Below are 57,671 nucleotides of genomic sequence, written 5' to 3'. Positions count from 1 at the left end.
GCGTGGCGTCTTACGGCGACATCGCGGCGCTCTGCCGGGCGAATGTCTCGGCGCGCGTGGTCGGATGGGCGCTCGCGGTTTGCCCTCCCGATGTTCCTTGGCATCGGGTGGTCAATCGCGATGGACGTTTGACTATTGGTCGGCGCGCGCTCTGGCTGCAGCAGCTTCAGCGCGATCTCCTGCGAGCTGAAGGTGTCGCGTTTCTCGCCGAGGATCAAGTGGCGATTGAGGCGTATCGGTGGCGACCGCGTCGTACGGTGCCCTCTCGTCGAAGCCGGGACAGAAAAATTTTCGCTTCCGGAGATTTCCGTTGAAAAGTGGCGCGAAATTTGTCATTCTTAGGTGTTTGGCGAAGATGACGGGACGAGGACGAAAAACTGAGGATGGCGTACCAGCGGAAACTCGACCTGGCCATCGAGTCGGCGCGCAAATTGGCGCGCATTGGGGCGAGTACTAACCTCGTGAATTTGCTCCGCAAGATGCGTCCAGCCGACGTCGCCGTCATCTTCGGGAACCTCACCGATGGGGAGCGACTCTTCGCCTTCCGCTCTCTGCTAAAGCAAGACGGGAATTTTGTAGCTTCGACCTTGAGCGAGATGCCGCCGGAGGAAGCGGCTTCGCTCCTCGCCCACTTGGAACCGGAGACGATCGCCGACCTCCTGCAGAAGATCCCCGTAGACGATGCGACGCAGATCACCTCCAAATTACCTCCGGGATTGGTCGAGCGCGTGCTCGAGCTGATGCATGTCGCCCGGTCGGTGGATGTCGTGGATCAGCTGCAGTTCGAGGAAAACACGGCCGGGCGCATCATGAATCCTCATGTCTTCGCGTTGCATGAGGACATGACCGTCGGCGAGGCCATCTCCACCTTGCAGCGCAAGAGCGACGAGCTGGAGATGGTCTTCTACCTCTACGTCGTGGACGATCGGCATCATCTCGTCGGAGTCGTGAGCCTGCGCCAACTGTTGCTCAATCCTCCGAGCACGCCTCTGCGCAAGATCATGTCCACGGACGTCATCAGTGTGCACACGAGCACGGATCAGGAGGAAGTCGCGCGCGTTGTCTCGAAGTACGATCTCATGGCTGTTCCCGTCGTGGATGACGAGAACCGGCTCGTGGGGATCGTAACTGTGGATGATGTGATTGATGTCCTTCAGGAGGAGCTGACCGAAGATTACTTCCGCATGGTCGGATCGGATGCCGCGGAGTTGGAGCGGCGGACGCCTGGGGAGATCGCCCGATTGCGCTTGCCATGGCTCCTCATGACGGTCCTCATTGAACTGATCGCTGGTGTCGTCATCCATCGGTTCGATGATACGCTGGGGACGGTCATTCTTCTGGCGTCGTTCATGCCGGTCATTCAAGCGATCTCGGGGAATACGGGACTGCAATCGGCGACGATCGTCGTGCGGGGATTGGCGACGGGACACATCAGCTTGAAAGATTGGTGGCGTCCGGTTTGGCGGCAGCTTCGGACGACGCTCATTTTAGGAGCGATCCTGGGTCCGCTCATCTTCCTCGTCGGTGGCTTCTGGCATGGGTGGCAACGCATGGCGGAGCGCGGCACATGGTTCGATCCCGTCTTTGGATTCGTCGTCGGCTTCTCGATGTTCGTCGCCATCAATCTCTCGGGAGTCGTGGGGACAGTGATCCCGATGCTCTCGAAACGTCTGGGCTTTGACCCCGCGTTGACGGCCGGTCCCTTCGAGACGGCGTTTCAGGACGTCGCGAGCGTGACCATCATGCTCGGGCTCGCGACGCTGCTCCTGCAGTGGATGGCATGACGGCCCGCATGGGGGCGACGCGGGCACGTCATTTCCCCACGAGGTCAGCGCAGATCTCGACGTCCGCTCCGGTGATTACCAACTCATCGAATCCTTCATGGAAGGTGGGAGGAGATCGACGCAATTCCTCCAGCATGCGGCGCAGGACGGCTTCGGGAACCACGCGATCGCGCTCGCGATTCCGCTCTTGACAGAGGGGAAGCGGCACATCGAGCCAGTAGCCGATGATCCATCGAACGCCGCTTTCGCGCAGCTCGCGGATCGTCAGGCGGCGGAATTTCGGGTTGACGTTCGTAGCGTCATAGATGACATTGCGTCCCGCGCGCACGGCGGCCAGCAAATTCGAGCGCGCGAGACGAAACACTCGCGCGGCTTCCCCCTGGATAGCTTCATCACCGTAAAGGTGCTTGCGGATCTCATCGGAACTGATGATCGAAGCTGGCGCATGCTGCTCGGCCAGGCGCCGCGCGAGCGTGCTCTTGCCAGAGCCGGGAAGCCCGATTAAAATGTGCGCGCTCGGTCGCATCCTCCCTCCCAACCATTGAGGCCGAGCCGACGAGATGGGCATTATATGCGGGCTTCGCGAGACCTTGCCAGTATGAGCACGGCATCGCCAGCAGAGATCGAATTGATCGTGCGGGCCGAACACGCCGATCCGTTTCACATCTTAGGCAGGCATCCAGTCGCGCGCGAAGGAGAATCAGGCTTCGCCATTCGCGCCTTCTTGCCAGAGGCCGACACAGCCTTCGTCATAGATGCTCGTTCGGGACAAGTGCATCCGATGGAACGTGTGCATCCGGATGGATTTTACGAAGCTGTCCTCTGGGGAGAGACGGAGCCTCTCCCGTATCGGCTTCGCACGGTGAGCGGAGGAGAAATCCGGGAATTCCTCGATCCATATAGCTTTCCTCCTGTGCTCACCGATTTCGATCTCTATCTCATCGGCGAGGGCACGCATCAACGCATTTATGAGAAACTCGGTGCGCACGTGCGCGAAATTGAGGGCGTGCGCGGCGTCCATTTCGCCGTTTGGGCACCGAACGCGCGACGTGTCAGTGTCGTCGGCGACTTCAATGCTTGGGATGGACGCCGGCATCCCATGCGGGTGCGAGGGACCAGTGGCGTGTGGGAACTCTTCATTCCCGACCTTCCGGAAGGCACGCTCTACAAGTTTGAGATCAAGTCGCAATATGGGGACGTGCTGCTTCTGAAAAGCGATCCCTACGGTTTCTTCTTCGAGCCTCCGCCCAAGACGGCGACGATCGTCTTCGATCTCTCGCGCTGTCGCTTCGCCGATGAAGCGTGGATGCAAGAGCGCGCGCGTCGGAATGCCCTGGATGCGCCGATGAACATCTATGAGGTGCATCTCGGTTCCTGGCGGCGTGTGCCCGAAGAGGGACATCGGCCGCTCACGTATCGAGAGGCCGCACATCAGTTGGCCGCGTATGTGAAGGAGATGGGGTACACGCACGTCGAGCTTTTGCCCATTTTGGAGCATCCGTTCGACGGATCATGGGGGTATCAGGCCGTCGGTTATTATGCGCCGACGAGTCGGTACGGGACGCCCGATGATTTCGCATATTTCGTGAACACGCTGCACGAGTGGGGAATCGGCGTGATCCTCGATTGGGTGCCCGCGCACTTTCCCAGGGATGCGCACGGGTTGGCTTTCTTCGATGGCACGCATTTGTACGAGCATGCCGATCCGCGTCGCGGGGAGCATCCGGATTGGGGGACGCTGATTTTCAACTATGGCCGGAACGAAGTGCGAAATTTCCTGCTCGGGAGCGCGCTCTTTTGGCTGGATCGCTATCATGCCGACGGGCTGCGCGTGGATGCCGTCGCTTCGATGCTGTATCTGGATTACTCGCGAAGACCGGGCGAATGGGTGCCCAATATCTATGGCGGGAACGAGGACCTGGAGGCAATCGCTTTTCTTCGACGATTCAACGAATGGGTGCACGCGCTGTATCCTGGCGCGGTGACGATCGCCGAAGAATCTACGGCCTGGCCCATGGTCTCGCGTCCGACGTATCTCGGCGGATTGGGCTTCACGTTCAAATGGAATATGGGGTGGATGAACGACACGCTGCGGTATATGGCCAAGGATCCGATCTATCGCAAGTATCACCACAACGATCTGACGTTCTCGCTCATGTATGCGTTCTCGGAGAACTATATCCTGCCGCTCTCGCACGATGAAGTGGTGCATGGGAAGCGCTCGCTCATAGAGAAGATGCCTGGCGATCGCTGGCAGAAGTTCGCGAATCTGCGGCTCCTCTACGGATACATGTTCGGTCATCCGGGCAAGAAGCTCCTCTTCATGGGGAGCGAGTTCGGACAGTGGCGCGAATGGGACGTCTCTTCGAGCCTCGATTGGCATTTGCTCGAAGAGGAGCCGCATCGCCAACTGCACCGGTACGTCCGCGACCTGAACCATTTTTATCTGGCCGAGCCAGCGCTCTACGAGCGCGATTTCGAGCCAGAGGGATTCGAGTGGATTGATTTTCGCGATTGGGAGTGTAGCATCATCGCCTTTTTGCGGCGCGCGCGTCGTGAGGCTCCGTTCCTCATCTTCATCTGCAATTTCACGCCGGTGCCGCGCCTGGGCTATCGCGTTGGCGTCCCGGAACCGGGCGAGTATCGGGAGGTCTTCAACAGCGATCGGCCAGAATATGGAGGGAGCGGCCATGGCAATCCCGAGCCGATTCGGGCCGAACCCATCGCCTGGTCCGATCGCCCGTACTCGGTTCGCGTAACGCTGCCTCCACTGGCGGTCATCGTCTTGAAGCGCGATTGATCGCGGACTCATCCACGAGGGAGGGGGAGATGAAGTCGCATACGGAGTATCTGGAGTTTCACACGAAGAAGCGGCGCGAGTACATCAACATCACGCGCGAGGTGGAGCGCGCGGTGCAAAAGAGTGGGATTCGAGAAGGCCTGGTCTTGGTCTCTGCCCTCCATACGACGGCGGGCGTTTATATCAACGACGACGAGGAGGGATTACTTCAGGACCTCGATGAGATGTTGGAGAAACTCGCTCCCTACGGTGCCCCGTATCGCCATCATGCCACGGGCGAAGACAACGGAGACGCGCACCTGAAGTGCTTGCTCCTCCATCATCAAGTCATCATACCGGTGACCAATGGGAAGCTGGATCTAGGGACATGGCAGCGGGTCTTCTATGCGGAGTTCGATGGACGTCGGCGCAAGCGCGTAGTGATCAAGGTCGTTGGGGAATGAGCGGCCTCCCTCGCGCTACCGCGTGGCTCACATCCCCCCTCGGTCCATCTCGCGTTGCCGCTGGGTCGGGCGAAGATTACAATTACACCGTCGGATATGCGAGCTCGGCTTTCGGGAACAATGGGGCGAGAGGCCATCACGCGGGCGATGGTGTGAAGGGATGTCGCTCGGCCGGAGTGGGTGAAGTGCAGTTCCCCTCGAAAGGGACTGAAGCGGATGGGCAAGGGCGGTTTGCCGAGCCACGCAGCGGGAGAGTTGTCATGAGCACGATGGCCAAACCGTTCAAGAGGGGGAGTTATGGTCTCGTCTCCGATCGCGGGTTGAATCCTCGCCGTCCGGTGAATGAGGATAGCTACGTGGTATTGGACGATGTGGGCTTGTTCGCCGTGGCCGATGGCGTGGGAGGACAGAATGCGGGGGAGATTGCCAGCCGGACGGCGATGGAGATCCTCCGTCATCATTTCTCCAGAAAAACGCGCGGCGACCGCATGCGATATTTGGAGCAAGTGATCGCATATCTGAACGGAGCGCTTCGCGAGATGGCGATGAGCGAGGAATCATTGAGCGGCATGGCCACGACGCTCGCCGTATTGCTTCTGGAGCCACGACACGCGGTGATCTGTCACATTGGCGATAGCCGCGTCTATCGCTTCGCCGCAGGGAAGCTCTATCGCGAAACGATTGACCATACGCTCGTCGAAGCCGAGCATTTGGGCGGATTCTCCATCTTGGAGTACACGAAGAAGTATGTCCTCACACGGGCCCTGGGCATTGGCGAAGAGGTCATCCCGGACATGAAGAAGATTGGGCTGGAGCCGAATACGGTCTTCTTGCTGTGCACCGATGGGATCACGCGCCACGTGACCGATGAGGAACTGCAGGACCTTTTGGCGCGGGAATCGGATCCACAGCGGGTATGCGATCGGCTCAAGGAACTGTGCTACGAGCGAGGCGCGCGCGATAATTTCACCGCTCTCGTCGTGCGCGTGGATTCGGTGTCCCCGCGTCCCAGTCGATCCGAGCGCGGAGTCGAATGGGAAGGCCGAGGGCTCCTCGAATCGACGGCGGAGGGACACCCATCGCTCTCGACCGCGTCGGATGCTTCCGAGGCATCAGCGGGGCGTCGTGTTCTTCCTTCGGAATCGGAGCGCTCGTTGACGATGGATCTGCGCCGTTTGGGTCGCGCGTATGGCGTGGTGTTGCTCGTAGCGCTGCTCAGCGCCATCGTGCTCTTCATCGCGGGAATGAATGTCGAACGATGGCGGGCTGAGAGAGGGGGTGTTTCGCTCTCGACGACCGAGCGCGCGCATGCGCATTTGGATCGCGCGATCGAGAGATTTCGCGCTGGTCAATATGCGGAAGCGGAACGCATCTTGGAAGAAGGGATACGGTGGGATTCCTCCAATGGCCTATACCATCACTGGTTGGGACAGACGCGTTTCGCCCTCGGCGAGTATCGCACCGCGGCCGAGAGTTTCGTGCGCGCGATGGAGCTGGGAGGATCGGAGGAGAACCTGCTCTTTGCCGCAGCCGCGTGGCAGGCAGCCGGCGAATCGGAGCGCGCTCGCGACTTCTTGCAGCGGTATGTCCAAACTGTGGTCGTCCGCCGGACATCGGAGGGAAAACCATGATGCGCCGTGAGCGCGCGCGGACCTGGAGGCTATCCGATGGATGGGGTCGCTGTCTGAGAAGGAGGGGGCGATGAAGCTCCAGAGCGGATGGATCTTCGACGTGCGGCGGTGCATGGACGCCGAGGGGAATCTCTTGCCTCCAGAGCGCGTCCCCTTGGAGGCATTGCTCGATCCGCAGAAACTCCTTCAAGCGCAAGTGCACTTGAGCGAGATCACGCGGATGGAGGCGTCCATCTATCTATACGATGAAGCGTCCCCGCGGCCGATTCATCCCGATGTCGCGCCGATGCGAGTGAGGTCGCCACTTTGTCATGAGCTGAATAGGCTGGAGATGGCGGGTTCCTCCCGATGCGTGCACGACACGTGGCGAGCATCGCTTCTGGCGATGCAGCGACGGGAGCCCGTCATCGCTGATTGCGTCGGCGGACGCTCCACCTTGTGGAGCTGCCCCATCCTCTTGACGTACCATGAGCAGACGTATCCGAAAGCGGCCATCACCGTGGCGGCTTTTCCCCTCGAGCATTTCTTCACGAACGAAGTCCTGGAGGCGCTCTTTCCGACGGGGAATCCCGCTCTCGGAGCAAGCCGTGAACAAGCGCGACGATGGGCCATTTCGGATGAACAGTTAAGCCACGTGCGCGAGTTGGTTCGCTTGATGGCCGAAGCCTTCTCAGCGGAGATCTCAGCGCGATATGAGTGGGCGCATTATTGCTCGATAGTCTCGCCTTCTTCGGCAGAACCTCTCTCGGCTTTGGTGGAGAGGCTCTCGCAGATGGCGCACGAGGTTAACAATCGGCTGACGAGCATTCATCTTCATGCCCATCTGGCGCGCCAAGTGGTCGAAGCGCCCGATGTCCAGGAGTCTCTCGAATTTGTCAAACGAGAGGCGCGCTCGGCCATTGAAGCCGTACGATCACTGACGCAGTACGTTCGTCAGGGATTCTCTTCTGCGAAGATGACCATGGGAAGTCGCGATCCCTCTGTCGAGAAGGCCGCCGAATCACCTATCGGATCGAGAAGCATCCTCGTCGTGGAAGACGAGAGGCCGATCGCTGAATTGATCGCGCGCGCGTTGCGAGCGGCTCATTACGATGTCGACATCTCGCTCGACGGAGAGACAGCGCTTTCCATGATCGAGCGGAAACAGTACGATCTGATCATCGCCGATCTGCGTATGCCGGGGATAGGAGGGAGGGAACTGTACGAGCGTGTCCGACAAGTGGCTCCTTCCCTGGTGCGTCGCATGGTCTTCCTGACGGGGGACATCTTAAGCGAAGAAGCGCTTGTCTTCCTCCGTGAGACGGGGAGCTTGCGCTTGTCAAAACCTTGTTCGTTGGAGGAACTGTTGGCGTTGGTGAAAGCCGGGTTGGAGCGAAGTGAGTCGCCAGCCTCCTAGGCGAGAAGGAGGCGCCCGTGCTGAGGACGTCGTGGGGGGAAGGAATGCGGCGAGGACGTCAGCTATTCGCCCTGGCGGAACGGCAACGGCAGCGGGGGGCGTTCGCCGAAGCGCTCGAGCACTATCGCGAAGCGCAGCGAGTTTTCGCGCGCGAGCGAGATGAGCGAGGGCTTATGGAGTGCGCGTTGGCCCAGGGCCATTGTCTGCGGCTGCTTGGGAGGTTTCGACAAGCGCGACGCGCTTATCAACGCGCGGCGCGCCTGGCGCAGGCATTGGGCGAAGACGTGAGCGCGGCCGATGCCCTTATGGGAGAGGGGATGGCCGTGCGAGCGGTGGGAGAGTTGACCGAAGCCTTGCGTCTCTTCCGCGAGGCCGAACGCGTGTATCGGATGATAGGGGATGATTTCGGGCGCGCCTATTTGCTCTGGGCGCGAGGTGGGACGTTTCGCCTGAGCGGTGACCTGCGCGCCGCCTATCAGAGCTTCCGCGACGCCTGGCGATGGTATGAGCGCGCCGGTGATCGGGTGGGGGCTGCTTACGCTCTCTGCGGCCTCGGTGGCGTCTCGCGCGTGATGGGGCGGTACGCCGCTTCGTTCGAATTCTATACGGAGGCGAACGATCGGTTCCGCCGTCTGCGCGACACGTTCGGTCGCGCGTATTCCTTCTGCGGCATCGCCAACGCGCATCGGATGCGAGGCGAATACGAACGCGCTTTGGAGTTCTTCGAGCGCGCTACGGCGCTTTATCGCACGATCGGCGATGAGGTGAGCTACGCCTACACGCTCTGGGGCGAAGCGACGGCCTACAAGATGCTCGGCCATTATGAGCGCGCGCGCGTGGATTTCCGCGAAGCGGATCGGCTCTTCCGAAAGACGCGCGATATGCGTGGAAGAATTTACGTATGGCTCGGAGAGGGCGAGCTTCATCTGCTTCATGGCGCGCCGGGGCGGGCAGAGCGCTATTTTCGAATGGCGCTGAAGACGGCGCGCCAATTCGGATTCCGCTTGGAAGAGCTTCACGCGCATCTCCTCCTTCGATTGCTCCGACGGGAGAACGGACAACGGGTTTCCTTCGATCCCCTCATCCGACGGTATCGCGCCTTGGGAACGACGTTTTTACGCGCTCCCTCGCTCCCCCTCAATCTGCCTTAGTGAAATCGCTTGCCCCATTCAACGAAGGTGAGGAGAGTGATTCGTGGGGATTGACTCTCTCGCTCTTCCGGCAGGGGAGACAGGGAGTTCGATGACGAACGTGGCCCCATGACCTTCTTCGCTGAGGGCATAGATCTCGCCTCCATGCTCCTTGATGATCCCATGGCAGATGGAGAGTCCCAGACCGGTCCCTACGCCCGGAGGTTTCGTCGTGAAGAACGGGTCGAAGATGCGGGAAAGATGAGAAGCCGGGATGCCGGGGCCGTCATCAGTGAAGCGAATTTCGAGCACTTCGTGAGGGGAACCTTCACCACCCGATCGCTTCATCCGCGTCTCGACCAGGAGCGTCCCGTGCCCGCGCGCTTGCTGAACGGCATGTTCGGCGTTGAGGATGATGTTGAAGAAAACCTGTTCGAGGAGGTTGCGGTCCGCCCAGATGCGAGGCAGATCCGGCGCAAGATTCAAGATCACGCGAAGTGGGCTCGATGGCGTGCGCGCGCGATAGGCGTCGAGCGCTGCGCGAAGAACGTCGTTGACATCTATGGTGATTTTCTCCGGGCGATAGAAACGAGCGAAAGCGAGCAAGTTTTGGATGACTTTCTTCGCACGCTGTGCTTGCTCGATGATCGTCTGTAGGTCGTGTCGCGCGCTCTCGCTCAAAGGCTCGTGGGCGAGCAGCAGCTCCGCATATCCGAGCACACTAGTGAGCGGATTGTTCAGCTCGTGGGCGATGCCCGAGACGAGCTGTTCGAGGGCCGCGAGCTTCTCAGCTTGAAGACGCCGTTCGAGGGACGATCGTTCGCGTCCTCTCTCGCTCAGGATCACACCTACGGCGGGCTTCCCCTCATATTCGACCGGTACGCTCTGGACCTGAAGGGCGATTTCGCCGCCATCCTTTCGTGTGAATCGAAGCTCAATTGGAGAAGCCATCTCCAATCGTGACTCCGTGTCCAGGAGCGCACGCAAGCGATCGCGATCCTCTTCCCGAACGAGAGCCAGAAAGTCTGAGAGGACAGACGATTCTCCAGCCGGAAGTCCCACGAGTTCCGTCCAGCGACGATTCGCATATCGAATGCGTCGGTCCTGGATGATCGCGATCCCATCGCCAAGGGCTTCGATCACCATTCGATGCAGACGCTCCGATTCGGTCGCGTGTTCGAGCTGTCGCCGGAGCATCTCCGCGAATCTCGTGTTCTCCACGTGCCAGGAGAGGTGGTCGGTGATCCACCGAAGGGCGATCACATCGTCTTCGGTGAACGCATGGGGGCGATCGCTCTCGATGCTCACGATCCCAATCAGACGACCATGGACTTTGATCGGGAGATCAAATTCCGCCCGCGTCTCCGCGTGGTAACGGACGAAGCGGGGCTCGATGGAAACATCGTTCGCCAAAAGGGCTTCCCCATGCCGCGCGACCCAGCCGAGCGTGCCCACATAGATACTCTGCCGATAGCCCAAGGGGGCGGGTCGGGCATATCGGCTCTGCGTCGCCACGAGGACGATCTCTTCGGCCGACTCGTCAAGCTTGAAGATCGAGACATTCGGCAAGCCGAACGCCTCTTGAATCAGGCGACAAGCTTCTGCCAGCAGTTCGTCTTCGCTCACCGGCGCGATCATTCCTCCCTCGCGCGGGATTCTCTGCAAAGAACGAGCTAGGAGCGTCGTCGCAAGGCGACCGACGCGCTGCCATAACTCAACCCGATGGCGCTCTCGCTGAACGTGCTTCACCATCTCCCGGTATCGGCGCGCGTTCTCGATCGCCGTCCCCAAAAGATTTCCGAGCGCCAGGGAGAATGCCGAGCGATACTCCGCTGGGAGATCACGGAGGATGTTCGCGCGAATACCGCTCGCGAGGGCATCTGTCGAGGAGAGCGCTCTCTCGCCAACACCAGGCATTGAAGAGGTTCGACTCGCGAGCAAGAGAACCCCGATCGTCTCATCCCCAGCGCGGAGGGGGATGAGCGCGAAGATATGAAAACCTGCGCGTCGGATCAGGTGCCGATAGGGCAGCGGTTCCACGGTTGAGACTTCGAGAAAAAGGGGCTCTCCTGCAGCGGCGACATCGGCGATGGGTCCCTCACCAACGGAAGCGCGCTCCAGCAGCTCGGCGAAGCTCGGAGGGATACCCCGTGAAAGCCGAAGGCGAAGAGCTCGGGAGGACTCCGCGCGATCCGCATCGCGCGAGGGCGCGCTCTCCCGCAGATAGATCGCTCCCGCCTCGAACGAGAGGAGTTCGAGAAGACGCTCGAGCGCGTTCTGGAGCAGAGCGTCGAGATCACAAATGTCGGAGGTGGCTGCGGCGGCGACGTTCAGGATCGCGAGCTGCCGGGTGCATTCCAGGACCTCGGTCATCCGTTGGAGGATCCGTTCGTGCGTCGCCAGGTGCATGAGCCGATCGCCGTGTGCCAATGAGCTCGTCATATCCCCTCCTCGCTACCACTCGAAGAGAAATCCCACGCGAAGCTCCATCCGCATGAAAGGGCCATCCGATCCGCATTCCCGCATTTCGCCACATCGCGAGCGTAGTATGATGGGAATTGGCCTCATTCGTCAAGAAGATTTTCGTGCGAGAGAGCGCCCACCTGCTTTCGCGGATCAACGTCGAAGGAGATCGGGAGGTGGATGAGGTTGACAATCTCCGAGCCATGTGATACATGTGATCCTCATTCGGGTTCAGGCGAGCGGGGTGAGGTTGGGTGAAAGCCGATTCCGCACGAACGACGGATCGAACGCGCACGGAAATTTGGTTACGGCACGCATCATTATTCATCGGCTCGAAACGGCATTTTGTGAACGTGGGATCTCGTGGGCATCTTCGCCTGGGAGCTCCCCACAGCTTTCATCTCTGGAGGTCACTGTATGAGTGAACCGATGATCGCGTTCAAGAAGCCCGCGGTTTTGATCCTGGAACCAGGGACCTACTATTGGTGTCGGTGTGGACGATCGCAAAATCAGCCGTTTTGCGATGGGTCCCATAAAGGGACGGAGTTCACCCCCCTTCGATTCGAGGTCACGGAATCGAGGAAGGTCTCCTTGTGTCAATGCAAGCACACGAAAAATGCTCCCTATTGCGATGGGACGCATAAGACCTTGTGAGAGGAGGGGAACATGAGAGGTTCTCGCGTCTTGTTGGTCATCGCGATCTTGGTGGGGGCGCTCGTCCCCGCTTGGGGCGCGGACGAGTTCGTCATTGATCCCGTGCACAGTTCGATCGAATTCTCCGTCCGTCACATGATGGTGACGAACGTGCGCGGACGATTTCGCGAGTTCTCCGGGACGATCGTCTACGATGAGAAGGACATCACGAAGTCCTCGGTGCGCGTCACGATCAAGACGGCGAGCATTGATACGGGAAACGCCGATCGCGATAACCATCTCCGGAGCCCCGATTTCTTCGACGCGGCGAAATACCCGGAGATCACCTTCGTGAGCACGCGGATCGAGAAGCGTGGGGACGACTACGTTTGCATCGGGACGCTGACGATGCGCGGCGTCTCTCGGGAAGTGGCGATCCCCTTCCGAATCCTCGGCGTCGTGAGGGATCCGCGGGGGAACACGCGGCTTGGGGTCGAAGCTGGCCTCACAATCAATCGGCTCGATTATGGCGTCTCCTGGAGCCGTGCGCTTGAAGGCGGGGGATTGGTCGTCGGGAACGATGTCAAGATCGAGTTGAATGTTCAAGCGATCAAGCGAGCTGCTCCTGCAGCCTCTCGTTGACCTTCGCGCGGCCCAAGCGATGGAGACTCGTTCCCTTTCGCACCCAATGTGTCCATTGGGACGGAGGGCGCGGCCGATCATCAGGTCCCACATTGAGGGCTGACGTCCTGCTGGGAGATTGGCGAGCGAGGCCTTGTTGGTTTCTCACGGCCCTCGCTCATTTATCTCCCCTTCAGGCGTTCTCGCAACCATTCGGTGAGGACAGTGAGGAATTCGGCATCGAGCTGCTTGGTGAGCTTCCCGTACTCTGAGATGTCTCCGGTTTCGGCCTTGTGAAAGAGGTGATTGAGCGTGGGGAAGACCTTCACCTCGTAGGGGACTCTACCAATCGCCTGAAGAGCACGGGAGAAGGCCTCGGCATGGTGAGGGAAGACTTGTGTATCCTTCCCTCCTTGGAGAATGAGGATCGGACACGCGAGGTGCTCCAGAAGGGCGAGCGGTCGAAGCCGCACGAATTCTCGAAACCACGGCGAACGTGCTGCCGCCAATTGCGCGCGCGCTTCGGGAGGAAGAGCGCGTTCGATCTCTTCCCATCCCCGATCGGTCTTAACCGCTTCGAGGATCTTCCTCTGCCAGGCGATGCGCTCCTGCCGATCCTTCTCCGGAAGGTTCCGGAGTAAATAAGCTTGCTGTTCCAGAATGACCTCTTCCCCGCTTGTGGCGGGACCAGCCATGAGGACGATGGCCGCGAGTTTTGGGTCTCGGGCAGCCACGAGCAAGGCGACGATGGCGCCTTCGCTGTGGCCAATAAGAGCGATCCGATCCGGCGCGATCTCCGGTCGCGTGCGGAGGAATCGCACAGCGGCGTGCGCGTCATCGGCGAAATCGTAGGTTGTCGCCGTAGGATAATCTCCCTGGGACTTCCCCACTCCACGCTTGTCGTACCGCAGGACGGCGAATCCGTGTCTCGTCAAATGATCGGCGATTTGTTCGAAGACCTTCACGCCCGCGACATTCTCGTCGCGTTCGTGGGGACCAGAGCCAGCAATCAGGACAAGAGCCGGTAATGGGTGAGAGCGCTGTTTCGGAAGCGTAAGCGTCCCAGCCAGCATGATCGCCTCGGAGGGGAAGGTCACCTCCAGGGCCTCGTAATCCTTCGGCGCGATGCTCGCGATCGCTTTCTCATATCCCTCGCGGTAGGCCTCGATGAAAAGTAAGCCGGGAAGGATGAGCTTGATCAAGCGGCGCGCATCGTCTACCCACATCTCCATCGAGACCATCTGGCCCGTCGGCTGGGTGAGCGCGAGTTCCAGATGGATCAGATCTTCCGCTCGGTTGGCGAACGGGACACGTTCGCGCCCTTTGACGCGCACCGTGAGCGGCAGCTCAATTTGGGGAAGGACGTAAGCGCGAAAATTCTGAGGCTCCGTTCGAGAGAGGTCCACGCGCTGTGCCAAGACTTCGTAGATGAAGAAGGGAACGTTCGAGAGCACGACGAGCGCATCCGGCGAGACGCTGTCTTCTTTTGTCGTCCTCATCCCCCCCACGGTGATCTCGCTCCGCGCCTTGCCGTCGGCGAACGTCGTGCGCACTTCCTGTTCCGAAGGGCCGATGGTCGCCCTCACGTGGGCTTCACGAGGACGATATTGAGCATCAGTGACGAGCGTGAAAGAGCCGATGGCGATCGAGAACGAACGGAGCTCGAGCGAAGCGCGACCCGTCCACGTGATGTGCGTCTCGGTCTTCGTGACAGAGAACGTCTCGTGCCCGGCCGGTTGCTCGTTCACGTAGATGCGGAGGGCATTGGCGGCTTGAGCCACCGAACCATCCTCTCCGTTCACCCCTACAGCAAGCAGCAGGAACAGTTCGAGGATGACCATCTCCCTTTCAAGCAGGAAAGGGAACCGCTCACGATCGCCGATCGAGAACCGGCGACTCCTCGTGCTCGATTCCACCCTCTGTTTCCGACACGGTCACTTGTGGCTCGACCATTGAAACAAGGCCACGCCGTCGCTGGACATGCTCGACCAATCGGCAATATGCGCAGACGTCGGCCGTCGTCGGCTGACCGCAGCGCGAGCAGGGGATGAGCGCCGTGGTCTCGGCTCCCGCGAAGAGCGCGCGAATTTGATAGAAGCCGTCGAGAAAACGCCGTTTCGTGCCCGGCGCTTGATGCTCCAGTTGCGCGAGGATGGCCTTGTACGACAGCGTCGTCGCGCCGAGCGCATACGGACATTCGTCGCGGATGTACGCGATCCGGTTCACCAACGCATAAACCGTCGTTTGCTTCTCGGTGAAATAGACGAAAGGCTTGACCTTCTTCTTCAACCCCTCCCGCTCATCCAAGACCGGATATTGGCGAGCGAGATACCCGCGATTCCAATTGAGGACGTTCGAGAAGAGGACGGCGACTTCGTCATCGAGATTATGTCCGGTGGCGATCACATCGTATTCGGCTTCCAAGGCGTAGCGATTCATGAAGTACCGTTTGATCAATCCGCAGGCGGAGCAGGCTTCGCGAGCCGTGAGGTCTTTGATCTCTGGGATTGGCGCGCCGACCTCTTCGGCGACGCTGATGATGTGCAGGCGCCGATCGAGCTTCTCAGCGAGTTCCATACAACGTTGCTTCGATTGCTCTGAATAGCGATCGTTGCCGGTGATTCCCAGATCGATGTAAAAGCCATCGGCCTCATATCCGAGCGCGCACAAGGCGTGCCAGAGCGAGAGGCTATCTTTTCCGCCAGAGACAGCGACCAGAACGCGGTCTCGGCGGGAGAACATCTTGAACTTGCGGATCGTTCGCTCCGTGTAATCGAGGAACCACGGCGAGTAGCACGCCGAGCAGAGCGCCAGTCGGTGCTCCGGCATGTAGATGATGGCTTTCTTCAAGCACTTCCGGCATTTCATGTCCCGACGCCTCCGGAGACGACGCGAATCAATTCGACGTCATCCTCCACATCGAGCCACTCATCTTCGGTCACGATCTCGTCGTTTCTCACGACGACGACTGTCTCGGGCAGAACCCCGAGCTTCTCGAGCAACACACGCACACTCATGCGCTCGGTGAATTCGTATTCCTGCTGGCCGTATCGGACCTTCATAGGGGCGAATCACGAATGCGCTCATCGGCGACTCGCGCCGTGGAGCTCGACGTTATTGGCGACGAGACGGAATTGGCAGCCGAGGAATTCGACGGCCTTTCGCGTCAGGATCATGCGCTCGGTGAAGATCTCGAAGAACTCCATGACGCTCCCAATAGACGTGTCCACCTCGAGCTCCAGCGTGATGACGCGCTGCTCGGGATCCACAGCGAGCGTGCTGCGGGTGACCGAGTAGTTGATGCGATCGTGGATGTCGAATTGTTTGGGATCGGTCAAGCGAACGCGGGAACGATGCACATCGGCCTTGTCGGCGATAATGACCGCAGCACTCACCGGGCTCACGGGCATGCCATCGGATTCGTCATGATGGCCGATGGCCGCCATCACGATGCCGATGTAGCGCGGTGGCATCTTCATCGCTGTGAGAATTTGCATGGCCATGAGCGCGCCCGATTGAGCGTGCACATTTCGATTGATGACGTTGCCCGCGTCGTGGAAGAAGCCGGCGATGGCCGCCAGCTCCGGCAGCGGTGGCTCATAGCCGAGTTTTTGCAGGATCTCGCGTGCCCATTTCCCCGTCTTCTTCGCATGTCGGATACCGTGCTCCGTATAGCCGATCGCTTCGAGCACGGCATCAGCCGCCTCGACATAGGCCAGGGCCGTCTCATCTTGCAGTAGGTCCTCCAACGTCACGATTCGCGCGATTGGCTCGATCACTTTCGTTGACATGATCACCCCTCGCTCTCTCGAATTCGACACGATGTAAATATACGCCGCTCGGCCAGGGAGGCGCAAATCGCGACTCACTTCGCGGCCTTTTCCTCCTTTGTGCACAGCACGTCTTCGAAGGCGTTCAAGAGGACGCGTCGGGGAGGGGTTGCCAGCGTCACTTCGGTCTCGACCGAACCATTCCCCTGTAAGGTCGCCGTACCCAGGCGCACGAGCTTCCCCTCGCCGTAATCGAGATAGACGGGGACGAGCATGCGGAAATCATCGGGCACGCGGCTTTGAGAGACTTTGAGCCAAAGCCGATGCTTGCCATCCGGGGTTGGGTGGATCCGATAGTGAAGCACGTAATGCGGGATGGCCGTCCCGTAGACCCATTGTCGGAAGAACCATTCCATGCGCCCGTTCCCCTCCAGGTCCATTTCCGGCGTCATATGTTTCTCGACGATCCGTTGAAAGTCCTGGGTCGAGGCCGCGCGATGCGCGTAGGTGCGGACGAACTCGCGCATCAGAGCGATGAATCGGTCATCGCCCTGTCCCAGGGGAGCGCGCGGATCGCGCAGCATCATGCGTAGCATATGTAGGACGAAGGCCCCCTTCGCATATGCGAGTCGCTCATAAGCCCCGCTTGTTCGTCCCGTGTTCAAGCGCACGCCCAGGATGAGCGGACCAACCCGATAAGGCTCCAGACTCGTGCGAGTGAGGCCGAGTAAAGCCTTTTGCGTGATCACCTCGCGTTGGCTTTTCCAGAAATCGAGGAATCGCTTCAAGCGTCGCTCCGGGTCCTGGTGAAAGGCGAACTGCAGATAAAGCGCGGCCGAGAAATCCGAGAAGCCTTCGGACATCCATTGATCGCGGTACGTCTTCCAGCTCACGATATGCCCCCACCATTGGTGGGCGACCTCGTGTGCGCCGACGACATCCGTGAATTCGGAGAAACGCACGGGCAAGCCGAGTGCGCGTCGCTGCGTGCCGTCCAGGAACGCCGTGTACGGCAGATAAATGAGCATCGGCCAGCTTTGTCCGAAGAACGCGGCCGGTTGCTGCGAGAGCGCGATGCGCCCGTAGGGATTCGGTCCGAAGTAGCGGGTGAAGATACGCATCGCGTTGAGCGCCTCGATGAGCATATTCTCCGCAAGGCCGCTTGTGGTCAGACTCCCCATCGGCAGATCCAGGCGAATGCCTCGTCGTTCCAACTGCTCCGCCAGCAATTGCACGCGGCGGATTTCATCCGGTTCAGTCGGATTCGTGTAGACTTCGAGAGCGATCCCCTCCTCGATCCGCTGTCGCGTCTGGAAGAGGCCGAAATTGAACCCCGCGACCGTGGTGGGCCACTCGCTCGTCCAGCGCGACCTCTCCGAATCCCGATCGCGAGGATGCCCCGTGGCGACGATCGTATGGTCGCGTGGAATCGTGAACGTGAGCTCGAACGTCGCGCGATCGCCGAAGGGCATTTGCCAGTTGTTCGGATACCAGGTGGACCGCGCTTCGGGGATGAGGATATAGTTGCCGGGACCGCTCGGACGCACGGCTCCGCTGCCGCCATAGCGAAGGGACACGGTGCGCGGCACGCCTACCGGAAGCGGTTCCGGAAAGATTATGGCCAGCGCCTCCCCCTCTTCTTCGTCCGCTTGAAGGAATGGGAGGGGATTTCCCGCCGCATCCCACGCGCGTTCGACGCGCAGTTTCGGGAAAAGGGAGAAGCGAATGACGCGCAGATGCGGTTGGAGAGGGACGAAGGTGACTTCCGCCGTGACGTCTAACCGTCCGCCGCGATCCAAGCTGACCTGGAGGCGATACTGCGTCAGATCGTACTCGCGATGATCTTTCTCTTCAACGTTGGCCGAGGCTCGCTCCGCGTTGCGGTGAAAGAGCGCCCAGATGCCCTGAGTCGTCTCCTCATAGCTCGCCAGACCTACTTCTTCAGGGCTTGGCAGCGAAGGGGCGAATCCAAGGGGATCTACGCCAAACACGAGCTTCGGGTGCTTCTTCCCCTTCAGGAAGCAGAGGAAGAAACCCTCACGCTGTGGCGCATAGAGATCGGCCAGCAGGCGCAATTCGAGCGCGGGCTTGAGCTGACGCCGCACCACCCGTTGATGCTCGCGGATTCGATCTGCGATCGGTTTCGACGGTGGGGCGCGAGTGATTGTGAGATGCCGGCGCAGCTCTTCTCCCGTCCTGTCGGTGAAGTAGAGGATCGCCTCCTCGAAGGGCTCGCGCAACTCGCTAGTGCCTGTCAGATGGGCGAGGAATTGTCGCTCGACCTCAAGTGAAGGGGAGAGCGTGAATGTCCCTTCGCCCACGAAGATAGCTCCGAGCGTGCGCCCCATCACTGGCGCGAAGAAATAGAACGTCCCGCGATGGAAGAAGAAGTGACCAGCATCGCGCCGCAGCTCCATTTCCTCGACGCTCGCACGCTCCTCGCCCGGTTGCATCTGGCGCAAGGCGAGATAGACGGGATCAGCGGCCGAAGTCTCCGCTTGCCGCTCATTTGTCGAGAAGGGAAGCGAGGGCATTGCGAGGAGGAGGAGCGTGAGAACGGACCCCACGGATCGAGGCATATGGCCCTCTCATCGAGTCTCGCGCTGCTCTGAGATGGGGATCACACGAGGCGGCATTGCCAGGGCGCGCTCGCGGATCCCTTCTTCTCGTGGAGCGAGCTTGCGGCTCGTCCACAAGATGCGTCGCAATCGAGGCCAGCGATCCGCTAATTGGTTCGGCAAGCCCTCCACGACGAGCACGTCTGCTCCACGACGCTCGATGTAGACGCGCCCCTGATCCGTCTCCCATGCTCGCCCCGACGCCTCCAGCCCGTAAGGGATCTCGCGCGCCATCTTATAGCGGCGCATCGTGCGACGTCCGTATGCATCAGCGAACTCGCGAGCCTCGGCCTCGCTCTCCCACGTGGAGAGGTGAACGAGGATGAGGTGTCCTGTGCGCGCGTCCTCGTAGAGCGCGAATTGGTCTCCCTCCCATCCTTCCGCCGCTCGTTCGGCCGTTCGTTTGTCCACGTACTCCTGAAGGATGAGGCGGTATCCGAATTCGCCGTTACGATCAGCCATCCGCTTCCGCACGGACCGACCAAGAAGAGAACGAATCTCGTTCAAGCGGATGCGAATGGGGCGATCGCGGGAGAAGAATTTCTCCGGATGAAGGATTTGCTCAGTCGAATCCGGCGGATCGGCATATGCGCGGGAGACGCGCGTCCATGACTCCCGCCGCACGAGATATTGGACGAAGGCCGTCCCATAGGTGTAGGGGAACAGCAAACTCTCACGCACGGCCGCAGGAGCGCTTTGCAGGACTCGACTGCGATCGTCGTCCATCGCCTGAAGCTGCTCGAAAATGGCTGTGAGAGGGACGGGGATCGAAGTCAAATCTAGGCCCTGGGGCTTCAGTATATAGGTGAGCATCACCCCCATGGCCTCGCCCTCGATCAATGCATGCACGGCGAGATCACGATCGCTCTCGCCTTTCGGGCCGTCTTCGAAGCGCGCGAGGTTGAAATGCTGATCTTGAAGGGCGTGGACCAACTCGTGCACCATGACCAGACGTTGTTCCTCGAACGTCAGCCAATCGGCCAGATAGAGCGTCTTCGTCTTCGGGCGATAGTATCCGGCGACCTGCTCGGTCAAAATCCGCAGCAGGAGATCGCGATAGTCGAACCCACGCGGTGCCAGGCCGAAGGCGATGAGGACCTTCGCCGCCGCATCGAATTCTTCAGGAGAGATCCGCTCGTTCAAATCTTCCACCAGATGGCGTTCGATCTCCGCGCGGGATTGGATGCCGGCCTTGACTGGATGTCGCACCGAGAGCCCGCGAAGACGGCTGACTTCGGCCAGAACCTCCTCGACCACATTCAAAGCGCTCGGGCGAGTCGTCTGCCTCAAGGCCGAGAGCCGATCTGGAGAAGAGGCGGCTGACAGCAAAAGGAGCGCGAAGCACCCAGTCACCCATGCGATTCGGCGTCGTGAGAGAGGCGAGATGGAGCTTCGTTTTGACATCTTCGTGCCTTTCGCTCTACATTTCACTTCGTTTGTAACCGAAGTCGGAGGGTTTGTCAAACGTCGGCTTTCGCGAGGAGAAATGGGCATGGATGAGGGGCGTCGAGATCCGGTCGAAGTGGCGACGCGGGTGCGCTATGCGGAGACCGATCAAATGGGCGTGGCCTATTACGCGAATCATTTCGTTTGGTTCGAGGTTGGACGTAGCGAGTTTTGTCGACAGCGCGGGTTCGCCTATCGGCAGCTTGAGGAGGAATGGGGACTCTACCTGGTCGTGGTCGAGGCGCGGTGTCGGTATTTAGCGCCAGCCCGCTACGACGATGAGATCATCATCCGCACCTGGCTCGGGGAAACGCGCAAGCGTTCGTTGAGCTTTCGCTACGAGATCCTCGGAGAGGATGGGCGGAAGCTTGCCGAAGGAGAGACGGTCCACGTTGTCGTGGATCGGGAGGGACGAGCGCGAACGCTCCCGCCAATTTTCATCGAGCGCTTGCGTCGCGGAGCGGGTGCTTGACAGCTCAAGGGGGGCACGGCATATTTTAACAGCGTTGGAGAGGGGAAATGCAAACGGAACGGCTGACGCTCGGCCAAGAATTGAAGCGCCGTCGCGAGGCCCGAGGGATCGAATTAGAGGATATTTCGAATGCCACGCGGGTGGCCGTGCGTTTCCTCCGTGCCATCGAGGAAGATGACTTTCAGTCCCTGCCGGGAGGACTCTTCACTCGTTCCTTCATTCGCACCTATGCCCGTCATGTGGGGATGGATGAGGAGGAAGCGATCGCCCGATATTACGAACAAACGGGACAGGTACGAGAGGACGTCCCACGATACCCCTTCACGACCGTAGCGGCCGAACGCGCGCGCTCCATCTTTTGGACTCGGGTCGTCGTCGTCCTCTTCGTTGTGGGGGTCTTGGCGCTAGGCGGATATGGGGGGTGGCATTACTGGCAGCGAGAGGGAAAGCAGTTGTGGGAGAGCTGGAGAGCGAGTCGCGCACCCGTTGTTTCTCCCGAGGAGCAGGAACCAACTCGCCTCCCAGAGTCGGTTCCCACGCCGGCAACCCCATCGGTGTCTTCTTCTGACGTCGCTCCAGTAGCTCCATCGGATTCTGTGAGCTTGGAGGGGGCTGCGGCTGCCGCTTCTCGCGAGCAAGTCCCGAGCGTACCTGCCACTCCATTGGAGGTCCGGCTGGAGGCGACGGGGAATTGTTGGATCTCGGTTCAAGTGGACGATGAGCCCAAGCCTCGACAGGAGATGCTGCGCGCTGGCGATGTCCGCACGTTCACACCGAGGAAACAGGTACGCTTGTCAGTGGGGAGCGTTCCTGCTCTGAAAGTGACGATCAATGGGCAACCGGCGCGATTGCCCTCGGTGGGCCATGTCGCCCGCGGAGTGATCATCACGCCGGAGAATGCGCGACAATTCATCACGCCGTGAGCCGCGAGGGGAATTCTCCCTCGGTGGGACGTCGCAGAAGGCTCAGGACGCATCTAAAGATAGTGGCGTTTCACTTCACCATGAGGAGGAAACGATGATGAAGCGCTTTATGGCACTTGGTTTGATACCCACATTCGCGCTTTTGGCTGGGCCGCTCACCGTGAGCAAATGGGAAGCCGCTCGCCCGCTGGGCATCGCGGCTGCGCAGGGAAGCGTTCGAGTTCCCGTGGATACGCTCTTTCGGCTGCGACTGCGACAGGGGCTCAGCTCTCGGACGGCCCAGAAGGGAGACACCTTCATGGCGGAAGTCATCGCTCCTGTTGTCGTCGGTGATGTAGTAGCTGTGCCCGTCGGAAGCATCGTGACCGGGCGCGTGACTTCTGTCACGCGAGCGGCGCGGCGGCGAAGCGGTACGATCGCCGTCACGTTCGAGGAGCTTCAGCTCCCATCGGGGCAGAAGTATAAGATCTACGGTTCGCTCGCGAGCTTGGAGACCCCTGAGGGAGAGAAGCGCCAGGTTGGGGAGGAAGGAGAAGTCAAGGGCGGCTCATCCATCAAGCGCGACGTCGTCTTCATCGGTGGCGGCGCCGGTGTAGGAGCTGTCATCGGCGCTGCTGCGGGTGGAGGGAAAGGGGCAGGCATCGGCGCAGCCGTCGGTGCGGGCTTGGGCACAGCCGCTGCGCTCCTGCGCAAAGGGGCTGAAGTCGAAGTCCCGTCGGGGACGGAGATCGGCATGGTGCTGGACCGCGAGCTGATCCTGCCGAGATCACGGTGAATCTCTCGCTCGGGGAGGGGGGAAGTCCCTCCTCCTTCGCTGGGCGGTCGTCGGATGAGCATCTACGAGCAACGTCCGATTGATCTCACACCGCTTCGCACCTATCGCCTCGCCGATCGCCCGAGTAAGGTCACGATTCGCGAGTTCGCGCGGCCCTATAAACCAGGGACATCGCTGAAGACCTTTCTCGATAGCCTTCCACGCATACTCGCTGGGGAGGATTTTCGAGCGATCGTCGCGAGCATTCAGCGGGCGCGGCGGCGAGGGAAGCCAGTCCTTATGGGCCTAGGGGGACACGTCATCAAATGCGGTCTGGCGCCGATCCTGATTGATCTTGTGCAGCGGCGGATGATCACCGGTGTGGCCATGACGGGGGCCGGGGTGATTCATGATTTCGAGATCGCGCTTTGCGGAGCGACTTCCGAGGATGTGGAAGCATCGCTCGGAGAGGGGCGATTTGGCATGGCTGAGGAGACGGGCCGCTTGATCAATGAAGCCATTGGCGAGGGGTTTCGGGATGGCCTGGGGATGGGCGAGGCCATCGGGCGTGCTTTGTACCGGCTCGATCCTCCCTACAAGACCTTCTCGCTCCTTTATGCCGCGTATGCCGAGCGCGTGCCGATGACCGTACATATTAGCCTCGGCGCGGACATCACGCACATTCATCCTTCGGCAAGCGGCGAGGCCATTGGCGCCACCAGCCATCGCGATTTCCGCCTCTTCTGCTCCCTTGTGCGAGAGATGGAGGGCGGCGGCGTCTATCTCAACGTGGGCTCCGCTGTGATGTTGCCCGAAGTCTTTTTAAAAGCCGTCACCGTCGTGCGCAATCTCGGCGTGAAACTCCACGACATCACGACGGCGAACTTCGATTTCATCCAACACTACCGCCCGATGACGAACGTCGTGCGACGTCCGGTCGCCGGCGTAGGCCGCGGCTTTGCCTTGACGGGGCATCATGAGATTTTGATCCCGCTTCTGGCTGCCGCCCTCATTGAGGGAGGCGAATAAGGAACATTGTCTTCAAACCTTCGGCGGAACCAATCCGGTTTGATCCTGGTATTTCCCCTGTCGGTCTTCGTACGAGACCTCGCACTCCTCATCGCTCTCGATGAAGATGATCTGTCCGATGCCCTCTTCGGCGTAGATACGGACGGGGAGATCGGCGGAGTTCGAAATCTCCAGCACTAAGCGGCCTCGCCAACAGGGTTCGAGCGGCGTCGCATTAATGATGACTCCCGAGCGCGCATAGGTGCTCTTGCCGAAGGCCAGGCCGATCACCCGCCGCGGAATATTGAACGTCTCGACTGTGACGCCGAGAGCGTAGGAGAGCGGAGGCAAGAGCCAATACTGCGATCCGTCCTCGGCCGTGCGCAACGGGGCTTCGATCAGGCTGCTCGTGTCGAAGTTCTTGGGATCAATCTCTCGCCCCTTGATCGGAGAGAAGATGAAGAAGCCGTCCTTGGCGAGGCGAATGTCATACCCGTAGCTGGAGAGGCCCGCGCTGATGATCCGCCGACCTTCGACTTCGCGAATCAAGCGCTCCTCGAAGGGGACGATCATGCCGTATTCCAAAGCCATCCGACGAATCCACTTGTCCGATTTCACCGGCATGGCGACCTCCCGAGACTCAGATTAAGACGATGGGGCGATCGGATGATCAATTTCCGCCATCACCTGTTCGATCGTCATTTGCGCCAATTTGGAGAAGAAGGGGATACGCCAAAGCGATCGCCGCCGATCGCGCGAGGCATCCCAAAGGGCCAACGTCGTCTCCCAAATCGCCCGGGAGACATTCCGACGACGGGCGAGGTGAAGCGAGAGTTTGGCCGTCAGCGCGAATCTCCGGATCAACAGCTCGCGGTGAGGTTCAAGCACCTTCTCGACGAACGCGCGCACGGTCTTCCGCGATAGGCGGAGGCGACCACGCGCTCGATGGAGTCCCTCCTGCACGACGAAGTCGTGCGCGGCGGGCACATCGAACCACCATTCGGAGAAGGGAAGCACAGTGAGCAACCGATCCGAGGCCGCCAAAAGCTCCGCGCGATGCCGACGCACTTCTGTCAGTAGGAATCGCGGAAATTCCGGACGATATTCCTTCGGCGTGAGATCATCCTCCCCGAAGATCCGCCGGCGGAAGGCGAATTCCGGGCAGATGAGCGCACCATGGCGTCGCGCGGCGAAGAGAGCGTCGCAGACGAGCGCGCGCGCGTCATCGTAGCTCACCGGGATAAGCGGCATCTCGCGATGCAGCATGGTCACGGCGTGGCGATACGCGCGCTCAGTGAGCTTTCGAACGCTATAGCATTCTTTGATCCCCTCGCATTCGTTCAACATGAACAACGCCACTTCGTATCGGCCGCCTTCCCCTTCGCGAGCGATCAGCAGGAGCTGACTCCCATAACCGTCAATGTGCGTGAGCCAGCATTCTCGCACCCGTCCGATCGCGGGAAACAAGGGCTGCGCTGCGAACCCCGCGGTCCGCAGTTTCCGCAGCGCGCGCTCGATCTCTCCCCGTAACGTCTGACGGTGATTGAAGAGCGTCTCCAGGACGAAAACGGCGCGCCCTGAGGGAATGCGCGCGATCTCCGCGATGGCCATCCGTGCTAGTTCCGCATCGTGGGATTCGGCCACCGTGGCCAGAAGCGGCAACGCTCGTTCATCACCTCTCTCGCCGAAATAGCTCAACCATCGTCGCTGCGATGTCCGATCCCATTGCCCGAGATTCTCGACGATCGAACCGATAGCGTTCTCGTCGTTCTCCAGGCCATCCAACAGCCACTCGATGAGCGTATGGATGATCCCTTGCGGATCATTGAAGGTAGCGGCGAGGCTCGGGGAGGAGAGATCTATCCCGTGGCGGAGGAGGAAGGGAAGAAGCTCGATCTTGACCTCGTCCGCAACCGAGGGATCGCGCATGAGCTCCAGGACGCCTTCGACAACTGTGGGATCCTCGAGTTTTTCAATGACGAAGACGATGAGGGAGGCGAGTTCCGAATCTCGCGTGTTGCGCAGTTTCTTGAATAAAAGCGGGATGATGCGCGTGTCCTCGCGCTCGATCCGTCGTGCCAACTCGGCGACACGCGCATCCCATTGATCCGGGGGCAACGTGCTCTTCAAGAGCCGATCCAACTCGCTCACGATCCGGAAGTAGCTGTGCATAGGTCGCTCCCTCAGCTCGATCCTGTGCAATGGTGCGTCGCGTCCATCCGAAAGACTTGGGACGAATGCCGGGGCCTCCGGGGACAACGACGCGGACTCTTCCCACTGCGACCGGAACGATCGCGTCCCGGTCCTCGTGCCGGTCATGCTCACGCCGAATCTGTCGCATCGGCACCGTGCGAATTAGAATACGCTTCGGCCATAGCGTCAAGTGCTTCGGCCTCATCCGAAATCGTGGCACGAGAGCACGGGGGCGTTCGGATCTCGCTCGACTTCTTCCAGCGTGCGCCCGGAGAGCGCCGAGCGCGGTTCCGCTTCCGTGATCGCCGGTGCTTCGCGCGCCTCCTCATCGCGCTCTTTGATGAGGAGCCATTCCTTTTCCGTGCGCCCCTTCAAGCGAACGAGCGCCCATCGGCCATGCAGTTTTCGCCCGTACAGGACGAATTTCAACGTCCCGGCCCGCAGCGCGCGCATCGGATCCTGGTCCGGCGATAACATCTCCCAGCGCCCATAATCCCACACGATGACGGTCCCGGCGCCGTAATTTCCCGGCGGGATCTTTCCCTCGAACGTCGCGTATCCCAAAGGGTGATCCTCCGTTTGAATGGCCAATCGTCGCTCCCGCGGCGAGAGCGACGGCCCCTTGGGAATCGCCCACGAGACGAGCACGCCGCCGATTTCGAGACGAAAGTCGTAGTGCAAACGCGAAGCGTGATGTTTTTGCACGACGAAGATCGGGGGCGGGAGATCAGGAAAAGGACGGCGCGCGTCTTCGGAAGGACGCTCGACGATCTTCCGATGTTCCTGAGACGCCGCGCTCATGAGGCCACTTCCTCCTCCTGGATCTCGTAGGTCATGGTGACGGTCGTCGCAGCACCGAGCATCGCTGAGACGCTGCAATATTTCGTCTCAGAGAGGCGGATGGCTTCTCGCACAGCTCCCTCAGAGATCTGGCGCCCGCGCACGATGTGTCGCACGACGATGTCCTGCCAGATGCGGGGATACTCCTCGCGCTGTTCGGCGGAGACACGCACTTCGTAATGCGTGACCACTTGCCGCTTCTTCTTCAGAATAGTCGCGACATCCGTGCCCGTACACGCGCCCAGGGCGAGCAAGAGTAACTGCATGGGGCCCGGAGCGCTGTCCCGCTCTCGGTCAGCGTCAATGACGATGGCCCGACCACTCGGCGAGTGACCGACGAAGAGCCGTTCATCGGCGAGGACGACTCGAACTTCTTGCATACGTGCGCACCTCCTTTCCGAAGACCCATCCCAGTAGCGGAGAGGGGATCAGCATCGCTCCGGCGGATCGGCTCATAGCTTCCACCGGACAAGCCCGGCTTCGATGAGATTTCGCACATAGTGTTCGACGCGTTCCAGCGTCACCGTCCCATAGTAGTGAGCTCCGGCGCGGCGTGCTTCCGCATCCACAGCATTGTAGATGTCCAGGACCGATCGCGAGCCATCAATGAAATTGAGCACCTCGAAGGCCATCAGTGGGTGCAAGCCCTCCACGTTGCGGACGCGATGACGCCGCTCCAAGAATTCGGCTGGCCCGGCGGCGAGGACGGGGATCTTCCGCGCCAATTCTTCCTCCTTCGGAGAGCGGACGAGCGAAGGAGCGCGCGCTTGTCCCGTGATCTTCACATAGTATCGCTCCAAATTCGAGAGCGCTTGGGCTTCTCTCTCTGCGAGCATGGTCTTGAAGTGTTCGACGAGCCCTCGGGCTTCGGGGACCGGGCGAAGGATGGACTCGAGCGCCAGGCGTTCGCGTGCTGCGGCTTGGAGGATCTGATTTCGAGCGCGCCCGAAGGCGAACGTCTTGTCCGGCTCGTGCAAGACCATTTCGAAAGCCAGGCGCTCATCGAAGGCCATCCGCTCGAGCGCTCGCGTGAAGACCTCCGTTGCGAGGATGCGCCCGCGTTCCGCGTCAAGTGAGGCGATGAAGTAGGCGATGGCGGCGGCAGCGAACGTATTCCGCTGCAATTGCGTGCGATCGATGTTCCAGAGGTCGTCGTCCGTCGTGTGAATATAGTTGTCGGGCCAGTTGGTGAAGGTGATCCCTGGAACGCCGATCGGCGCTTCGTTGAACGTCATGTGATCGGTGTTGTTGTGGAAGGGGATCATCTGCGCGTTGTAGCGATGGCGCGTTCCGAGATGCGCGAGGATCGGCTTAGGATAAGGAAAAGGCGATCCCGCTTGGAATTGCGCTAACTGCGAGGTATTGCTGGTGACGACGAATTCAACGACGCGCTCGGCGACATCCGTCAGGAAGTGGCTGCGCGAGAAGGGAACGCGCGTGATGTTCTGAACCCGCAGCAAGTCCTGTCCCTGATTGGCGCCGATCATGTCCAGATTGATGTTGACGAGCATTCGTCGCGGCTCATCCGGGTGATCGGCGAAGTATTGTCGTGGGCCGGAGATCTCCGTTACCCACCAGAAGCGAATGTTGCGGCGCGGTCGTCGAATTTTCCCTTCGCGAATCAATTTCGTGAGCGCGCGCGCGATCTCCAAAAGGCCCGCGCATCCGCTGGCATTATCATTGGCGGAGAATTTCTCCTCCTGCAGATGCGCCGTCAGCACGATATCCTGATCCGGGATCTCAGTGCCACGGATGAACCCCTCGACCATGACCTGCCACTTCTCCGGAAGCACTTCAGCTTCGATCCGCGCATGAACCTTGACCGGTCCTTGAGCGAGCCGCCGACGCAGCATCAAGCCTTGCCGAAGTGAGAGCGAGAAGGCGAATGTCCCTTCCTTCCCATCCGCACTTCGAAGGGGGATGCGCACCCATCGAATCTGATCGGGGAAATTGATGCTGTTCAGCGGATATTCGGTCGCCGAAGGATCGGGATAATACACGATCCCCAACGCGCCGCGCTTCCACACGGCTTCCTCCATCACGCGATCGAGCGATCCATAGGCGAGGACGATCTTCCCCCGCACGTCCTTCCCGACGTAATCCTTTTCTTCCAAGCCCGCTCCGACATCGACCAGTTCCGCGCGGACGTCGGCTGAGCGGCTGTTGTCAGCCACATGGACATGGGTCTGCAAGAAATCGGCCAGGCGTTGCCATTCCGGCTCGATCATCCACAGCTCCGCACGTCGCACCTTCCACGCCTCCAGCGGATATGGCTGCTTGATCAACCTCACGTCTTCCAAGCCATATTCCCGCGCCTTTTGCTCCGCATATTCCGCCACGCGCATCAATCCTTCCGTTCCTCCTCGCGGTCGGTGGAAGAGCGTGAAGTATCGGATGTGCTCGTAGGCGATGTCGCCGGAGATCTCATTGACGAGATAACGATATTCCGCGTCGGTGAGGAGTGGTAATGTTTGTGCCGGAGCAGCAGAGAAGATCAGAAGGGCGAGGAGAATGCCCGCCATACCTTTCCGCATCGCCGTTCCTCCCAATTGGTGAACCATGGCGGCACAATAATACGCATCCATCGAGTCTCGGGCAAGGGAAGGTCAAGCCGCGGCGTTCGAGGAGCCTCAAATCCCGATATATCGGGCGTAGAGACTTCGAGCCAGCGCCATATCCTCCGTCCCTTTGACGATGCAATGCCCGTCCGGAAAGAGATTCAGTTCATAGCCGTTCACACGAAAGATGAGGAGGAACTCTTTGAGTGTCACCTCCCCGAGCGGCTTCAAGCGTTCGGCGATCTCTCGCAGATCGAGCGAGGCGTCGCCGAAACTCGAAATGTGAACGGCATTCCGTCCGCACAGCGTCAGAGCCGATTGCCGCACGCTTGCTTCCAGGAATTCGAACCGCCGGTGACGGCAGGCCGGACAATCGGCGCTCTCGCGCACTTTGCGCAGGCTCACGCGATGGAAGGACGTCTCCCACACGTCCACTTGAATCAGCCCTTCGTGTAGCTTCTCGACGCGCCCGATGAGCAGCTTGAGCGCCTCCGTCACCTGGATCGAGGCGATGGTGAGGATGATGGGAAGGATGATGCCCGCCGTATCGCAGGTGGGAGAAGATCCGGGCGGAGGGATCTTCTCGAACACGCACCGCAAGCACGGCGTGATGCCCGGACGAATCGTCATCGTGAGCCCATAGGAGCCAACGGCCGCGCCGTAGATCCAAGGCTTCCCGTGTTTGACGCACGCGTCGTTGATGAGATAACGCGTCTCGAAATTGTCCGTGCCATCGAGGACGACGTCCACATCGGCGATCAGCCGTTCGATGTTCTTGTAGTTCACGTCGGCGACGATGACCTCTGTGCGCACATCGGAATTGATGCGCTCAACGCGCCGCGCGCACGCGACCGCCTTGGGGAGCCGTTCCGCAGCATCGCGTTCCTCGAACATGATCTGTCGGTGCAGGTTGGATTCCTCGACGAAATCGCGATCCACCAGCCGCAAGAACCCCACGCCCGCGCGCGCGAGCATCTCCGCCTGCGCGGCGCCGAGCGCTCCGCAGCCGATGATGACGGCGCGACTCTGGAGCAAGCGCTCCTGTCCCGCTTCGCCGATCTCTCGAAAGAGGATTTGCCGCGAGTACTTCTCTCGATTCATGCCCCTCCCGATCGAAGAAACTATCGGATTCTCCCTTCCTCCGTCAATTCCTCGCTATGCGCTCCATACTGTGGAAGCGAGGGATCAATGCGCGCAGCCCACGCTCGGATCCCACCACGCAGAATTCGAACGCGTTCGAACCCCAGCTCCGCGAGCCAAGCCGCGGCGAGCGCACTTCGCACGCCCTGATAGCAATAGAGGACGATCTCAGCACGCGGATTCAACTCGCTCGCGCGCCACGGAAGCTCGGGCCATGGGATCAACCGCGAGCTGGGGATGCAGCAATAGGCATGTTCGTCCGGCTGTCGCACATCCACCAGAAGGATGGCCTCCGGACGTTCCTCCAGAAGGGCCTTCAATTCCTCAGGCTCGATCTCCATCGGCCGCGTGCGAGCGCACGGGGCCGGGTCAGCGAAGGAGGAAGTGCCCGCTCCCCCCCGCGATGGCGGGGATGATGGAGACTTCCGTGCCATCTCGCACCTCTGTCGCCAGTCCGCTCAGAAAGCGAATGTCCTCGCCATCCACGTAGATGTTCACGAACCGTCGAAGCTGCCCATCGGGTTCGCGCAAGCGCTCAGTGATGCCCGGATACTGTCGCTCTAACTGTTCCAGGACCTCGCCGACAGTTCCGGCCGACAGTTCGATCACATCCCGGTTCTCCGTGAAGCGTCGGAGCGGTTGTGGAATCCGAACCGTCACGCTCATCGTCTCCCCCCTCCTGCTGGCAGAGATTCATATTCCCTCTCGGAGCAATCGTTCGACTTCAGTGATCTTCGGAGCAATAGCGATAGGAGGCGATGCTGTGAGGGCCTCCGTCGTCTTGAGGCCGTTGCCGGTGATGGCCAAGACGACCGTCTCATCAGGGGCCAACCACCCTTGCTCGACGAGCTTCTTCGTCGCGGCGACGGTCACCCCTCCGGCCGTCTCCGTGAAAATCCCTTCCGTCTCGGCCAACAAGCGGATGCCTTCGAGGATCTCCTCATCGGTGGCGTCTTCGGCCCAACCGCCGCTCTCGCGAATCGCTCGCGCGGCGAAATAGCCATCCGCCGGGTCACCGATAGCGAGCGAGTGCGCGATCGTCCGCGGTTTCACCGGACGAATCGTCTCGCTCTCCTCTTTGACGGCGGCGACGATCGGGTTACACCCTCTCGCTTGAGCGCCGAATAGGCGGGTGCGGGTCGGCGGGATCAGACCAAGGCGCTGTAGCTCCCCAAACGCTTTGTGAATCTTCGTCAGGAGCGAACCTCCGGCCATCGGGACGACCACCGCGTCGGGAGCGCGCCAGCCCAGTTGTTCGGCGATCTCAAATCCGACCGTCTTCGAGCCCTCCGAATAGAAGGGGCGAAGGTTGACGTTGACCAATCCCCAGGGCAAGGTGTAAACGATCTCACTGCAGAGGCGATTGACATCGTCATACGTGCCGCGAATGGCGATCACGCGCGCCCCGTAAATCTGCGTGCCGAGGATTTTCGCCTGTTCGAGCGTCTCCGGGATGAAGATGTAGGCCTTCAATCCCGCGCGCGCGGCATTGGCTGCAACCGAGTTGGCCAGGTTCCCCGTCGAAGCGCACCCCACCGTATCGAAGCCGAATTCGCACGCTTTGGAGAGCGAGACGGCGACGACGCGATCCTTGAAGGAGAGCGTCGGATGACACACGCCGTCGTTCTTGAGGAAGAGGTTCTTCAACCCGAGCGCGGCGCCCAGGCGAGGAGCGGGCACGAGCGGCGTGCCTCCGGTCTCGACTCCCACGCGCGGCGGCGCATTCAAGGGCAGCAGTTCCCAATATCGCCACATCGTCGGCGGACGCGAGAGGATGCGCTCGCGGGAAATCACGCGCGCGAGCGCATCGTAATCGTACTCCACTTCCAGAGGACCGAAGCACTCCTCGCAGATCGCCACGGGTTGCTCCGGATATGTCGCGCGACACACCCGACAGCGCAATCCAGTCACATAACTTCGCGTTTCCGCCTCGACGGCATTAGTGGCGTATGCCATCGTCCTCCTCCTTAAAAGAAATCTCGCGCCCGCAGGCGTGAGATTTCGTCTTCCACCAGAACTCGCTCCGAACAACCCGTTCTCCCTCACCGAACATCAATCGCGATGAATCGCCTCGCCTGTGTAAATGACACAGGCTACGCACTCGCACCGAATCTGTCAAGGTCCGCCCGTGATGGGCGGACTCGTTCCCCGGCTCGAGAGCGCAAATGAACAACGGATGATCCGTGCGGCGATCGCAAGGGAACGACACGAGCGACTCATCTCGGATCGCCTCGGTTACAGAGGTGATCTCCTCTGTCGAGCCGCCCTCTTCTCAATTTGGAGAGGCGGCCTCGCCTTCAGCAAGACGCGAGGGCGTTCACGGTGCTCATGAGCGAGGCGATCTGAAGCGGCGGCATAACTCGGCGTGGTCCTCGACGGCGATGAGCCCGGCTTCACGCCACGAGGAGTTGGCGCAGGGCGACGAGCGTGATATTACCGCCGGAGAGATCGAGTACGACCTTGCGTCCGCACAATCGGTCGCGGATCCGAAGGGCGGCGGCCAAGGGCGCGGCTCCGGCAGCTTCGACGAGATTATGGGTCGCTTCCATCATGAGGAGCATGGCGCGACGAATCTCGTCTTCGCTGACGAGGACGAAATCGGCGAGGTTCTCGCGCAGGATGGCGAGCGGCAGCTCGAAGCCGACGCGAGTCGCCAGTCCCTCGGCGAACGTGTTCATGAAGTCGGTCGCGACGACCCGTCCCTCGCGCCAAGAGAGATAGGCGGCCGGGGCCGCTTCGGATTGGACGCCGATGACTTCGATCTCCGGATTGAGAGCACGAGCGGCGATGGAGATACCGGAAGCGCCGCTGCCGCCGCCGACGGGGACGAGGATGACCTCGACGTCCGGCAGGTCTTCGACGATCTCCAAGCCGATCGTTCCCACGCCCGCGATCAAGTGCGGCTCGTTCGCCGAGTGGATGTACCGATACCCCTCGCGCTCAGCTAACGCCTCGACGTATTCGCGCGCCTCGTCGAAATCTCTCCCGTGGACGATGATCTCCGCGCCGAGGCGCTCGATGGCCTTCACCTTATCGGGATTACTGCCGACGGGCACGACGACGCGCGCTCGCACGCCGAAGAGTCGCGCGGCCCATGCGATGGACTGACCATGGTTCCCCGTCGAAGCTGTGATGACGCCGCGTCGTCGTTCCTCCTCGCTCAGACGCGCGATCAGATTTACCCCGCCGCGCACCTTGAACGCCCCGATCGGTTGATGGTTTTCGTATTTCACGTACACCTCGGCCTGGAGCAGCTCGCTCAATCCCGGGCACGGATACAGCGGCGTGCGGGGAAGATACCGACGGATGAGCCGTTCGGCATCGAGGATGTCGAGGATCGTCGGAATGGCGTGCATGCGCTCTCTCCTCCCGGCGAATCTCAGCGCCTGATTGTGCCATATGGAGGCGAGAATGCCAACGGTTGGGCATCGCGTCGGATTCGCGGTACAATGAGGGGGCAGAGCTGCGTCGAAAGGGAGAAGGCTGTGGGCCGCATCGAGATCTGGTTCGAACCGGTTTTGGGAAAGAACCGAGAGATCTTCGTCTCCCATTGCCAGGATGCGTTGCGGGCCGGGCACGACCGGACATTCCTCTATCTCGTGGCGACGCGTCCGCTCTGGGAGGACGTCGTGCGTCGGATCGTGGACGGCGAGCGTGTGACAGCTTGTGGAGAGCTGCGCGTGTTTCTCTTCGACGGCTTCGTGCGGCGATTCCTTCAGGAGGGCCGACAAACTCCCCTGTTCCTCGAGGAAGGAGAGCGCGGCGTCATCGTCGAGCGTTTGCTCGCGGAACTGAACGCTCGGGGAATGCTCCGGCACGTTCGGGAGATCGCCCATTTGCCAGGCTGTGCTCGTTCGATCGCGCGATTGCTCGGCGAACTCCAGCGCGCGGATATGTCGGCGGAGGATTTCGCCGAATTCGCCTCGCGAACGGCTCTCACCGATGCTCGCGATCATGATGTGGCGACAATTTACACCGCGTACGCGCGCGTGCTGAATGATATTGTCGCTCTCGATCCGGATGGCGCGTATCGCAGCGTCTTGGAGATCTTCCGCCGACGTCCGGATCTCCCCCCTTGGCTGCGGGAGACGCGCGTGCTCTTGATCGAGGGCTTCTTCGACTTCACCCCCGTTCAGAAGACGCTGTTGCGGTATTTGATCGAGCGCATCCCGAAGACCATGGTGAGCCTGGTCTTCGATCCGGAGAATCCGTCCGTCTTTCAGGAGCCGCTCGCCGCTACGCTTCAGTTCTTTCACTCGTTCGGCGAGCGCGCCATCACGCTGCAAAGGACGGAGACGCTCTCCTACGATGTGCGTCTTCGACCTTTGCGGCGACTCTTCGCCGATACGGGGGGGACGGGCGAGCGTGGGGAGCGGATCGTCGAGGGCGAGCCCCCAATCACGATCATCGCGGCGATGGGGTTTGCGGAAGAGGTCCGGGAGATCGCTCGCCTCATCAAGCGGCTCGTTCACGATGAGGGGTACCGGACGTCGGAGATCGCTGTGATCGCGCGCGACGTCGCATATCTGCGGGCACTCGGAGAAGAACTGCCGCGCTTGGGCATTCCCATTGCGCTCGATGTGCGAGAGCCGTTGACCGCCGTTCCCATCGTCAAGGCCGCGTTGCGCGTCCTGGAAGCGCGCGTGGAACGGGAGCGGGCCGCCGCGTATGCGGCGCTGCTCAAGAGCGACTATCTCCGTTCGTTCAGCTCATACGATCGCGATGCCCTCGAGAGCGCGATGCGCGCCGTGGGCGTGGACTTGAACATCCACGAGTTTCGGAAACGGGCGCGCGATCTTCGGCGGATCAAGGAGCACCAGGCGCAGACGCTCACGGCGCGAACGGTGGATCTGGAAGAAGTGCAACAGGAGCTGGCGCGGCTCCGGCGTGCGGAAGCTGCGCTGGAAGCGACGCTCGAAGCCGTGGATGGGATGCAGCGCGCGCTCGCGCACATCCCCGAGCGGGGGCAGGTTCCCGATTTCGTGGAGGGGTTCCGACGTGCGCTCGACGCCTTTGGACTGCGGGATCAGGTGCAGCGCGAGCTTCTCGAAGCCGGACGAGACGAGGAGGCCTGGCGACGGATCGCCCGCGATTTGCGAGGGTGGCAAGCCCTGGAGGAATGCTTGGATCGGCTTGTGCATCTCTGCGAGCGCGCCGATCGCGCGATCGCTGCGCATGGGATTCAGGGAGCACGCGAGGATAAGACCACGATCACTGCGGCGACTGTATTCCAACGGCCACTCGACGTGCGGGAATTTCGCGATCTCTTCGTGCATTGGATCGAGCAGGTGGAGTTTCGTCGGGAGCGCGGTGATCCTGCTGGCGTCCGCTTGTTGGAAGCCACGCAGGCGCGCGGCCTCGCCTTCCGCGTCGTCATTCTGCCGGGGTTGATCGAAGGGGGATTCCCTCGCGCACCCGAACACGATTGGATTTATTCGATGGCTGAACGAGAGCGACTGGCCGCCGCCGGTCTTTTCCTCGAAGACCTCTCGCCGCGTCGCTTCGAGGCCAAAGAAGCGCATTTCTTCTATCATGCCGTCGGTCAAGCGACCGAGCGCGTGTATTTGACCTATCCGCGCGCGGAGGCAACGGGCGAGGACACGGTCCCTTCGCCCTTCCTCGAGGAAGTGCGCGAAGTCTATGGAGAGGGCGAGGGGGGGATCTCGGCGATCCCGATTCGAGAGATAGATCCGACGACCTACGATGTGCGGGCCATCGCTTCGCTGGACGATGGGCGTCGAGCGCTTTTGGCGAGCGTTTATCAGACGACGCCGGATGATGCGCTGGTGCTTCACCTCTACAATGAAGCGCTTCGAGCCGGATGGGTGGATCAATCGCTCCTTCATCGGGCGGCGATCGAGCGTCGGCGAGAAGCAGGAGAGCCCGGACCATTCACCGGCGTCCTCACCGACGCCGTCGTGCGCCAGCATTTGCGTGGCCGATTCGGCCCGCGGCGCATCTATTCTCCGAGTCAGTTGAACACGTACGGTCAATGTCCGTTCCGATTCTTCGCGCAGCGCGTGCTGCGCTTGGAGAAACGCGAGGAGGCTTCGCTCGACCTTGTCGCCCTGGATCGCGGGTATTTGCTGCACGTCATCCTGCATGAGTTCTTCGAGCGGCATGGGCGAGGATCGCTCGCACCCGAGCGGCGCTACGAGTATCGCGAGGAGATGGCGCGCGTGGCCGAGCGCATTTTCTCGGAATACGAGCAGAAGGCGCTGCCGATCAATCGCGCGCTGTGGGAATTGGAGAAGGCGGAGCTTCTCGACACGTTGATTCAATTCCTGGACGCGGAGATCGCCTATCAACAGCGGACTGGTGGGCGCATGCGCCCATATTGGTTGGAACTCGGATTCGGCATAGAACCACAAGATCGGGACCGATGCCATCCCGACTCCCGGCGGGAGCCGCTCGTGCTGCGCCGCGCGAAGTCATCTTCGGAACATGGCCGCGCCATCGTCGAGGAAGATCGCCTTCAGATTCGCGGACGCATTGATCGCGTGGATCGGTCGGACGAGGGGCATTACATCGCCTACGACTACAAATCGGGAAGCGGGGCTTCCGCGGAGGAGATCGAAGAAGGCGTTGATTTGCAGCTCCCCCTTTATATCCTCGCGCTGGAGCGATTGTTCCTCCGGCCGGGCGAGGAGGTCGTCGGCGGGGGATATTACTCGATTCGTACGGGGAAGCGCACGCGCGGCCTCTATCGGCGGGAAGCGGTGGAGTTGACGGCCATCAGCGAGCGCGCACGTTCCTCGCTGCCGACGCCGGAATGGAGGGAGCGACTCGTCCGCGCCGAGCACTTCGCCTGGCAGTACGTCGAGGGGATGCGTCGCGGAGATTTTCGCGTCCAACCGAGAAGTACGCGCGTGTGCCAGCACTGCGAATTTCAGGCTGTGTGTCGCTTCGATCCCTATCGGGCGCACTTCGCGGTGAACGAGGGATCCTCCGCTTTTGAGGAACGGGAATGACTCGCGAGCATCTCACTCCCGATCAACGTCGCGCCGTGGAAACGCTCGGTCGGTCGCTCGTTGTGACAGCCGGACCAGGGGCTGGGAAGACGCGAGTGCTCGTCGAGCGCGTGCTGCGCATCCTCGAAGGCGGCCTCGCCAACATGGATGAGATCGTCGCCATTACGTTCACCAACAAAGCGGCCAATGAGATGAAGGCGAAGATTCGGCTCGCCTTGAGGGAGCGCATGCGACACACTCCCTCGCGGCGATGGCACGAAGCGAAGCGGCAGTTGGAGACAGCGGCGATCTCCACAATCCACGGATTCTGCGCCCGCTTATTGCGCGCGCATCCGATCGCTGCGCAAGTGGACCCGGAGTTCGTCATCCTCGACGAATTCCAAAGCCGCGTGCTCCTCATACGAGCCGTCGAGGAGGTCATCGAGGAAGGCATCGAGGCGCAAGATGCGATCCTCGGACGTTTGGTCATCGGATATTCGCGGCGCGGATTAATCGAAGCGGTTGCCGATCTCTATGCCATGGCGCGCGCCTTGGGCATGCACGTGGAACAGGTCCTCGCCCTGACCGAGAACAAGCGGCGCACACCGGCTGACTATCAAGCGATGGTCGAACGGCTCGAGGAGATCGTGAGAAGGCTCGAGGCACTCCCGAAGCCGACCGAGCGCATGGCTGCGCAGATCGCCGCCTTCGTCCGCACCTATCGGTTGTATGGACCGCTCCTGCGTCTGGAGCCGCGGATCGAAGACATCACTGTCTTGGAAGAGTGCATGCGGGCGCTGCGGGATGCGCGTATCGAGAAGCGCGGGCGCTTGAGTGAGCTGGCTGCGGAAGTGGAAGCTTGTTTGGAGGAGATCGAGCTGACGTTCTACGATGCGTGTGCGGGAGAGACGATCGCCGCGCTAGGTCGCCTCCTGCAGCGCGTGGACGAACGCTACGCGACCCTCAAACGCGAAGCGATCGGTCTCGATTATGAGGATCTGCAATGGAAAGCGCGCGAGTTGCTCCGCACGCAGGCCGCGATCGCGGACTCCGTCCGGCGAGAGATCAAGTTCCTCCTCGTGGACGAGTTCCAAGACACGAACGCCTTGCAGAAGGAGGTCCTCGATCTCTTGCGGGGAGGAGGAGATCGACCTCAGCTCTTCATCGTCGGCGATGCGAAGCAATCCATCTACAACTTCCGCGGAGCAGCGGTCGAAGTGTTTCTGAAAGCGCAGCGGGAGTTACAAGAGCAGGGAGGCGCGCACATCGAGTTGGAGCACAATTTTCGAAGCACAGCGAAACTCGTACACTTCTTCAACGCGTTCTTCGCTCGCCTCATGCACGTAGAGGAGGGGGCGTGGACGGCGGAGATGCTCGAAGCCTTAGGGCGAACGCCTTTCGTGGAGAGCGTGGCGCGGCGAGAAGGGCACGTGGCGGCGCCCGTCGAATTGCTTCTGGAAGTCGGCCCGCATGTCCGCACGGCGGAGGACGCGCGCCGATGGGAGGCTCAACGCCTGGCCGAACGCATCGTGCGCATGGTGGGCGAGGGCGAGCTGCTGGTGGGAGAAGAACAGGGAGACGGACGCGAGCGCGTGCGCGCGGTCCGCTACGGTGACATAGCGCTGCTCTTCCGCGCGATGACCGATGTGAAGGTTTACGAGCGGGCCTTGCGCGAGCGCGGCATCCCGTATTATGTGCTCGCCGGACGGGGCTTTTACGAGCGCGAGGAGATTCGCGACTTGCTCTCGCTGCTTCAGTTCCTCGAGAATGCGACGGACGAGATAGCTCTCGCGGCGACTCTGCGCTCGCCGCTCTTCGGTTTGTCGGATGAGGCGCTCTTCTGGCTGCGGCAGGCGGCGGAGGCATCGGGCGATGGATGGCTCGATCCCCATCCGCTCCTGACGAGCTTGCAGCATCACGAGCACGCGTGGGGGATCGCCGCCCAAGAACGTCCGCGCGTCGCCCGTGCCGCTGAGGTGCTCACCCGCCTCCTTCATCTGCGAGATCGGCTCTCTTTGGTCGAATTGCTTCAGGAGATCCTCGCACTCACGCAATTCGACGCCATTCAGGCGACGGCCTTCGATGGCCACCAGCGCGTGGCCAATATTCGAAAGCTCATCGAGCTGGCGCGCGAGTTCGAAGCCAGCGGGCCACGAACGCTCGATGAGTTCACGGCTTTCGTCCAGCAATTCGCCGAGATGGCCGAGGAGAGCGAAGCTCAAGTGACGACCGAGACCGCCGATGCCGTGCGGTTGATGACCGTGCATAAAGCGAAAGGCTTGGAATTCCCCGTCGTCATCCTCCCGGACTTGGGACGTCCCTTCCGCAAGGATGCTCCGCCCCTCATCTTCGATCGGGCCGCGGGCATCGGGATGAAGATCCCGGATCACCGAGGGCGACTTCACGATACGTGGTCGCGACGGCGCGTCCTCGAGGTCCTTCGACTTCGCGAACATTTCGAGCATCAGCGACTGCTCTTCGTCGCGATGACGCGCGCGCGGGATTATCTTGTCCTCTCCGGAGCGGCTGAGCGTCTCGTCGTTCAGGAAGAAGAGGCCGAAGCGGCGCCCATCCTTCCTGGGGCGAGCTGGCTCGAATGGATCGCACGCGTCTTAGGACTGCGGAGCATTGAAGGGCTTCCCGAGGAATATGAGTGGAACGGCGTGAAGATTCGAATCACTCTCGGCACAGGGGAAGCTTTGAAGAGGGAAGCGGGCGCCTCGAAGCCGCTGATTGCGCGTTATCCGCAGCTTGAGCGCGGCGAACCTGTTGCCTCCTCGCTTTTGCCTCCACTCTCTGATGACCAACGTGCGGCCATGGAACGCGTGCTGAGTCGTTTGGCCCCCGCTCTACGGGACATCGGCGGGAGTGTCTCGCCGATCGCCGTCACGCGCGTGCTCGCGTTCCACCGCTGTCCGCTTCAGTTCTATTTCGAGAGCGTCCTCAACCTCCCGGCGTGGGATGAGGTGGATGAGGCGAGGGAACCTTCACGAGAGATCGGACGAGTCCCTTCCACACTGCGCGGGCGTATCGTCCATCGCTTTTGTGAGGAATACGATGGGTCGGAGCCATGGGAGGCTACGCTCGATCGCCTCGTCGAGGAGATGGTCATTAGTGGAGCCTCCGCATCGAGCGGAGGATTGGCGGATGTCGCTCAGCTGGTGAACCAAGAGGCCGAGGCCTCGTGGGACGAACGCCTGCGCGTCTATCGGAAGAGGGTCAAAGAAGATGTGCGTCCACTTGTCGAAACCTACGTACGGAGCGATCTCTATCGCGCGATCGAGGCGATCCTGTGGGGGGAGAAGCCCGGACGTGTCGAGAGCGAGCGCGAGATCCTCTATCGCACGGCGTGGGGGATCGTGCGAGGGCGGTTGGATAAGCTGATCTGGACCGAGGATGAAGTGGCGTGGATCGTTGACTTCAAGACGAATCGCGCGGGCGGAGACCTCGGAGCGCTCGTCGAAGAGTACGCGCTGCAGATGCAGATCTACGCGCTCGCCGCGCAGCGCGCGTGGCGGCCGCGCGCGGTTCGCGCGGAGCTGTACTTTCTCGATCCCAATGTGCGTGTGCCCGTACCGGTGGAAGCGTTCGATGAAACGGCGACGCTGCTGGAGCGGTTGACCGAAGAGATCGCGCGGGCTCGAACGCTGGCGGACTTTCCAGCGCGCCCTGAGCCCGATCGGTGTCGGCGTTGTCCCTGCGCCGGTTTCTGTCCCGAACGCGCGGTCTGAGTGGTGCATCTCCTCAGTTTGACAGAAGCGCACGCACCCGCATAGAATGGGATTGTCCTATGAGCTGGTGGAAGCGATTGGTCAGCGCATTCGCCGTTCTCCTCGTTCTCGGCAATGGGAGTATTTTCTCTCAGCGCCCATCGCCCACGGTCACTCCGCTTCAGGAAGAAGTGCGGTTGGGCACAATCGGCGTCAACCTACCGGTCGCTGTCTACGATAAGGATGGCCGACTGGTGACAGACCTCACGATCGAGGATTTCGAAGTGCGCGAGGATGGCGTCCCACAGCGCATCCTCTCCTTCTCGAAGGAGAACGAGTTGCCGCTCAGCGTCGCTCTCGTCATGGACACGAGCAATAGCGTCCGTCCGAAGTTGAAGTTCGAGAAGGAAGCGACGATCGCGTTCCTCGATGGCATCATCCGTCCGAAGAAGGATCGCGCGCTCTTTGTCACCTTTGGGTCGGTGATTGAGCTGCATCAGGATTTCACCGACGATGTGGAGGATTTGAAAGCGGCGATCCAAGCGGTGAAGGCGGGTGGGGCGACGCCGCTCTACGATGCCCTCTATCGCGTGATCGAAGAGAAGATGACGACGGCGTCGGGACGTCGGGTCCTCGTCCTCATCTCCGATGGAGAGGATAATGCGAGCGAGCGCACGTTGGAGGAAGTCATCGAGTTGGCGCAACGCAATGAGGTCGTCATCTATGCCATCGGAACGGCACATGCCGGCGGCTTCGGCGTGACCATGGGCATGGTGGATGCCCCGGGAATGAAAGAGTTGCGGCGCATCGCTGAGGAGACGGGAGGACGCGCGTTCTTCCCTCAGAAAGTGCTCGATCTCGAACGCAATTTCTCCGACATCAGCGCGGAGTTGCGCAGCCAGTACTATCTCTTCTACGTCTCCAGCAACCAAGAGCGCGACGGACGATTCCGCAAGATCGAAGTGCGCATCCCCGGCCGCAAGGATCTGCGTGCGCGCACCAAGCGGGGATATAAGGCGCCGCAAGCTTCGTGAGCGAGATGTCAAATCGCCATCTCATCCCCATCCCTGAAAAGCGAAAGCGACGCCATCTCGCGATCGGTTTTCTCCTGATCGGCCTCGGACTCCCGATCTATCCTTTGTCGTTCGCGTGGGAGGGGAGAAATCGGGAAAACGCCTCGCGCGATCTCGGCGATCGCGTCGAACAGAAGCTCAAGCGGACGGATGCCGAAGAACCTGGCGAACAGGTGCATTTGAGCGCTCGGCTGGTCAACGTCTTCTTCACGGCTACTGATCGGCGTCACGCCATCGTCACCGATCTTCGGCGCGAAGAGGTGCGCGTCTTCGAAGACGGCCAGGAGCAGGAGGTTTTCACCTTCGTCCGTCAAACGGATTTGCCCCTGACGATCGCGCTGCTCATTGATGTCAGCGCGAGTCAGCAATACACCTTGCCGGAAGCAAAAGCAGCAGCCGCACAGTTCATCCGCTCTCTCGTACGCCCGGGCAAGGACGTCGTCGCTATCGTCATCTTCCGCGATGAAGTGTTCCTCATTGAGGATTTCACCTCAACGGTCTCGCGGCTGGAGGCTGCCTTGAACCGCGTGCGCTATACGCCGCCAACGGGACATGATCCGCGCTTCGGCGGTACGTCGCTCTACGATGCCATCTTGCTCACCTCGCGTGAACTTTTGGCTCAGCAGCCGGGACGTCGTACGATCCTCCTCCTCACCGATGGCGAAGATACGACGAGCCTGTATCGGCTCCAAGACGCTATTGCGGAGGCATTGCGTGCGGAGGTGACCATCTATGCCATCGGCATCGGCGATCGGTATCGGTTCGGGATCAACAGCGGCGTGCTTCGGCGGTTGACGCAAGAGACGGGAGGACGCGCTTATTTCCCGAAGAACACCAACGATCTCGCGCGCGCTTTCCGAGAGATCGAGACCGAATTACGGAGCCAATATTTGGTCGCTTATTATCCCTCCAATCCTAATCCCGATGGGCGATTTCGTCAGATCGAGATCCGCGTTCCGACGCGCAAGGGGCTTCACATTCGCCATCGGCGCGGCTATATCCTTTAGCGGGTCATTCCTCTTCGAGGCCCTTCCCGGCGACGCGCAGGCGCACGAGCGCCCGTTGTAGGCGAGCCTGAGCGCGCAGGAATTCGATCTCGCTCGTGCTTTGTCGCATCTCGCGCAAAGCGCGCTCGCGCGAACGGCGCGCGCGCTCGATGTCGATCTCTTCGGGACGCTCCGCCGTATCTGCCAGGACGGTCACCTTATCAGGAAGCACTTCCACATATCCTCCGCGCACGGCGAGCAGATGCCGTTCGTTGCCAATCCGGTAGCTCACGATCCCCGTCTGCAGCAAGCTCAGCAGATACGTGTGCTCGGGAAGAATGCCCAATTCTCCGCCGAGGCCGGGAACCGTGACCTCATCCACCCATTCTTCGAGCACCAGGCGTTCGGGCGTTACGACCTCCAGTTTGATCTTTCCCTTCATCGTCTCCGTCCTAGGCTGCAGCGCGGCGAATTCGCTCAGCCTTCTCGATGGCCTCTTCGATCGTGCCGACCATGTAGAAGGCCTGCTCGGGGAGATCGTCATGCTTGCCCTCGACGATCTCTTTGAATCCGCGAACTGTGTCCTCGACCTTCACGTATTTCCCCTTCAAGCCCGTGAATTGCTCGGCGACGAAGAACGGTTGGGAGAGGAACCGTTGGATCTTTCGCGCGCGCGCGACGATGAGCTTATCTTCCTCCGACAACTCGTCAATGCCGAGGATGGCGATGATGTCTTGCAGTTCCTTATACCGTTGCAGGATCGCCTTCACTTGCTGCGCCGTGCGATAGTGTTCTTCGCCGACGACGCGCGGGTCGAGGATGCGAGAGGTGGAGGCCAGTGGATCCACCGCCGGATAGATGCCCAGCTCAAAGATCTGACGCGAGAGAACGGTCGCGGCATCCAGGTGCGCGAAGGTCGTGGCTGGAGCCGGATCCGTGATGTCGTCGGCCGGAACGTAAATGGCTTGAACCGAGGTGATCGAGCCTCTCTTCGTCGAAGTGATGCGCTCTTGCAGCTCGCCCAGTTCCGTCGCCAAGTTCGGCTGATATCCGACGGCCGAGGGCATTCGACCCAAGAGCGCCGAGACCTCCGATCCCGCCTGCGTGAAGCGAAAGATGTTGTCAATGAACAAGAGCAAGTCTTGTCCCTCTTCATCGCGGAAGTATTCCGCGACGGAGAGCGCCGACAGAGCGACGCGCAAACGCGCGCCCGGAGGTTCGGTCATCTGTCCGTAGACGAGCACGGCCTTGCTGAGCACGCCCGATTCCTTCATCTCCAACCAGAGATCGTTCCCTTCGCGCGTGCGCTCGCCCGCCCCGCAGAAGACCGAGACGCCCCCATGATGCATGGCCACGTTATGGATCAGTTCCATGATGAGCACGGTCTTGCCGACGCCCGCGCCTCCGAAGAAACCGATCTTCCCCCCACGCAGGAAGGGCTGGATGAGATCAATGACCTTGATCCCCGTCTCGAACATCTGCAGCTCGGTGGATTGCTCCTCGAAACTCGGCGCCGGACGATGAATGGGGTAGTACTTGTCCGTGACAATAGGGCCGAGCTTATCCACCGGCTCTCCCACGACGTTGAGAACGCGACCGAGGGTGGCCGGCCCGACGGGCATCATGATCGGTTTGCCCGTATCATACGCTTTCATCCCGCGCACAAGCCCTTCGGTCGGCTTCATCGAAACGCACCTCACACGCCCTTCCCCCAGGTGTTGTTCGACTTCGACGATGATGTCGATCGGCTCGGGCACGTCGAAGCCTTCGCTCGTGATCCGAAGGGCGTTGTAGATCGGGGGAAGATGGTCCTCAAATTGCACATCTACGACGGTGCCGATGACCTGCACGACGCGGCCAACCTTCATCCCATTCGCTTCTTGGCTCATAGTCGGCATCCACCTCCTCCGAAAAGGGCACAAGTATAGCATATCGCTCATCGAGGAGCAAAAAGACCTCTTCTCTTCGGGGAGGAGTCTCACCGATAGAGTCCATCAGTCAGGTCAGTGCGCGTGTTGAGGATGAGAGGACGATCAAGATCAGCATTCTCCAATGGGGAACGATTTTGGTGGTGCACCCGGCAGGACTTGAACCTGCGACCTTCGGATTCGTAGTCCGACGCTCTATCCAACTGAGCTACGGGTGCACCCTCAGCACCCGTGCGCAAGAATACCACGACTTCCCCATTCTGTCCAGTCGCCTCTGCGGTTGCAGCCCCTCAGTGACTCCGCGGAGCTTCGGCCTCACCGTGTTGCGAGCAAGGCGCGCACGCGTTCTAAGTCCTCTGGCGTATCCACGCCCATAGAGCGCTCTGTGACGGGCACGACTTTGATTCGAACGCCATGTTCCAAAGCGCGGAGCTGCTCCAGTTGTTCAGCTTCTTCGAGAGGCGTTGGGGGCCAAGCCGCTAGGTGTTGCAGGAGCTCGCGCCGATAGACGTACAACCCCGTGTGTCGGCGATAAAGCCCAAGTAGCGAGGAATCGGCACGAAGCGCGGCTTCAAGCGAACCCGTTCGTCGAACGGCCTCGCGCGGCCATGGAATTGGCTGTCGGGAGAAATAGAGGGCGAATCCCTCGCGATCGGTGACGACCTTCACGACGTTCGGGTTCAGGACTTCTTCGATGCTCTCCACAGGCTCGCTGGTCGTCGCCATCAAGATATGGGGATCGGCGAGCACGGGATTGAGAGCCGCCGCGATCACCTCAGGCTTGATGAGCGGTTCATCCCCTTGGACATTGACGATGATCTCCGCCTCCAGATGGGCAGCGGCTTCGGCCACGCGTTCGGTCCCACTTCGATGGCGAGCAGAAGTCAGAAGCGCTTCTCCTCCGGCTCGTTGCACAACGTCAGCGATCCGCTCGTCGTCGGTCGCCACGAGAACGCGTTCGACGCCAGGGACGCACCGCGCCCGTTCGTATACGTGCAAGATCATCGGGCGCCCGCCGATCTCCAGAAGCGGTTTCCCGGGCAGCCGCTGCGAGGCGTACCGCGCCGGAATGATGACGACGATCCGCTCGCGTGCCACGTCGGGGAAGATAGGGGACATCTGGCAATGGGTCAAGATTGTGGACGCAGGCAATCTAAACAAGCGGCTATGGGGAGAACTCGAAGAGAATCGCTGCCCTGTCACGGGCGGACCTTGAGGATCTGCGTCACACACCCTTCGTCGCTCGATCAAGCGTGGATCGGGACCTTCGCCGCGTCCCGAATCGTATCGGGAAAAATAAAGCGGCAACAGCAGCGCGAACCTATCGGTGGCGTCCAGCGCGTGCTGCTGCAATCATGGAGGAGTCAATCGTCCTCCCGATCCATCGTCTCGGGCGCTTCGCTTTGCGCAAAGGGACCTGTTCCGCGGGCCAACTTTTCCCTCAACTCTTCGACATGTTTGAGATCGCTCTCAATGAATGTGGTCGTGACGTCGGCCAAGCTACTGTAGAAGAGATTGTTCGTTCCGCTCTTAATGGCTCGAGCGAAATCGGGAACCCAAGCGCTCAGATGTTGGTGCAAGAACGCTTGCTGATCGTCGAGTCGCTGCCGAAGCGCCTCGAAATTAGCATTTTGGTAGGCTTCTCGCTCCCTCCAGATTAGATAGCTCATGAACTCAAGCTCCACAGCGATATGATCCGGCAGATCTTTTTGCGTAGGATCGAATCTCACGCCCGCTCGTTGATACCGCTTAATCACGTCGAGGGTGGAATCGCCCATGAGCCTCCGATCGGGATCGAGATACACAGAGCCATAGGGCGGAGCCAGCAGCTTGAACGGACCGATGAAGAGTTTTGAGTAATCCACGAGCAGGTCCGTCTCGGTGTATTGAGATAAAGCAGCTTTCATCTGCTCGGCGAAACCGACGGCCTCACCGCACACTACCTTCAGCGAGGCGATCAAACCGTCCAGCAGATCGGGTTCCCGCAGTTCAGGCCCTGGCACGCAATAACAAGCCGAAAGCAGCCTGTAGACATCTTCCCGGCGACCTTCCGTTTCTAGAAACTTGTCGGGTGATTTCATTGGTGCCTCCTTTTGAGAATGCGGCACGAGCGTCCCCTCCTGTGCTCCGTTTTCATTCTTCGCAGCATGCGCGGAGCACGTGGGCGATTCGTCCGAAAATCCCTGTGAGCGTAACCCCCGGCGTGCTTATTGGCACGCAAAACCACGCCCGCCGGAAGCGGAAGCTGCCAAGTTTTCATTCTTTGCGGCATAGGCAGAGCACATGGGCACTCCCTTCCAAAATGTCCGACACGCTTCAGCTTGTCGTTGGCATCGCAAGCACGGCGCCGGCGACAACCTGAAGGTGTCGCCCATCATCTTAATTCCTCGATCATTCGATTGAAAGAGCTTCAGCTCACCAGTATACAAGCTGTCCGGCACCAGACACAGTCGCAATTGAGGAAAATCGCGCTTGATCTGGGTGGCCAAGCGGTAGAATGCTTTCAACTCGCAATCCTGACGGTCGGCTCCCTCTTCGTTGACTAACAGCTTGCTGCCGAGCGACACCACCAGCCCGTTAGCGCGGACAGTCTTGGCCTCCAGCACCGGAGGGGAGTAAACCCGCTGACCATTGCTGAGTCGTTGACTCAAGCAATGCTCACGATAAGGCTTGGCGAAATGGAGCATCCCAGTCCCATCCACGACCAGCAGCAAGTACCCGCTCGACTGTCGAAACTGATTCAACATCCACCGACACCGTAGCTGGTGGACCAGCTTCAGCCGTACCATGTGCAGATGCTGGGTCTGCAGCGACCGAAAAAAATAATCGACGTTATCGCCGTGTACAACCCGCGAGCAGTGAAAGAACAACGCTACATTGACCTCGAACTGATCGCAGCCTCGTTCTTCATTCCACTGTCGTCGGGAGCCCAGCTTCAACAGAAAGACCATCAGCCTGCTGGCGATCACCTCCCGAACCGTATACCGCGTCCAAGCGCGGGTCGCGCCAATCGGGAATCTGGATCCAGCCAGGCCAACACCTCTGGGAAAGAGTGATGCATGGTTTAGACCTGTGTAATTGTCGTGTTCGTACTCCCTTTGCGTGGTGATCCCATCTCTGGGAGCACGACATTCTCTCACATCGCGCCCACAGATGCGACAAAATATTTCTCTTCTCCTCATGATCCCTTCTCCTGTCTCATCCCCTGAACGCTTTCTTCGGGGCTATTGGTTAGCAGTGACAACGACTACTTCGTTCGGTAGTTGAGCACTTGGCGAGCGGGCTCAGGCAATAGGCCCGTCGCAGCATTTCTGTCTCGCCTTCGGCCCGCCGCTAGCCTTCGTCACGTTGCAAGCCCCGGCCTTCTGGCTGATCATGTAGACTTACAGATTGCAACTCTCTTTTCCAATCGGGTTTGATGTGCTCCTGATTGTGCGTCTGGAACGGCCATCATGAATGCTCGGGCGAATGTCGGCAGCTCCCAGTTTTCCCACGTCGTTGGACTGACAGTCTTCGGTATCGAGAAGACGATAGCCACTGGATTCCCGGTTGTGGTATTATTCGTCGCCGACGGTTCCGCAGTGGGTGATCGGCTTGTGGGCGCTTAGCCTGGGCGGAACGACGGCGGCAAAGAATAAAGGTGACATCAACCAATTCGGATGTGGTCTCCTCAATGAAGGGAATTCAACCCGGTAGGTTCCGCCGCTCAGCGATCCACTGGTTGTTTGGCACCATGGCGCTGGCGGGGCTTACCTTTGTTTGTTTTCGCTTCCAGGTCAATCCCACAACAGTCGCCCTTCTTTACCTAATTGTCATCGTGCTGGTCTCCCTCCGGAGCAGCTTTATTCCCTCGGCCTTTGTTTCCATCATCGCCTATTTATGCCTGGACTCGTTCTTTACTGCGCCGTTATTTCGCCCGGCGATGAATCAGCCGTTGGATGTGATTGCGCCACTTGCGTTCTTGTCTACCTCCTTTGTCATCACCCGCCTGATGTCGAAAGTCCATAAATCCTTCCAGGAGATTCAGGATTTAAAGGACCAACTACGGCTTCTCATTGACACAATTCCCGGACTGGTCTGGAGCAGTTTGCCGGACGGCTCGGTAGAGTTCCTCAACCAACGATGGCTGGACTATACGGGTCTCTCCCCGGAGCCGGGGCTGGATTGGGTCGAGAGGGTTGTTCATCCCGACGATCGTGCCCGCTTTGCCGATGAGTGGGGGGCCGCCCTGGCAACGGGGAACCCGTTGGAGACGGAGACGCGCTTGCGGCGGGCCGATGGAGAATATCGCTGGCTGCTGGTTCGTGCTGTGCCGCTGCGTGACAAGAACGGGAAGGTTCTTAAATGGTATGGGATTGGCACCGACATCGAGGACCGAAAGCGGGCTGAAGAGGCCCTGCGAAAGTCGCAATCGGAGCTGGCTTACGTCACGCGGGTAATGACGATGGGCGCATTGGCTGCCTCTATTGCCCACGAGATCAACCAACCGCTCGCGGCCATCGTGACCAACGCCAGTGCCTGCCTGCGCTGGCTCGCGGCTGATCCACCCAATCTCACCGAGGCCAGCGAGGCCGCCCGACGCATCATCCGCGATGGGAATCGCGCCAGCGAGGTCATCAGGGGGATCCGAGCGTTTCTCCGCAAAAGTGAAACCGTGAAGACGCGGCTCGACATTAACCAGCTCATTCAAGAAGTGGCCCATATGACCCGAAGTGAGGCCGAGAGGATCGGCGCGACGATTCGCCTGGAATTGGCCGCTGATCTCCCGCTCGTGTGGGGAGATCGGGTGCAATTACAACAGGTCATCCTCAATCTCGTCATCAATGGGATCGAATCCCTGGCCGCAGTGACCGAGCGTCCGCGACAAGTATATATCTCCTCTGGTTTATACGAATCTGACAAAGTCCTCGTCACGGTGCAAGATTCCGGGATTGGGATCCCTCAAGAGGAGTTGGAAAAGATCTTTGATGCATTTTATACCACCAAGCCGCAGGGTCTGGGGATGGGGCTGGCGATCAGTCGCTCCATTGTCGAAGATCATGGTGGGCGGCTCTGGGCCGTCCCGAATGATGGTCCTGGTGCAACCTTTCAGTTTACTCTTCCGAAACACGAGTAGGAGCGATCATGCCGGAGCCAGATGCAATTGTGTTTGTCGTGGACGACGACGAATCTGTCCGTGAGTCGTTGGAAAGTCTAATTCGGTCGGCGGGCCTTAAAGTCCAGACGTTTGCCTCGGCACAACAATTCTTGGCGAGCCCGCGAGCTGACGTCCCGAGCTGCTTGGTGCTGGATGTGCAACTACCTGGGCTCAGTGGACTCGATTTTCAGCAGCAGCTGGCGGCGAGCGGCCTCGAGATTCCCATTGTTTTTATCACTGGGCATGGTGACATTCCGATGTCGGTGCGAGCCATGAAAGCCGGAGCCGTTGATTTTCTTCCCAAACCGTTCTCTGACCAGGCCCTTTTGAACGCAATTGAGCAGGCACTGGAACGCGACCGGGTCGCGCGGCAGCAGCGCGCGGAAAGGATGGAGTTGCGCCGCCGATATGAAACCCTGACGCCGCGCGAGCGAGAAGTGATGGCTAAAGTCGTGGCAGGGCGGCTTAACAAACAAATCGCCGTGGAACTCGGCATTAGCGAGATCACCGTCAAAGTCCATCGCGCTCAGGTGATGAAAAAGATGCGAGCGACATCGTTGGCGGAATTGGTCAGGATGTCGGAGAAGTTGGGGATCGCTCGCACACAAGCGGAACTCCACGTACTCTGAGCATACCTATACCAACGTATAATAGACTTCTTGTTTGAGCCCTTGCTATAAGGTTCCACTAGAAATTCACTGATTCGGGAGAGAGTGGATGAAACGTGTTCTATTCGCCTCGAGCCGGCGTTGCCGCGGAACTCCTCGAGAGGAAAGGGGCGCTGGGAAAATTGCCAAATGGCGGCAATGCTTATGGACTGCGAGTTTAGTCTCCGCGTTTCTTCTTATCGGCGTCAGCGATCGGGTCGTCGCGCAATCTCACCGACCCACAGCCATCACTATTGAGCAGGCTGTGCAGGAGGCCATTGAAAATAACCTTAGTTTGCTCGCTGAACGCTACAACTTGAGTATCGCTGAGGCAAAGATGATCACCGCCCGGCTGCGCCCCAATCCGGTCGTTAGCATGGGCGGCGATCATCTCGACTGGTTGGGCACAGGATTTAACGAGCAGAATGGTGCGGGGCCTCCCGAATACTTCATCCGCACGGATTTCTTGATTGAGCGTGGCGGCAAGCGGCGGAGCCGCATTGAGGTGGCTGAACAGGCGCGGGAAGTTGCTCGCTGGCAACTTCTCAACGCGACGCGCACGATTGTGCTAGAGGTACAGATGGCCTTTGTTGACGTGCTGCTAGCTAAATCCAATCTGGCGCTGGCCGAGGAGAACCTGAGATTATTCAACCAGATCGTGCAAGTCAATGCGGCACGAGTGAACGCCGGTGATCTGGCGCCGGTCGAACTGACGCGGACGAGGCTCGCGGCACTGCAACTCCAGAATGCTGTGATGCAGGCGCAGTCGCGGTTGCGTCTGGCGCGACAACGACTGCAGGGGCTCATGGGGCGCACCGTCCTGTCAGAGACATTCGACGTCATCGGCGAGCTGCGCCGTGATTTAGTGCCCGTTTCTCTGGAGGTGATTGAGCAGCAAGCGTTGAATCTGCGTCCTGATCTACAGGCGCTCAAGCGCGAGCAGGCGCGGGCACTCGCCGAAGTGCGGTTGCAACTGGCGTACGGCAAGGCGGATTATAGCTTCGGCATAGAGGTTCGACGGCAGCAGGGAATCGCGGGCAAGGGGAACTCGATCGGTGTCTTTTTCAGCCTCCCGCTCCCGATCTTCAATCGCAACCAGGGGGAGATCGAGCGCGCGCGCCAGGAACTAGCCCAGATCGAGGCGCGCCTACGGGCGCTGGAAGCAGACATTCGCAATGAAGTGCGCTCGGCCTTTCAGCAGTGTGAGACCGCACGGTCCTTGCTCACAACCATTGAGGCCGATATGCTCCAGCAAGCGCGTCAGGTGCTCCGGACGATGGAATATTCGTATCGGCGCGGCGAGGCCAGTTTCGTGGAATTATTGGACGCGCAGCGCGCCTTCAATGACACCATGCAAAGCTACAACGAGGCTCGCGCCGAGTATGCGCGATGTCTCTACTTGATTGACTCGATCTCTGGAAAGGGGCTGAATCAGTGAACAAGGCGGGATTGCTTTTAGCGTGTCTCGTCCTTTTGGCAGGATGCGGAAGCCAGATGAAGCGGACCGATTCCTCACCCTCGGCCTCTGCGCCTGGTTCGTCATCGGGATTAGTCATCATCCCGGCTGACTCTCCCAAGTTGGCGCAGATTCGGGTGGAGGCGGTCAAGCTGGCCGATCTGCCGGTCAACGAAGTCGTGGCTCCTGGCAAAGTCGAGGTCAATCCCAATCGGGTCTCTCGCCTTCCGTTGCCCGTGCCGGGTCGCATTTCGGAGGTGTTGATCAAGCTTGGGGACGCCGTCTCAGCCGGCCAACCGCTCCTCACTATTGAAAGCCCCGAAGTGGACGCTGCGCAATCGGCCTATGTGCAAGCTGAGGCGGCGCTGACGCAGGCCAAGGCCGCACTGGTGAAAGCGCAAGCTGATTATGATCGCGTGAGAGACCTTTACGAGCATGATGCAGTCGCCAAAAAAGATGTACTCAATGCGGAAAGCGCGCTCATCCAAGCCAAAGCCGCTGTCGAGCAGGCCAAGGCCGCAAAGGAGCAGGCGCTGCGCCGACTCAAGCTCCTCGGTGTGACGCCTGGCGACTTCAGACAGCCCCTCGTTGTACGTGCACCGCTCTCGGGTAAGGTGCTCGAGATTAATGTCGTAGCCGGCGAATATCGCAACGATACCACGGCGCCGGTCCTGACCATTGCCGACTTGAGGACCGTTTGGGTGGCTGCCAATGTGCCAGAAAATTCGATTCGCTTGATCCAGATTGGCAAGCAGGTGGAGATCACCTTGGACGCATACCCCGGAGAGGTCTTTCACGGGCGCGTTGCGCGCCTGGGTGACACGCTCGATCCGCAAACCCGCACTGTGAAAGTGTTCGTCGAGTTGGAGAATGCGCAAGGTCGGTTCCGACCCGAAATGTTTGCCCGCCTCCGTTATTGGGAATCAGTGCAACAGATGCCGGTGCTGCCGGTCGGTGCCGTCCTGCAAGACGACGGACAGAGTGTGATCTTCGTGGAGCAAAGTCAGGGCCGGTTTGAGCGAAGAGAGGTAGTCATCGGAACTCGCGTCGGAGCCATGATCGCAATTGTACGTGGTGTGTCCCCCGGGGAGCGCGTGGTAGTGGACGGCACCGTGTTGCTGAGGAATCCATGAGGAGGTAATTGTGGCTGCGACACTGCTCCGTTTTGCCTTGCAGCAAAGGTTTTTGATCTTCTGCCTGGGCGTGGCCCTGGTGGGACTGGGTATCTATGTCTTCACTCAACTTAAAGTTGAAGCCTATCCCGACATTTCCGACACGCAGGTGGTTGTAATCACGCTTTATCCTGGGTATGCGGCGGAGGAAGTCGAGCAGCAGGTCACTATACCGATTGAGCGTGCGCTCAACAATGTGCCGAACGTGATCGCCCGCCGCTCGCGGACGATCTTCGGGTTGTCGGTGGTGGAGCTGACGTTTGCTGATGGCACGGATGATTATTTCGCTCGGCAAGCAGTGCTGGAAAAGCTACGCGACGCCGCGTTGCCCGATGGTGTGACTCCCCAGTTGGGGCCGCTCACTTCCGGCATCGGCGAGATATTCCGCTATGAGTTGGTCGGCGCCGGCTACGATGCCATGCGCTTGCGCGAGATCCAGGACTGGATAGTTGTTCCGCGACTCTTGCAAGTGCCCGGTGTAGCTGACGTCGTAACATTCGGGGGGCTGGTCAAGCAGTACCAGATCGAAGTGGACCCGCTGGCACTGGAAAAATACCGGCTCACAATCAGCCAGATCGCTCAAGCCATCAACGCCAACAATCGAAATGCAGGCGGGGCCATGCTCGATAATCAGCAGCAAGCGATGGTCATTCGCGGCATGGGCTTGATCCAATCAGCCGCCGACATTGAGAACATCGTGCTGAGTTCCCCCGACGGCGCACCGATCTTCATTCGGGATGTGGGTCGCGTCAGGATCGGCGCGGCGACGCCCACCGGCATTTTCGGCCTCAACGGCCAATCGGGCGGCGTCGAGGGCATTATCATCATGCGGCGATGGGAAAATCCCAGCGAGGTGCTCCGGTCCGTGAAGAAGGCCATTGACGAGCTGAACGCGACGCGGCTGCCGGCTGGAGTGACGATCAGGCCGTTTTATGATCGGACGGATCTGGTCAACAACACGCTGCGCACGGTCTCGCGCACGTTGGCCGAAGGGCTGGTGATTGTGGTGGCAGTGCTCTTTTTCTTTCTGGGGAGTGCGAAGGCCGCGCTGCTGACGGCCTTGACGATTCCCCTGTCGCTGCTCTTTGCCTTCGTGTGCATGTACTTCGCCAGCATTCCGGCCAATCTACTCAGCCTGGGGGCGCTGGATTTCGGCATCATCGTGGATGGAACGCTGGTCATGGTTGAGCATATCGTCCGCAAACTCCAGGAGCGTCAGCGGGAGGGGGTGAGCGAAGAAGCCACGCGCACGGTTCACAATGCGGCACTGGACGTCGCGCGGCCTATTTTCTTCTCGCTGCTCATCATCATCTCGGCTTATGTCCCGCTGTTTACGATGGAGCGTGTGGAGCGCCGGCTATTCGGGCCGATGGCATTCACCGTCGCCAGCGCACTCCTGGGGTCGCTGATCCTGTCCTTGACGCTCGTTCCGGTGTTGGCTACCTACTTGTTCCGTCATGGCGCAAAAAGTTGGGAGAATCCCCTGTTTACGTGGTTCTCGGGCAAGTACGAACTCCTCATCCGCTTGTGTGTGCGGCGGGCCTGGATTGTGGTGGGCGTCGCCGTCGGCCTCGTGATTGGAGCGTTCGGGCTCGGGCTCTCCTTAGGCACCGAGTTTCTGCCTCAACTTGATGAGGGTGTGATCTGGATTCGCGCCAATCTCCCACCGGGCATCTCGCTGACCAAATCAGCGGAGCTGGCCGACCGGATGCGCGAGATCATCATGCAATCACCCGAAGTCAAAGACGTAATGTCGCAAAGTGGGCGCAACGACTCCGGCACTGATCCCTTTGGACCGAATCGGATCGAACTCCTGATCACCCTGCACCCCTACGATACCTGGCCCAAAGGAAAAACCAAGCGCGATCTGGTGGAGGAATTAGCGCGGTCCCTCCGAGCAGAGATCCCTGGCGCGACTTTCAACTTCACTCAACCGATCATTGATACGTCAACAGAGATGGCTACGGGCTCGTCGGCAGACCTGGCAGTGATCATCAGCGGACCGGACTTGAAGGAACTGCGGCGACTGGCGACGCAAACGCTTGAGCTGCTTAAGCAAGTGCGCGGCGCGGCGGATACGGCCATTGAACAGGAGGCCGAACAAGCTCAGCTCCGCATTCGCATTGACCGGCAGGCCGTGGCGCGCTACGGGATCAACGTGAGTGACGTCCAAGATGTCATCGAGCTAGCCATTGGCGGGCGCGCCGTCGGCAGCGTGTTTGAGGGAGAAAAGCGCTTTGACATCACGGTGCGATATCCACCTGAGGCGCGGGCGGACCCGACGGCGATCGGGAACATCTTACTGCCGACAGGGAACGGTGGGCGTGTGCCGCTCTCCCAGGTGGCTGACATTTCAACGGCGAACGGAGCCACTATCATCGCGCGGCGGGAGAATCAGCGGCAGATCACCGTCCGCACCAATATTCGAGGACGCGATCAAGGTGGGTTTGTGGCGGAAGCCCAACGCCGCTTCAGATCAGAGGTCAAGCTACCTCAGGGGTATCAGGTGACATGGGGTGGGATGTTTGAAAACCTGGAGCGGGCGCGACGGCGATTGAATATTATTTTGCCGGTCACTGTGGCCATCATCTTCGCATTACTTTTCTCCGCCTTCGGCTCATCCGCCTATGCCGGCTTGGTGCTGATGAGCGTGCCGTTCTCATTGGTCGGTGGGGTCGTCGCCCTTTATCTGCGCGGTATCAATATGAGCGTCTCGGCTGCGGTCGGCTTCATCTCGCTCTTTGGCGTGGCGGTCATGAGCGGCTTGCTCGTCGTGGCGGAAATCAACCGGCAGCGCTCCGAACACCGGCGCTCGCTGGAAGAAGCAATCATTCACGGTGCGGTGGCGCAGATGCGCCCCGTACTGATGATGATTTTAGTGGCGATGCTGGGTATGATCCCGGCGGCCCGGGCCACTGGAATTGGGTCGGACGTGCAGCGCCCGCTGGCGACGGTCGTGGTCGGCGGGTTGCTGTCGAGTTTATTCTTAACGCTGCTGGCGTTGCCGAGTCTCTATTACTTGATGGCGCGGCGCGAACGAAACCAGAATAGTGAGTCCTCGGACGAAGTTCGTCACCGGAGCAACTAGGTCACGCCGTGGCTCACTGACGGTCAGCTTGGGTCTTGGATGAGAGATGAATGAAGGAATGATACCGGCCGACCCATCATCTCTTCTCCGAAGCGCCATGTCGAAGGCACGCGGAAATTCGGCGAACTCTGTCCAGAAGTTGACTAAGGGATCGCCACTCTCTAGAATCGGCGTCAAATACTCGGTGAACTAAAGCGTGAAAGACGGAAGGAGCCTGTATTTTTATGAGGCGTTTCGGTTTCGTTGGCCTTGTGAATTGCGCCGTCATGATTGTGCTCTGCTGGAGCGGCGGCGCGATCGCTCAAACCACTCAAGCCACGCGCCGTGACCTGGCTGTGAAATTGAGGGAATTAGACGCGGCTTGGGAGCGAGCCCGGGACTCTGAAGAGGCGCGCGCGCGGGCTGTGCCGATGATCTCGCAGGCGGTGAGCACCTTTTTTCTGAATCGCTTCGCCGAGACGTGCCGCTCGGTCGCGCAAGCGATCTTCAAGCTCGAACAAGCGGGCACGCCGTCGGCAGAGCGGCAATGGGCCGATGCGCTGGTGATGCGCGGTCCGCGCCTGCTCGATCCGACGCAAGAAGCGGCACCGCGCTGGACGCTGCACACCGCGTATGCGACGCCACGCCTGGGACGTTCGCTACAAGTGCGCTGGTCATTGCTACAGCAGGATCGCACGGTGGCCACGGGCGTCATCGCGTCGCCGAATCCGCCGGTTGACTTCACCATGCCCATTCGTGGGCTCGGGCAAGGCGAGTACGCGATTCAGTTGCGCGTCATCGAGGGAACGACCGTTCATCGGGAGTGGAGAGAACCGTTGAGCCTCGTGCCGCGAGCGGCGAGTCGGCTGCGCGCGCTGGAAGCGCAGCTTCCGTCATTCCAGGGACGGGTGAACGATTTCGA

The 57,671-nt window shown here is 60.3% G+C and carries 45 protein-coding genes, 1 tRNA gene and 1 pseudogene (1 of these 47 running past the window's edge); 23 read left to right on the top strand and 24 right to left on the bottom strand.

Going from position 1 to position 57,671, the window contains the following annotated elements; genetic code table 11:
- Both NZ746_12665 and mgtE read left to right on the top strand, forming a co-directional pair.
- Positions 1-314: the 3' portion of an MGMT family protein gene (locus NZ746_12665; protein ID MCS6818209.1), read on the top strand. It extends 34 nt beyond the left edge of the window; 314 of the gene's 348 nt are visible here — the last part of the coding sequence; its start codon lies off the left edge, out of view; the stop codon is at positions 312-314.
- Positions 315-383: 69 nt separating this feature from the next.
- Positions 384-1,784 (top strand): magnesium transporter, encoded by a 1,401-nt coding sequence (mgtE, locus tag NZ746_12660; GenBank protein ID MCS6818208.1) that lies wholly within the window; start codon positions 384-386, stop codon positions 1,782-1,784.
- 28 nt (positions 1,785-1,812) lie between these two features.
- Here mgtE and NZ746_12655 read toward each other — a convergent pair whose 3' ends face one another.
- Positions 1,813-2,310, bottom strand: a complete 498-nt coding sequence (locus NZ746_12655; protein ID MCS6818207.1) for an AAA family ATPase — start codon at positions 2,308-2,310, stop codon at positions 1,813-1,815.
- Between the two features lie 72 nt (positions 2,311-2,382).
- Here NZ746_12655 and glgB point away from each other — a divergent pair, with 72 nt between their 5' ends.
- The 5 genes from glgB (at position 2,383) to NZ746_12630 (ending at position 9,205) form a co-directional block, all read left to right on the top strand.
- A complete protein-coding gene (glgB, locus tag NZ746_12650; GenBank protein ID MCS6818206.1) occupies positions 2,383-4,584 on the top strand; it encodes a 1,4-alpha-glucan branching protein GlgB in 2,202 nt (733 codons plus the stop codon).
- Between the two features lie 29 nt (positions 4,585-4,613).
- Positions 4,614-5,027 (top strand): secondary thiamine-phosphate synthase enzyme YjbQ, encoded by a 414-nt coding sequence (locus NZ746_12645; protein ID MCS6818205.1) that lies wholly within the window; start codon positions 4,614-4,616, stop codon positions 5,025-5,027.
- 260 nt (positions 5,028-5,287) lie between these two features.
- Positions 5,288-6,658, top strand: a complete 1,371-nt coding sequence (locus NZ746_12640) for a protein phosphatase 2C domain-containing protein (protein MCS6818204.1) — start codon at positions 5,288-5,290, stop codon at positions 6,656-6,658.
- Positions 6,659-6,728: 70 nt separating this feature from the next.
- Entirely contained in the window at positions 6,729-8,054 is a 1,326-nt protein-coding gene (locus tag NZ746_12635) for a response regulator (protein ID MCS6818203.1), read from the top strand.
- Between the two features lie 17 nt (positions 8,055-8,071).
- Complete coding sequence (locus NZ746_12630) at positions 8,072-9,205, top strand: tetratricopeptide repeat protein (protein MCS6818202.1); 1,134 nt, start codon at positions 8,072-8,074, stop codon at positions 9,203-9,205.
- 18 nt (positions 9,206-9,223) lie between these two features.
- On the opposite strand, the gene NZ746_12625 is transcribed toward NZ746_12630, so the two are convergent.
- A complete protein-coding gene (locus tag NZ746_12625; GenBank protein ID MCS6818201.1) occupies positions 9,224-11,626 on the bottom strand; it encodes a GAF domain-containing protein in 2,403 nt (800 codons plus the stop codon).
- 438 nt (positions 11,627-12,064) lie between these two features.
- Here NZ746_12625 and NZ746_12620 point away from each other — a divergent pair, with 438 nt between their 5' ends.
- Positions 12,065-12,301, top strand: coding sequence for a CDGSH iron-sulfur domain-containing protein (locus NZ746_12620; GenBank protein ID MCS6818200.1), 237 nt, complete (start codon positions 12,065-12,067; stop codon positions 12,299-12,301).
- A 12-nt stretch (positions 12,302-12,313) separates the two neighbouring features.
- Entirely contained in the window at positions 12,314-12,922 is a 609-nt protein-coding gene (locus tag NZ746_12615; GenBank protein ID MCS6818199.1) for a YceI family protein, read from the top strand.
- 161 nt (positions 12,923-13,083) lie between these two features.
- Here NZ746_12615 and NZ746_12610 read toward each other — a convergent pair whose 3' ends face one another.
- From NZ746_12610 to NZ746_12585, 6 genes are all read right to left on the bottom strand, one after another.
- A complete protein-coding gene (locus NZ746_12610) occupies positions 13,084-14,742 on the bottom strand; it encodes a lysophospholipase (GenBank protein ID MCS6818198.1) in 1,659 nt (552 codons plus the stop codon).
- Positions 14,743-14,770: 28 nt separating this feature from the next.
- On the bottom strand, positions 14,771-15,769 hold the full coding sequence (locus tag NZ746_12605) for a TIGR00269 family protein (protein MCS6818197.1): 999 nt from the start codon (positions 15,767-15,769) through the stop codon (positions 14,771-14,773).
- Positions 15,766-15,963, bottom strand: a complete 198-nt coding sequence (gene thiS / locus NZ746_12600) for a sulfur carrier protein ThiS (GenBank protein ID MCS6818196.1) — start codon at positions 15,961-15,963, stop codon at positions 15,766-15,768. Before thiS ends, NZ746_12605 begins: the two co-directional genes overlap by 4 nt.
- Positions 15,964-15,984: 21 nt before the next feature.
- On the bottom strand, positions 15,985-16,692 hold the full coding sequence (locus NZ746_12595; protein MCS6818195.1) for an HD domain-containing protein: 708 nt from the start codon (positions 16,690-16,692) through the stop codon (positions 15,985-15,987).
- Positions 16,693-16,766: 74 nt separating this feature from the next.
- The gene (locus NZ746_12590) at positions 16,767-19,250 is read right to left on the bottom strand and encodes a M1 family aminopeptidase (GenBank protein MCS6818194.1); all 2,484 of its coding nucleotides are present in this window, start codon (positions 19,248-19,250) and stop codon (positions 16,767-16,769) included.
- Positions 19,251-19,259: 9 nt separating this feature from the next.
- On the bottom strand, positions 19,260-20,693 hold the full coding sequence (locus NZ746_12585) for a hypothetical protein (GenBank protein MCS6818193.1): 1,434 nt from the start codon (positions 20,691-20,693) through the stop codon (positions 19,260-19,262).
- An 88-nt stretch (positions 20,694-20,781) separates the two neighbouring features.
- Between NZ746_12585 and NZ746_12580 the strand changes: the two genes are divergently transcribed.
- The 4 genes from NZ746_12580 (at position 20,782) to NZ746_12565 (ending at position 23,913) form a co-directional block, all read left to right on the top strand.
- Positions 20,782-21,207, top strand: a complete 426-nt coding sequence (locus tag NZ746_12580) for an acyl-CoA thioesterase (protein MCS6818192.1) — start codon at positions 20,782-20,784, stop codon at positions 21,205-21,207.
- Positions 21,208-21,254: 47 nt separating this feature from the next.
- Positions 21,255-22,130 carry a DUF4115 domain-containing protein gene (locus NZ746_12575; protein MCS6818191.1) on the top strand — a complete coding sequence of 292 codons (876 nt, stop codon included), beginning with the start codon at positions 21,255-21,257 and terminating at the stop codon, positions 22,128-22,130.
- Between the two features lie 94 nt (positions 22,131-22,224).
- Positions 22,225-22,905: a hypothetical protein gene (locus NZ746_12570; GenBank protein ID MCS6818190.1), complete on the top strand. Its 681-nt coding sequence runs from the start codon at positions 22,225-22,227 to the stop codon at positions 22,903-22,905.
- Positions 22,906-22,959: 54 nt separating this feature from the next.
- Positions 22,960-23,913, top strand: a complete 954-nt coding sequence (locus NZ746_12565; GenBank protein MCS6818189.1) for a deoxyhypusine synthase family protein — start codon at positions 22,960-22,962, stop codon at positions 23,911-23,913.
- 12 nt (positions 23,914-23,925) lie between these two features.
- Here NZ746_12565 and dcd read toward each other — a convergent pair whose 3' ends face one another.
- The 10 genes and pseudogenes from dcd to NZ746_12515 form a co-directional block, all read right to left on the bottom strand.
- Positions 23,926-24,516, bottom strand: a complete 591-nt coding sequence (gene dcd / locus NZ746_12560; GenBank protein MCS6818188.1) for a dCTP deaminase — start codon at positions 24,514-24,516, stop codon at positions 23,926-23,928.
- 21 nt (positions 24,517-24,537) lie between these two features.
- The gene (locus NZ746_12555) at positions 24,538-26,064 is read right to left on the bottom strand and encodes a hypothetical protein (GenBank protein ID MCS6818187.1); all 1,527 of its coding nucleotides are present in this window, start codon (positions 26,062-26,064) and stop codon (positions 24,538-24,540) included.
- 333 nt (positions 26,065-26,397) lie between these two features.
- Positions 26,398-26,796, bottom strand: a pseudogene (locus NZ746_12550) (hypothetical protein).
- An 86-nt stretch (positions 26,797-26,882) separates the two neighbouring features.
- Complete coding sequence (locus NZ746_12545; protein ID MCS6818186.1) at positions 26,883-27,305, bottom strand: OsmC family protein; 423 nt, start codon at positions 27,303-27,305, stop codon at positions 26,883-26,885.
- Between the two features lie 72 nt (positions 27,306-27,377).
- Complete coding sequence (locus NZ746_12540) at positions 27,378-29,459, bottom strand: M28 family metallopeptidase (GenBank protein MCS6818185.1); 2,082 nt, start codon at positions 29,457-29,459, stop codon at positions 27,378-27,380.
- Positions 29,460-29,555: 96 nt separating this feature from the next.
- Complete coding sequence (locus NZ746_12535; GenBank protein MCS6818184.1) at positions 29,556-30,584, bottom strand: ThiF family adenylyltransferase; 1,029 nt, start codon at positions 30,582-30,584, stop codon at positions 29,556-29,558.
- 20 nt (positions 30,585-30,604) lie between these two features.
- Complete coding sequence (locus NZ746_12530; GenBank protein MCS6818183.1) at positions 30,605-30,964, bottom strand: rhodanese-like domain-containing protein; 360 nt, start codon at positions 30,962-30,964, stop codon at positions 30,605-30,607.
- Between the two features lie 28 nt (positions 30,965-30,992).
- Positions 30,993-31,289, bottom strand: coding sequence for a MoaD/ThiS family protein (locus NZ746_12525; protein MCS6818182.1), 297 nt, complete (start codon positions 31,287-31,289; stop codon positions 30,993-30,995).
- Between the two features lie 27 nt (positions 31,290-31,316).
- On the bottom strand, positions 31,317-32,579 hold the full coding sequence (locus tag NZ746_12520) for a threonine synthase (protein MCS6818181.1): 1,263 nt from the start codon (positions 32,577-32,579) through the stop codon (positions 31,317-31,319).
- Between the two features lie 437 nt (positions 32,580-33,016).
- Positions 33,017-33,979: a threonine/serine dehydratase gene (locus NZ746_12515; protein MCS6818180.1), complete on the bottom strand. Its 963-nt coding sequence runs from the start codon at positions 33,977-33,979 to the stop codon at positions 33,017-33,019.
- A gap of 129 nt (positions 33,980-34,108) precedes the next feature.
- Here NZ746_12515 and NZ746_12510 point away from each other — a divergent pair, with 129 nt between their 5' ends.
- From NZ746_12510 to NZ746_12495, 4 genes are read left to right on the top strand one after another with little or no spacing between them, the layout of a single operon-like run.
- Positions 34,109-37,594, top strand: coding sequence for a PD-(D/E)XK nuclease family protein (locus NZ746_12510; protein MCS6818179.1), 3,486 nt, complete (start codon positions 34,109-34,111; stop codon positions 37,592-37,594).
- On the top strand, positions 37,591-41,304 hold the full coding sequence (locus NZ746_12505) for a UvrD-helicase domain-containing protein (GenBank protein ID MCS6818178.1): 3,714 nt from the start codon (positions 37,591-37,593) through the stop codon (positions 41,302-41,304). Before NZ746_12510 ends, NZ746_12505 begins: the two co-directional genes overlap by 4 nt.
- Positions 41,305-41,363: 59 nt before the next feature.
- Positions 41,364-42,317 (top strand): VWA domain-containing protein, encoded by a 954-nt coding sequence (locus NZ746_12500; GenBank protein MCS6818177.1) that lies wholly within the window; start codon positions 41,364-41,366, stop codon positions 42,315-42,317.
- 5 nt (positions 42,318-42,322) lie between these two features.
- A complete protein-coding gene (locus NZ746_12495; protein MCS6818176.1) occupies positions 42,323-43,363 on the top strand; it encodes a VWA domain-containing protein in 1,041 nt (346 codons plus the stop codon).
- Positions 43,364-43,367: 4 nt separating this feature from the next.
- Here NZ746_12495 and NZ746_12490 read toward each other — a convergent pair whose 3' ends face one another.
- From NZ746_12490 to NZ746_12465, 6 genes are all read right to left on the bottom strand, one after another.
- On the bottom strand, positions 43,368-43,784 hold the full coding sequence (locus NZ746_12490; GenBank protein MCS6818175.1) for a F0F1 ATP synthase subunit epsilon: 417 nt from the start codon (positions 43,782-43,784) through the stop codon (positions 43,368-43,370).
- A gap of 10 nt (positions 43,785-43,794) precedes the next feature.
- Complete coding sequence (gene atpD / locus NZ746_12485; GenBank protein MCS6818174.1) at positions 43,795-45,231, bottom strand: F0F1 ATP synthase subunit beta; 1,437 nt, start codon at positions 45,229-45,231, stop codon at positions 43,795-43,797.
- A gap of 180 nt (positions 45,232-45,411) precedes the next feature.
- Positions 45,412-45,488 (bottom strand) — tRNA-Arg (locus tag NZ746_12480).
- A 97-nt stretch (positions 45,489-45,585) separates the two neighbouring features.
- Positions 45,586-46,389: a 3-deoxy-manno-octulosonate cytidylyltransferase gene (kdsB, locus tag NZ746_12475; protein ID MCS6818173.1), complete on the bottom strand. Its 804-nt coding sequence runs from the start codon at positions 46,387-46,389 to the stop codon at positions 45,586-45,588.
- Positions 46,390-46,634: 245 nt separating this feature from the next.
- On the bottom strand, positions 46,635-47,351 hold the full coding sequence (locus NZ746_12470) for a molecular chaperone TorD family protein (GenBank protein MCS6818172.1): 717 nt from the start codon (positions 47,349-47,351) through the stop codon (positions 46,635-46,637).
- A 126-nt stretch (positions 47,352-47,477) separates the two neighbouring features.
- Positions 47,478-48,221, bottom strand: coding sequence for a hypothetical protein (locus NZ746_12465; protein MCS6818171.1), 744 nt, complete (start codon positions 48,219-48,221; stop codon positions 47,478-47,480).
- 722 nt (positions 48,222-48,943) lie between these two features.
- On the opposite strand from NZ746_12465, the gene NZ746_12460 reads away from it, so the two are divergent.
- The 6 genes from NZ746_12460 to NZ746_12435 form a co-directional block, all read left to right on the top strand.
- Entirely contained in the window at positions 48,944-50,386 is a 1,443-nt protein-coding gene (locus NZ746_12460; GenBank protein MCS6818170.1) for an ATP-binding protein, read from the top strand.
- Between the two features lie 8 nt (positions 50,387-50,394).
- Positions 50,395-51,036, top strand: coding sequence for a response regulator transcription factor (locus NZ746_12455; GenBank protein ID MCS6818169.1), 642 nt, complete (start codon positions 50,395-50,397; stop codon positions 51,034-51,036).
- Positions 51,037-51,319: 283 nt separating this feature from the next.
- Entirely contained in the window at positions 51,320-52,492 is a 1,173-nt protein-coding gene (locus NZ746_12450) for a TolC family protein (protein ID MCS6818168.1), read from the top strand.
- A 56-nt stretch (positions 52,493-52,548) separates the two neighbouring features.
- On the top strand, positions 52,549-53,643 hold the full coding sequence (locus NZ746_12445) for an efflux RND transporter periplasmic adaptor subunit (protein MCS6818167.1): 1,095 nt from the start codon (positions 52,549-52,551) through the stop codon (positions 53,641-53,643).
- A gap of 10 nt (positions 53,644-53,653) precedes the next feature.
- The gene (locus NZ746_12440) at positions 53,654-56,770 is read left to right on the top strand and encodes a CusA/CzcA family heavy metal efflux RND transporter (protein MCS6818166.1); all 3,117 of its coding nucleotides are present in this window, start codon (positions 53,654-53,656) and stop codon (positions 56,768-56,770) included.
- A 224-nt stretch (positions 56,771-56,994) separates the two neighbouring features.
- A partial coding sequence (locus NZ746_12435) for a hypothetical protein (GenBank protein MCS6818165.1) occupies positions 56,995-57,671 on the top strand: 677 nt, incomplete at its 3' end.

It is taken from the genome of Blastocatellia bacterium (genome assembly GCA_025055075.1).
Lineage (GTDB): Bacteria > Acidobacteriota > Blastocatellia > HR10 > HR10 > HR10.
This window is presented reverse-complemented; position numbering and strand designations above follow the sequence as displayed.

Bases quoted from the DNA above. Each gene is read 5' to 3' on its own strand.
- NZ746_12605 (MCS6818197.1), bottom strand. From the start codon at position 15,769: ATGAAATGCCGGAAGTGCTTGAAGAAAGCCATCATCTACATGCCGGAG.
- NZ746_12530 (MCS6818183.1), bottom strand. From the start codon at position 30,964: ATGGAGATCGAGCCTGAGGAATTGAAGGCCCTTCTGGAGGAACGTCCG.
- NZ746_12595 (MCS6818195.1), bottom strand. From the start codon at position 16,692: ATGTCAACGAAAGTGATCGAGCCAATCGCGCGAATCGTGACGTTGGAG.
- NZ746_12645 (MCS6818205.1), top strand. From the start codon at position 4,614: ATGAAGTCGCATACGGAGTATCTGGAGTTTCACACGAAGAAGCGGCGC.
- NZ746_12585 (MCS6818193.1), bottom strand. From the start codon at position 20,693: ATGTCAAAACGAAGCTCCATCTCGCCTCTCTCACGACGCCGAATCGCA.
- glgB (MCS6818206.1), top strand. From the start codon at position 2,383: ATGAGCACGGCATCGCCAGCAGAGATCGAATTGATCGTGCGGGCCGAA.
- dcd (MCS6818188.1), bottom strand. From the start codon at position 24,516: ATGCCGGTGAAATCGGACAAGTGGATTCGTCGGATGGCTTTGGAATAC.
- NZ746_12445 (MCS6818167.1), top strand. From the start codon at position 52,549: ATGAAGCGGACCGATTCCTCACCCTCGGCCTCTGCGCCTGGTTCGTCA.
- NZ746_12555 (MCS6818187.1), bottom strand. From the start codon at position 26,064: ATGCACAGCTACTTCCGGATCGTGAGCGAGTTGGATCGGCTCTTGAAG.
- NZ746_12655 (MCS6818207.1), bottom strand. From the start codon at position 2,310: ATGCGACCGAGCGCGCACATTTTAATCGGGCTTCCCGGCTCTGGCAAG.
- kdsB (MCS6818173.1), bottom strand. From the start codon at position 46,389: ATGTCCCCTATCTTCCCCGACGTGGCACGCGAGCGGATCGTCGTCATC.
- mgtE (MCS6818208.1), top strand. From the start codon at position 384: ATGGCGTACCAGCGGAAACTCGACCTGGCCATCGAGTCGGCGCGCAAA.
- NZ746_12590 (MCS6818194.1), bottom strand. From the start codon at position 19,250: ATGCCTCGATCCGTGGGGTCCGTTCTCACGCTCCTCCTCCTCGCAATG.
- atpD (MCS6818174.1), bottom strand. From the start codon at position 45,231: ATGAGCCAAGAAGCGAATGGGATGAAGGTTGGCCGCGTCGTGCAGGTC.
- NZ746_12535 (MCS6818184.1), bottom strand. From the start codon at position 30,584: ATGAATCGAGAGAAGTACTCGCGGCAAATCCTCTTTCGAGAGATCGGC.
- NZ746_12495 (MCS6818176.1), top strand. From the start codon at position 42,323: ATGTCAAATCGCCATCTCATCCCCATCCCTGAAAAGCGAAAGCGACGC.
- NZ746_12540 (MCS6818185.1), bottom strand. From the start codon at position 29,459: ATGCGGAAAGGTATGGCGGGCATTCTCCTCGCCCTTCTGATCTTCTCT.
- NZ746_12575 (MCS6818191.1), top strand. From the start codon at position 21,255: ATGCAAACGGAACGGCTGACGCTCGGCCAAGAATTGAAGCGCCGTCGC.
- NZ746_12615 (MCS6818199.1), top strand. From the start codon at position 12,314: ATGAGAGGTTCTCGCGTCTTGTTGGTCATCGCGATCTTGGTGGGGGCG.
- NZ746_12580 (MCS6818192.1), top strand. From the start codon at position 20,782: ATGGATGAGGGGCGTCGAGATCCGGTCGAAGTGGCGACGCGGGTGCGC.
- NZ746_12525 (MCS6818182.1), bottom strand. From the start codon at position 31,289: ATGAGCGTGACGGTTCGGATTCCACAACCGCTCCGACGCTTCACGGAG.
- NZ746_12570 (MCS6818190.1), top strand. From the start codon at position 22,225: ATGATGAAGCGCTTTATGGCACTTGGTTTGATACCCACATTCGCGCTT.
- NZ746_12455 (MCS6818169.1), top strand. From the start codon at position 50,395: ATGCCGGAGCCAGATGCAATTGTGTTTGTCGTGGACGACGACGAATCT.
- NZ746_12565 (MCS6818189.1), top strand. From the start codon at position 22,960: ATGAGCATCTACGAGCAACGTCCGATTGATCTCACACCGCTTCGCACC.
- NZ746_12490 (MCS6818175.1), bottom strand. From the start codon at position 43,784: ATGAAGGGAAAGATCAAACTGGAGGTCGTAACGCCCGAACGCCTGGTG.
- NZ746_12640 (MCS6818204.1), top strand. From the start codon at position 5,288: ATGAGCACGATGGCCAAACCGTTCAAGAGGGGGAGTTATGGTCTCGTC.
- NZ746_12460 (MCS6818170.1), top strand. From the start codon at position 48,944: ATGAAGGGAATTCAACCCGGTAGGTTCCGCCGCTCAGCGATCCACTGG.
- NZ746_12635 (MCS6818203.1), top strand. From the start codon at position 6,729: ATGAAGCTCCAGAGCGGATGGATCTTCGACGTGCGGCGGTGCATGGAC.
- NZ746_12625 (MCS6818201.1), bottom strand. From the start codon at position 11,626: ATGACGAGCTCATTGGCACACGGCGATCGGCTCATGCACCTGGCGACG.
- thiS (MCS6818196.1), bottom strand. From the start codon at position 15,963: ATGAAGGTCCGATACGGCCAGCAGGAATACGAATTCACCGAGCGCATG.
- NZ746_12470 (MCS6818172.1), bottom strand. From the start codon at position 47,351: ATGAAATCACCCGACAAGTTTCTAGAAACGGAAGGTCGCCGGGAAGAT.
- NZ746_12465 (MCS6818171.1), bottom strand. From the start codon at position 48,221: ATGGTCTTTCTGTTGAAGCTGGGCTCCCGACGACAGTGGAATGAAGAA.
- NZ746_12500 (MCS6818177.1), top strand. From the start codon at position 41,364: ATGAGCTGGTGGAAGCGATTGGTCAGCGCATTCGCCGTTCTCCTCGTT.
- NZ746_12545 (MCS6818186.1), bottom strand. From the start codon at position 27,305: ATGCAAGAAGTTCGAGTCGTCCTCGCCGATGAACGGCTCTTCGTCGGT.
- NZ746_12610 (MCS6818198.1), bottom strand. From the start codon at position 14,742: ATGGTCATCCTCGAACTGTTCCTGCTGCTTGCTGTAGGGGTGAACGGA.
- NZ746_12520 (MCS6818181.1), bottom strand. From the start codon at position 32,579: ATGGCATACGCCACTAATGCCGTCGAGGCGGAAACGCGAAGTTATGTG.
- NZ746_12515 (MCS6818180.1), bottom strand. From the start codon at position 33,979: ATGCACGCCATTCCGACGATCCTCGACATCCTCGATGCCGAACGGCTC.
- NZ746_12620 (MCS6818200.1), top strand. From the start codon at position 12,065: ATGAGTGAACCGATGATCGCGTTCAAGAAGCCCGCGGTTTTGATCCTG.
- NZ746_12505 (MCS6818178.1), top strand. From the start codon at position 37,591: ATGACTCGCGAGCATCTCACTCCCGATCAACGTCGCGCCGTGGAAACG.